This window comes from Luteimonas sp. MC1895, from assembly GCF_016457215.1.
Lineage (GTDB): Bacteria > Pseudomonadota > Gammaproteobacteria > Xanthomonadales > Xanthomonadaceae > Luteimonas.
Window position 1 is genome coordinate 1 of record NZ_JAEMDY010000004.1, and the last position, 54,839, is coordinate 54,839.

General features: G+C 71.1%; 54 protein-coding genes and 1 pseudogene (1 of these 55 running past the window's edge). 27 read left to right on the forward strand and 28 right to left on the reverse strand.

All coding sequences use genetic code 11. The features are described from left to right. The first annotated feature begins 517 nt into the window (after positions 1–517). The 9 genes from JG616_RS10445 to JG616_RS10485 all read left to right on the forward strand — a co-directional run bounded on the left by JG616_RS10445 (position 518) and on the right by JG616_RS10485 (position 4,960). Positions 518–1,018 (forward strand): hypothetical protein, encoded by a 501-nt coding sequence (locus JG616_RS10445; RefSeq protein ID WP_199392536.1) that lies wholly within the window; start codon positions 518–520, stop codon positions 1,016–1,018. 148 nt (positions 1,019–1,166) lie between these two features. Beyond that, positions 1,167–1,382 (forward strand): hypothetical protein, encoded by a 216-nt coding sequence (locus tag JG616_RS10450; RefSeq protein WP_199363103.1) that lies wholly within the window; start codon positions 1,167–1,169, stop codon positions 1,380–1,382. 193 nt (positions 1,383–1,575) lie between these two features. Next, entirely contained in the window at positions 1,576–1,908 is a 333-nt protein-coding gene (locus JG616_RS10455; protein ID WP_234446536.1) for a hypothetical protein, read from the forward strand. Positions 1,909–2,329: 421 nt separating this feature from the next. Continuing rightward, positions 2,330–2,803: a DUF1801 domain-containing protein gene (locus JG616_RS10460; protein WP_199392537.1), complete on the forward strand. Its 474-nt coding sequence runs from the start codon at positions 2,330–2,332 to the stop codon at positions 2,801–2,803. A 126-nt stretch (positions 2,804–2,929) separates the two neighbouring features. Next, positions 2,930–3,298 carry a hypothetical protein gene (locus tag JG616_RS10465; protein WP_199363096.1) on the forward strand — a complete coding sequence of 123 codons (369 nt, stop codon included), beginning with the start codon at positions 2,930–2,932 and terminating at the stop codon, positions 3,296–3,298. Positions 3,299–3,396: 98 nt separating this feature from the next. Beyond that, the gene (locus JG616_RS10470; RefSeq protein ID WP_199392538.1) at positions 3,397–3,684 is read left to right on the forward strand and encodes a hypothetical protein; all 288 of its coding nucleotides are present in this window, start codon (positions 3,397–3,399) and stop codon (positions 3,682–3,684) included. 179 nt (positions 3,685–3,863) lie between these two features. Then, a complete protein-coding gene (locus tag JG616_RS10475) occupies positions 3,864–4,175 on the forward strand; it encodes a hypothetical protein (protein ID WP_199363092.1) in 312 nt (103 codons plus the stop codon). Positions 4,176–4,297: 122 nt separating this feature from the next. Beyond that, on the forward strand, positions 4,298–4,468 hold the full coding sequence (locus tag JG616_RS10480) for a hypothetical protein (RefSeq protein WP_199363090.1): 171 nt from the start codon (positions 4,298–4,300) through the stop codon (positions 4,466–4,468). Between the two features lie 159 nt (positions 4,469–4,627). Next, the gene (locus tag JG616_RS10485) at positions 4,628–4,960 is read left to right on the forward strand and encodes a YnfA family protein (RefSeq protein WP_199363089.1); all 333 of its coding nucleotides are present in this window, start codon (positions 4,628–4,630) and stop codon (positions 4,958–4,960) included. 83 nt (positions 4,961–5,043) lie between these two features. Here the strand turns inward: JG616_RS10485 and JG616_RS10490 are convergent, their stop codons facing one another. The 3 genes from JG616_RS10490 to JG616_RS10500 form a co-directional block, all read right to left on the reverse strand. Beyond that, entirely contained in the window at positions 5,044–6,780 is a 1,737-nt protein-coding gene (locus tag JG616_RS10490; RefSeq protein WP_199392539.1) for a M20/M25/M40 family metallo-hydrolase, read from the reverse strand. A 31-nt stretch (positions 6,781–6,811) separates the two neighbouring features. After that, on the reverse strand, positions 6,812–7,813 hold the full coding sequence (locus tag JG616_RS10495) for a serine hydrolase domain-containing protein (RefSeq protein ID WP_235973111.1): 1,002 nt from the start codon (positions 7,811–7,813) through the stop codon (positions 6,812–6,814). Between the two features lie 124 nt (positions 7,814–7,937). Further along, positions 7,938–8,732, reverse strand: coding sequence for a rhomboid family intramembrane serine protease (locus JG616_RS10500; protein WP_199363086.1), 795 nt, complete (start codon positions 8,730–8,732; stop codon positions 7,938–7,940). 123 nt (positions 8,733–8,855) lie between these two features. On the opposite strand from JG616_RS10500, the gene JG616_RS10505 reads away from it, so the two are divergent. The 3 genes from JG616_RS10505 to rmuC all read left to right on the forward strand — a co-directional run bounded on the left by JG616_RS10505 (position 8,856) and on the right by rmuC (position 12,761). After that, positions 8,856–10,025, forward strand: a complete 1,170-nt coding sequence (locus JG616_RS10505) for a class I SAM-dependent rRNA methyltransferase (RefSeq protein WP_199392541.1) — start codon at positions 8,856–8,858, stop codon at positions 10,023–10,025. Positions 10,026–10,302: 277 nt separating this feature from the next. Beyond that, positions 10,303–11,085 (forward strand): hypothetical protein, encoded by a 783-nt coding sequence (locus JG616_RS10510; RefSeq protein ID WP_199363083.1) that lies wholly within the window; start codon positions 10,303–10,305, stop codon positions 11,083–11,085. Positions 11,086–11,183: 98 nt separating this feature from the next. Beyond that, positions 11,184–12,761: a DNA recombination protein RmuC gene (rmuC, locus tag JG616_RS10515; RefSeq protein WP_199392542.1), complete on the forward strand. Its 1,578-nt coding sequence runs from the start codon at positions 11,184–11,186 to the stop codon at positions 12,759–12,761. A 183-nt stretch (positions 12,762–12,944) separates the two neighbouring features. Here the strand turns inward: rmuC and JG616_RS10520 are convergent, their stop codons facing one another. The 6 genes and pseudogenes from JG616_RS10520 to JG616_RS10545 all read right to left on the reverse strand — a co-directional run. Beyond that, a complete protein-coding gene (locus JG616_RS10520) occupies positions 12,945–14,081 on the reverse strand; it encodes a VacJ family lipoprotein (RefSeq protein ID WP_199363079.1) in 1,137 nt (378 codons plus the stop codon). 16 nt (positions 14,082–14,097) lie between these two features. After that, positions 14,098–14,391, reverse strand: coding sequence for an STAS domain-containing protein (locus tag JG616_RS10525; protein ID WP_199363077.1), 294 nt, complete (start codon positions 14,389–14,391; stop codon positions 14,098–14,100). After that, on the reverse strand, positions 14,378–15,055 hold the full coding sequence (locus JG616_RS10530; RefSeq protein ID WP_199363075.1) for an ABC transporter substrate-binding protein: 678 nt from the start codon (positions 15,053–15,055) through the stop codon (positions 14,378–14,380). Before JG616_RS10530 ends, JG616_RS10525 begins: the two co-directional genes overlap by 14 nt. Beyond that, positions 15,052–15,573, reverse strand: a complete 522-nt coding sequence (gene mlaD, locus JG616_RS10535) for an outer membrane lipid asymmetry maintenance protein MlaD (RefSeq protein ID WP_199363073.1) — start codon at positions 15,571–15,573, stop codon at positions 15,052–15,054. The genes JG616_RS10530 and mlaD overlap by 4 nt, the downstream gene beginning before the upstream one ends. Positions 15,574–15,737: 164 nt before the next feature. After that, the gene (locus JG616_RS10540) at positions 15,738–16,487 is read right to left on the reverse strand and encodes an MlaE family lipid ABC transporter permease subunit (RefSeq protein ID WP_199392543.1); all 750 of its coding nucleotides are present in this window, start codon (positions 16,485–16,487) and stop codon (positions 15,738–15,740) included. Positions 16,488–16,654: 167 nt separating this feature from the next. After that, positions 16,655–17,431: pseudogene (locus JG616_RS10545) on the reverse strand (ATP-binding cassette domain-containing protein); the annotation flags it as partial. 293 nt (positions 17,432–17,724) lie between these two features. On the opposite strand from JG616_RS10545, the gene recC reads away from it, so the two are divergent. From recC to recD, 3 genes are all read left to right on the forward strand, one after another. Beyond that, positions 17,725–21,243, forward strand: coding sequence for an exodeoxyribonuclease V subunit gamma (recC, locus tag JG616_RS10550; protein ID WP_199392545.1), 3,519 nt, complete (start codon positions 17,725–17,727; stop codon positions 21,241–21,243). 34 nt (positions 21,244–21,277) lie between these two features. After that, positions 21,278–25,147, forward strand: a complete 3,870-nt coding sequence (locus tag JG616_RS10555; protein WP_235973099.1) for an exodeoxyribonuclease V subunit beta — start codon at positions 21,278–21,280, stop codon at positions 25,145–25,147. Between the two features lie 152 nt (positions 25,148–25,299). Then, on the forward strand, positions 25,300–27,111 hold the full coding sequence (recD, locus tag JG616_RS10565) for an exodeoxyribonuclease V subunit alpha (RefSeq protein WP_199392691.1): 1,812 nt from the start codon (positions 25,300–25,302) through the stop codon (positions 27,109–27,111). 12 nt (positions 27,112–27,123) lie between these two features. Here recD and JG616_RS10570 read toward each other — a convergent pair whose 3' ends face one another. Continuing rightward, positions 27,124–27,528 (reverse strand): hypothetical protein, encoded by a 405-nt coding sequence (locus JG616_RS10570; protein WP_199363063.1) that lies wholly within the window; start codon positions 27,526–27,528, stop codon positions 27,124–27,126. Positions 27,529–27,651: 123 nt separating this feature from the next. Between JG616_RS10570 and JG616_RS10575 the strand changes: the two genes are divergently transcribed. Both JG616_RS10575 and JG616_RS10580 read left to right on the forward strand, forming a co-directional pair. Further along, on the forward strand, positions 27,652–28,281 hold the full coding sequence (locus tag JG616_RS10575) for a rhomboid family intramembrane serine protease (RefSeq protein WP_199392546.1): 630 nt from the start codon (positions 27,652–27,654) through the stop codon (positions 28,279–28,281). Between the two features lie 323 nt (positions 28,282–28,604). After that, positions 28,605–28,823 (forward strand): polyprenyl synthetase, encoded by a 219-nt coding sequence (locus JG616_RS10580; RefSeq protein WP_199363059.1) that lies wholly within the window; start codon positions 28,605–28,607, stop codon positions 28,821–28,823. A 46-nt stretch (positions 28,824–28,869) separates the two neighbouring features. On the opposite strand, the gene JG616_RS10585 is transcribed toward JG616_RS10580, so the two are convergent. Further along, on the reverse strand, positions 28,870–29,265 hold the full coding sequence (locus tag JG616_RS10585; RefSeq protein ID WP_199363057.1) for a hypothetical protein: 396 nt from the start codon (positions 29,263–29,265) through the stop codon (positions 28,870–28,872). A 143-nt stretch (positions 29,266–29,408) separates the two neighbouring features. Here JG616_RS10585 and JG616_RS10590 point away from each other — a divergent pair, with 143 nt between their 5' ends. The 3 genes from JG616_RS10590 (at position 29,409) to JG616_RS10600 (ending at position 31,757) form a co-directional block, all read left to right on the forward strand. Further along, positions 29,409–29,792 (forward strand): YchJ family metal-binding protein, encoded by a 384-nt coding sequence (locus tag JG616_RS10590; protein ID WP_199363055.1) that lies wholly within the window; start codon positions 29,409–29,411, stop codon positions 29,790–29,792. 130 nt (positions 29,793–29,922) lie between these two features. Then, positions 29,923–30,477, forward strand: coding sequence for a YdeI/OmpD-associated family protein (locus tag JG616_RS10595; protein ID WP_199363053.1), 555 nt, complete (start codon positions 29,923–29,925; stop codon positions 30,475–30,477). Positions 30,478–30,539: 62 nt separating this feature from the next. Continuing rightward, a complete protein-coding gene (locus JG616_RS10600) occupies positions 30,540–31,757 on the forward strand; it encodes an RtcB family protein (RefSeq protein ID WP_199392547.1) in 1,218 nt (405 codons plus the stop codon). 162 nt (positions 31,758–31,919) lie between these two features. Here the strand turns inward: JG616_RS10600 and JG616_RS10605 are convergent, their stop codons facing one another. The 7 genes from JG616_RS10605 to JG616_RS10635 form a co-directional block, all read right to left on the reverse strand. Next, positions 31,920–32,159: a hypothetical protein gene (locus JG616_RS10605; RefSeq protein ID WP_199363049.1), complete on the reverse strand. Its 240-nt coding sequence runs from the start codon at positions 32,157–32,159 to the stop codon at positions 31,920–31,922. An 11-nt stretch (positions 32,160–32,170) separates the two neighbouring features. Continuing rightward, positions 32,171–32,443: a hypothetical protein gene (locus tag JG616_RS10610; RefSeq protein ID WP_199363047.1), complete on the reverse strand. Its 273-nt coding sequence runs from the start codon at positions 32,441–32,443 to the stop codon at positions 32,171–32,173. A gap of 27 nt (positions 32,444–32,470) precedes the next feature. Continuing rightward, complete coding sequence (locus JG616_RS10615) at positions 32,471–32,935, reverse strand: hypothetical protein (RefSeq protein ID WP_199392548.1); 465 nt, start codon at positions 32,933–32,935, stop codon at positions 32,471–32,473. 217 nt (positions 32,936–33,152) lie between these two features. Further along, positions 33,153–35,306, reverse strand: a complete 2,154-nt coding sequence (gene dcp, locus JG616_RS10620) for a peptidyl-dipeptidase Dcp (protein ID WP_199392549.1) — start codon at positions 35,304–35,306, stop codon at positions 33,153–33,155. A gap of 95 nt (positions 35,307–35,401) precedes the next feature. Further along, positions 35,402–36,229: a hypothetical protein gene (locus tag JG616_RS10625; RefSeq protein ID WP_199392550.1), complete on the reverse strand. Its 828-nt coding sequence runs from the start codon at positions 36,227–36,229 to the stop codon at positions 35,402–35,404. Positions 36,230–36,337: 108 nt separating this feature from the next. Beyond that, positions 36,338–36,772 (reverse strand): DUF3597 domain-containing protein, encoded by a 435-nt coding sequence (locus JG616_RS10630; protein ID WP_199392551.1) that lies wholly within the window; start codon positions 36,770–36,772, stop codon positions 36,338–36,340. Between the two features lie 135 nt (positions 36,773–36,907). Next, a complete protein-coding gene (locus JG616_RS10635; RefSeq protein WP_199363036.1) occupies positions 36,908–37,360 on the reverse strand; it encodes a PA2169 family four-helix-bundle protein in 453 nt (150 codons plus the stop codon). Between the two features lie 143 nt (positions 37,361–37,503). On the opposite strand from JG616_RS10635, the gene JG616_RS10640 reads away from it, so the two are divergent. Then, positions 37,504–37,728: a hypothetical protein gene (locus JG616_RS10640; protein WP_199363127.1), complete on the forward strand. Its 225-nt coding sequence runs from the start codon at positions 37,504–37,506 to the stop codon at positions 37,726–37,728. A gap of 5 nt (positions 37,729–37,733) precedes the next feature. Here the strand turns inward: JG616_RS10640 and htpG are convergent, their stop codons facing one another. After that, on the reverse strand, positions 37,734–39,665 hold the full coding sequence (htpG, locus tag JG616_RS10645) for a molecular chaperone HtpG (protein WP_199392552.1): 1,932 nt from the start codon (positions 39,663–39,665) through the stop codon (positions 37,734–37,736). Positions 39,666–39,719: 54 nt separating this feature from the next. Continuing rightward, complete coding sequence (locus JG616_RS10650; RefSeq protein ID WP_199363034.1) at positions 39,720–40,247, reverse strand: YetF domain-containing protein; 528 nt, start codon at positions 40,245–40,247, stop codon at positions 39,720–39,722. A 119-nt stretch (positions 40,248–40,366) separates the two neighbouring features. On the opposite strand from JG616_RS10650, the gene JG616_RS10655 reads away from it, so the two are divergent. Continuing rightward, positions 40,367–43,804: an amidohydrolase family protein gene (locus JG616_RS10655; protein ID WP_199392553.1), complete on the forward strand. Its 3,438-nt coding sequence runs from the start codon at positions 40,367–40,369 to the stop codon at positions 43,802–43,804. 290 nt (positions 43,805–44,094) lie between these two features. Here the strand turns inward: JG616_RS10655 and JG616_RS10660 are convergent, their stop codons facing one another. After that, the gene (locus JG616_RS10660; RefSeq protein ID WP_199392554.1) at positions 44,095–45,993 is read right to left on the reverse strand and encodes a DUF885 domain-containing protein; all 1,899 of its coding nucleotides are present in this window, start codon (positions 45,991–45,993) and stop codon (positions 44,095–44,097) included. A gap of 179 nt (positions 45,994–46,172) precedes the next feature. On the opposite strand from JG616_RS10660, the gene folE reads away from it, so the two are divergent. Then, the gene (gene folE / locus JG616_RS10665; protein WP_199392555.1) at positions 46,173–46,772 is read left to right on the forward strand and encodes a GTP cyclohydrolase I FolE; all 600 of its coding nucleotides are present in this window, start codon (positions 46,173–46,175) and stop codon (positions 46,770–46,772) included. A 27-nt stretch (positions 46,773–46,799) separates the two neighbouring features. On the opposite strand, the gene JG616_RS10670 is transcribed toward folE, so the two are convergent. The 5 genes from JG616_RS10670 to JG616_RS10690 form a co-directional block, all read right to left on the reverse strand. After that, complete coding sequence (locus tag JG616_RS10670; protein WP_199363030.1) at positions 46,800–47,144, reverse strand: hypothetical protein; 345 nt, start codon at positions 47,142–47,144, stop codon at positions 46,800–46,802. A gap of 87 nt (positions 47,145–47,231) precedes the next feature. Beyond that, positions 47,232–47,654: a barstar family protein gene (locus JG616_RS10675; protein WP_199363029.1), complete on the reverse strand. Its 423-nt coding sequence runs from the start codon at positions 47,652–47,654 to the stop codon at positions 47,232–47,234. Next, complete coding sequence (locus tag JG616_RS10680; protein ID WP_199363028.1) at positions 47,651–48,118, reverse strand: ribonuclease domain-containing protein; 468 nt, start codon at positions 48,116–48,118, stop codon at positions 47,651–47,653. The genes JG616_RS10675 and JG616_RS10680 overlap by 4 nt, the downstream gene beginning before the upstream one ends. Before the next feature lie 5 nt (positions 48,119–48,123). Continuing rightward, the gene (locus JG616_RS10685) at positions 48,124–48,462 is read right to left on the reverse strand and encodes an I78 family peptidase inhibitor (RefSeq protein WP_199392556.1); all 339 of its coding nucleotides are present in this window, start codon (positions 48,460–48,462) and stop codon (positions 48,124–48,126) included. Positions 48,463–48,518: 56 nt separating this feature from the next. Beyond that, on the reverse strand, positions 48,519–49,001 hold the full coding sequence (locus JG616_RS10690; RefSeq protein ID WP_199363026.1) for an MgtC/SapB family protein: 483 nt from the start codon (positions 48,999–49,001) through the stop codon (positions 48,519–48,521). A 206-nt stretch (positions 49,002–49,207) separates the two neighbouring features. Between JG616_RS10690 and JG616_RS10695 the strand changes: the two genes are divergently transcribed. The 3 genes from JG616_RS10695 to JG616_RS10705 all read left to right on the forward strand — a co-directional run bounded on the left by JG616_RS10695 (position 49,208) and on the right by JG616_RS10705 (position 53,466). Continuing rightward, a complete protein-coding gene (locus tag JG616_RS10695) occupies positions 49,208–50,566 on the forward strand; it encodes a lytic murein transglycosylase (protein WP_235973100.1) in 1,359 nt (452 codons plus the stop codon). A gap of 646 nt (positions 50,567–51,212) precedes the next feature. Beyond that, positions 51,213–52,784 (forward strand): M28 family peptidase, encoded by a 1,572-nt coding sequence (locus JG616_RS10700; protein WP_343225011.1) that lies wholly within the window; start codon positions 51,213–51,215, stop codon positions 52,782–52,784. Positions 52,785–52,845: 61 nt separating this feature from the next. Beyond that, positions 52,846–53,466, forward strand: coding sequence for a DUF938 domain-containing protein (locus tag JG616_RS10705; protein ID WP_199392558.1), 621 nt, complete (start codon positions 52,846–52,848; stop codon positions 53,464–53,466). 37 nt (positions 53,467–53,503) lie between these two features. On the opposite strand, the gene JG616_RS10710 is transcribed toward JG616_RS10705, so the two are convergent. Together JG616_RS10710 and JG616_RS10715 are read right to left on the reverse strand one after the other, a co-directional pair. After that, positions 53,504–53,977, reverse strand: coding sequence for a hypothetical protein (locus JG616_RS10710; protein WP_199392559.1), 474 nt, complete (start codon positions 53,975–53,977; stop codon positions 53,504–53,506). Continuing rightward, a complete protein-coding gene (locus tag JG616_RS10715) occupies positions 53,974–54,567 on the reverse strand; it encodes a sigma-70 family RNA polymerase sigma factor (protein WP_199392560.1) in 594 nt (197 codons plus the stop codon). Before JG616_RS10715 ends, JG616_RS10710 begins: the two co-directional genes overlap by 4 nt. A gap of 107 nt (positions 54,568–54,674) precedes the next feature. Between JG616_RS10715 and JG616_RS10720 the strand changes: the two genes are divergently transcribed. Beyond that, positions 54,675–54,839: the 5' end (the start) of a hypothetical protein gene (locus tag JG616_RS10720; protein ID WP_199392561.1), read on the forward strand. Its footprint extends 192 nt past the window's final position; 165 of the gene's 357 nt are visible here — the first part of the coding sequence; its start codon is at positions 54,675–54,677; its stop codon lies off the right edge, out of view.

Below are 54,839 nucleotides of genomic sequence, written 5' to 3' on the forward strand. Positions count from 1 at the left end.
TTTCGGGGCAAGGCAACCCGAGCTTCGCTACCGTATCCAAGGTCGCGCATGCGCTTGGCCTAAAGATCACGGTGGCAGCGACCTAACAATGCGTTCAAGCCGACACCACATCGGGGCGCAAACCACATGGCAGGTACAGCTTGCCATGTGCTTCACGCCCCGCTGCGGCGCGGCTTAACTTGGGCGTTAGGCCCCGCTGGGAGGTGCATGGCGATGTGGAAGGGCGGCAACGAGAAGATGCGTCGAAACCTGGGCGCGGGAATGGCGCTTGGCGTCGCAATCGGCGCAGCGTTCGGAATTGTCCTTGGTAGCCCTGCCCTGAGCATCGGGCTAGGCATCGCTCTGGGCGTTGCCGCTGCACTCGCATTGTCCAGCCGGCGGCCAGGTAAGGTCGGTAAGTCGACGCCACGTTCTCGTGGTGACAACGGCGGCGGCTGGGCATGACAGTGCGTTCAAGCCGACACGGTAGTTCCTTCGCTTCAGTGGACACCCTGACCTAACGATCAGGAGTGTCTTCATGCTCACACCAGGCCCCATAACAACCTACCGTTACACCGATCATTTCAAGGCCACCGCAGTTCGCCTGAGTGAGCTTCCCGGCGTCTCCGTCGCCGACGTTGCCGAGTCGCTTTACAGCCCCCTTTCATGTTGTCTCGCTGACGCAGGCTGGCGCGAGAGGGCAGAACCGCAAGTGCCCGCCTTGGCGCGTCTTGGCTTGACTTGGGGGTTGGCGCCAATGGCAGCATTTCGCAAACTCAAGTTCACAACCGCTCTCACCTGGCTTGCGATCGGCATTTGCGTAGCGGCGGCTGGCATCCTTTTTACGTTTCCCGCGGATCCAATGATCTGGCAGGCGGCAACGTGGACTCTTGTAGCAGCGTTGTGCGCGCTGCTGGTTCTCGTCGTTGTGCTTGGCTATGTCATGGCTACGAATCAGGCCACAAGGACCTGGCGGCGCATCACCCCTTTTCTGATCGGCGTTGCGTGCCTTGCACCAGTTGCCGTCGGGCTGTTTTAGCCCGCACACTCAGCCATGACGTCAGAGAGGGCGGCATGGGTGGGGCCTGGCAAAGCGTTCGAGACGAAGCCGCTTCGCTCCATTCCGCGTCTCGGCTTGGCCCAGGTGTCAGGTCCGCATTTGGCCATGCAGAGGGTGGAGAGATTCAATGGCTCGATTTGGCGTCACAAACATCTACCTCCTGGTCGGACTCGGACTGCTTGCCGTTAGCGCCATTCTGGCGGCTTGGATCTTCTTCCAGCCTGCCGCGATCGCCCACAGCGACATGCGATTCAGGGTTGCCTACGGGAGCTTCATCGCCGGCCTCGTTCTGTATGTGATCGGCCGCGTGACGTTGGTGATGCAACGCCGGCCGCAGGCCTAGCAAATCATTCAAGCCGCTACTGCTTCGCGGCACGGCTTGATTCCGGTGCCAAGTCGCAGGGAGCCACATGGCCAGTCCAACCAACAAGCTTCTCGTATTCGCCGCTGCCCTCAGCGGACTCGCAGCGCTGGTACATCTGGCGTGTCTTGTCGTGGGCGCTCCGCTGTTTCGGCTCTTGGGCGCCGGAGAGCAGATGGCACAGCTGCACGGGGCCGGCCACTGGTATCCCACCGTCGTGACCCTGGCGATTGCCGGCGTTCTTGCTGCCTGGAGTGCTTACGCCCTGTCCGGCGCCGGCGTGATTCGCAGGCTGCCGTTGCGCCGTACTGTCCTGTCCGCCGTCACGGCCATCTACATGGTCCGGGGCGTCGCGTTCGTGCCGGTCATGGCGTACTTCCCTGGCAACAGCATGGTGTTCTGGCTCGTGAGCTCTTCAATCTGCCTGCTGATCGGCATCGTCCACCTTGTGGGCCTCCGGCAGTCCTGGGGCAGGCTGTCGTGCGGCTCGGCCCCGCTTGTTCGTTAGGCAGCGATGGATTCCTCGCTCCGCATCGAGTTCGCAGTCCGCTATCGGCTTGGAGAGTACCTTCGTTTCGTAACGGAGCACGCGTTCGACACAGAGGAGTCCTTGCAGACCCTGACGGGGGCAAGGCGACATGTGGCCCGCTTTACGCTGCTGTGTGTTGCAGCAATCGGGTTCGTGTACAAATCGTCGCGTGTCGGCCGATGCGACTTCACGATCGACGCTGCGGGCGTGAGCAGGCGCACCAGGCGTGGCCCGGGCTCTGTTGCCTGGGCCAGGGTGAAGGCAGTCCACATTTACAGCCCGGGATTTCTTGTCGAGCTCGAAAGCGGCGCCATGCCGATACCGTTCCGCGTGCTCTCACTCGAGCAGCAAAAGCAGTTCAGGTTGCTGGCCGCGGACCACCTTCCTGAGGGGCCGCAGCGTGGCCGTCCAGTCGAGCCCACACCGCTTCGCGGCGCGGCGTAGTCTGGCGTCAGGCGGCATGGGACGAGGTGCGGAAATGCTTGGGAAGGGCGCCGGATCATTGCTTACGGTACAGGCCTTCATTGCGGCACTGGATCATCCGCTCAAGCAGGAGATTGTCGCGCTCAGGCAGATCCTCCTCGGCGCGGACCCGGGGATCTCCGAGGAGAACAAATGGAACGCACCGAGCTTCAGGACGTCAGAGCACTTCGCCACGATGCCTCTGAGGGCCAAGGACTCGGTGCAGCTCATTCTCCATCTGGGAGCCAGGTCCAAGCGGGCGTTGCCGCCGGGCTGGATCCCTGATCCCCATGGGATCCTCAAGTGGCTTGGACCAGACCGTGCATCGGTCAGGTTCGCCGGTCGGGAGGACCTTGTGGTGAAGCGTGAGCCGCTGGTTGCAGTCGTCCGGGAGTGGATCAAGCATGTGTAGCTGCGTTCAAGGACACGCACGTCTCGGTCTTCCGGCCGTCGCTGCAGTGAGCACCGTGGCGATCGCGCGGCGGCCGAAAGTATCGCCGCGGGCATGAGAGGGTCCGCGGCGGTCGCTTCGGCGCTGGTGGCGTTCGCCGTCTTCGCCGCGCTGTCCCTGATTCGCGGCGCAGCTTGGCTCGAGGCACCTTTGCCGGGTGGTTTGCCGCTCGGCAACGGGCTGGTCGCTTCAGGTCTGTGTGCACTTGCGGGCGCTGCATGCCTGCTGAGCCTGCCGCGTTCCACGCTTCGCGCCGCCTCGCTGGTCTCGCTGGTCGCGGCCATGCTCTGGCTTCCCGTCTCGGTGGTCCTGGCAGGCAACCCGCAGCTCAATTTCAGCGGTGGCCGCGGGCTGGTATGGCTGGTACTCAGCGTGACGGTCCTGGCCGGTGCATGCTCTACTTTGCTCTGGGCGATGGGAGCCTGGGCGAGGAGACGCTTTCGGCCCATGGCCTGATCGGGCGCATCCGCGTTGACGATGCGTCCTGACGCCAGGTGCCGGGTTGCAATGGAGCGTATATGGGCCGGGAAACATGCAAGACCTGCGGCGAAGCCGTGGAGAACGGCTACACGATCTGCTGGAAGTGTGGCACCGGCGTCGATGGCAGCCCGCCGGCCGCGGAGTTCGTTCCCGACGCCCTGGCGCCAGGGGAAACACAGCGAACCCTGGCGTGCCTGCGCTGTGGAACCGGGTTGAGCTTCGTTCGCCGCATGAAGCTGCATGAGGGAAGCCTGTTGCCCGGTCTGCTGCTTGACGTTGGCAAGCTCTTCACCAACCGCGAGGGATTCGACACATACGCATGTCCTGGCTGCGGGAAGGTCGAGTTCTTCCTGGCCGGGTAAGCACCGCCCTCGAAAACGCCGCTCGTTGCTACTCTTCTGCCAATCGGGCGGCCCGCCCCGCCGATGCTCAAGGGGAACCGCCGTGAACGTCTGGATCGTCCTGCTCGCCGCACTGTTCGGCGTGATCTTCGGCCTGTGGGGCTGAGGCTTCATGGGTGCACCACGCAAGGAGGCAGGGCATGACGCTGACCGAGGATGAGATCCGCCACTTCAGGAATGTCCTGTGGGGCACGCGCTTCTGGGCGTGGTTCCGCTGGGTGCTGCTCGCCGTGCTGGGCTACACCGCCGCGGGACACCTGGGCGGCTGGAAGCCGGTGGCGCGCCCGGACTGGCTGGTGGCGGGAGCGCTCTACCTGCTGGTCGCCTGGCCAGGCCTGTGCCGCGTGTATGTCTTCCACACGCTGCGCCGCGTGCTCGAAGCCGATCCCGAGGCTCGCGCGCAGCTTGCGGCGGCGGGTGTCGACGTGTCCGGGCCTGGCAAGCGCGGCTGACGCGGCGCCCCGCGACCTGCGGGATCGGCCGCCGTCGCGTGTACGGGATTGCCGCACCGAAGGGTCACAGTTCTCCGGCCCGGGCGTCCTGCACTGACCCCGGACGATTTTGCGAGAACGCCATGACCCGCAGTGCACCGCGCTCGAACGCATGGATGGTCGGCATCGGCCTGGCCGCAGGCGCCGGACTCGGCAGCGCACTGGGGATTGTCTTCGGCAACCTGCCAGCTGGCCTCGCGGCCGGGGTGGCCGTCGGTCTCGTCGCCGGCGCGGCACTCTCGCGGCGCCGCTGACACGTCATCAGGCGGGCCGTACGATGGAACGCGGCCGGCCCCGCCCACGGGCAGCACCAGGAGAGGACCATGCAAGGACCCAGGGGAGTCGCGGCCGGCGTGGCGTCGGGAGTGGCTGTCTACGTCTTTGGCCAGGGCGCCTGACCGGGGCGCGCAGCGATGGAACTGCCCAGGATCCTTGCGCTCTTCGTCGCCACGGCGCTGGCGGAGATCATCGGCTGCTACCTGCCGTGGCTGTGGCTGAAGCAGGGCCGCTCGGCGTGGCTGCTGCTGCCGGCGGCGCTCAGCCTGGCCGTGTTCGTATGGCTGCTGACCCTGCATCCACAGGCGGCCGGGCGCGTCTATGCGGCCTACGGCGGGGTCTACGTCACGGTGGCGCTGATGTGGCTGTGGGCCGTCGACGCGGTGCGACCCTCGCTGACCGACTGGATCGGCGTTGGCCTGTGCCTGCTGGGGATGGCGGTGATCATGCTCGGCGCACGCCAGGGCTGAGCGATGCGCGGAGCCCACGCGGCGGGCTGGCGCGCCGCGCACGTGCCCGGCGCTTGGCCCTTTGCCGAACCCGATCCCGAACCCTAATTCGTACCAGTACCAGTACCGGCACCAGCACCGGCACCTGAGCCGCCACCAAAGCGCTCGCCGAAGAAGTCACCCTCGTTCCACACCGGCCGCGCATCCGCCTCGCCGATGCCCTGGGCGATCCTTGCCGACAGCCGCGCCAGGCGCGCGGCGTCGCCGTAGTGGATCGGCAGGTCGGCCTGGTCGCAGGGGCGGTGGTAGCAGTTGCGCATGAACCAGGTGGCGGAGACCTTGGGGTCGCGCTCGGGGTCGGCCGGCTCGATGCCGCCGTCGAGGTAGACGGCGGGAATGCCTTCGCGCACGAAGGAGAACTGGTCGCTGCGCACGAACACCGCCTCCTCTGGGAACGGGTCCGGCGAGACGCGCACGCCCACGTCGCGCGCGGCGTCCTCGACCACGGCCTTCAGCGACGAGTGCTCGACGCCGATCGGCACCACGTCGCGGCTGGGCGCGGTCAGCACCGGCATGTCGAGGTTGATGTTGGCCACCAGGGTGCCGCCGGCGGCGGGGTTGCGGGCGAACCAGCGCGAGCCGAGCAGGCCCTGCTCCTCGGCGGTGACGGCGACGAAGACCTGCGAGCGGCGCGGCGCTTGGCTGGCGGCGGCCAGCCCGCGCGCGGCCTCGGCCATGATCGCGACGCCCAGGGCGTTGTCGAGCGCGCCGTTGTAGATCGCGTCGCCGTCGACCGCGATGCCGGTGCCGACGTGGTCGAGGTGCGCGGTGTGCACGACGTATTCGTCGGCCAGCGCGGGGTCGCGGCCGCGCAGCACGCCGACGACGTTGCGCGACTCCAGCGGCTCGACCCGCGTGCGCACGGCCAGCGAGAGCTGCACCGGCAGCGCGAAGCCGTCGGCTTCACCCGAGCGGGCGCGCTCGGCCAGCTGGGCCGCGCTGCGCTCGCCGCCGGCGAACAGGGTGTCGGCGGCCGCGGCGCTGACGCGGGCAACCACCTTCAGCGCGGGAAACGTGTCCAGGCCACGGCCGTCGGCATCGCGCAGGCGCATCGCCGGCCGGTCCCAGGCCTCCGCGCTGCGCGCCCAGGGCGTGCGCACTTCGTCGGCGGCGGTGCCGACCAGCACGGCGGCCACCGCGCCGCGCTCGGCGACGCTGCGGAGCTTCTCGTCCAGCGCGGCATGGAAGGCGCGCCGGGTGTCGTCGAAGCGCTCGGGCGCGCCGCCGAACATCACCGCCACCTTGCCGCGCAGGTCGAGGCCGGCGAAATCGTCATGGTCGAGGCCCGGCGCATGGATCGCCTGGCCGACGAAGACCGCCGGCGCGTCGACCGCGGCATCGGCGGCGTTGAAGTTGGCCATCGGCAGGAACTGGTCCTGGAAGGCCAGCGCGACGGCGGCGCCCTCGAGCTGCACCTGCAGCTTGGCGCCCTCCGGCACCAGGGTGGCGCGCAGCAGCGGCACGCGCTGGAACCAGCCGCCGTCGTCGCCGCCGGGGGCGAGGCCGGCCTCGGCGAAGCGCGCGGCGACGTGGTCGGCGGCCAGGTCATGGCCCGGCGTGCCGGTTTCGCGGCCCTGCATTCGGTCGTCGGCCAGCGCGCGGACGTCGGCCTCGATGCGCGCGGCGGCGGGGTCCTGCGGTATTTCGGTGGCGCTGGATGCCGCCGCGGCGTCCGGATCGGCGCCGCGCTTGCAGGCCGACAGGCCGGGAAGCAGGGCGAGCGTGGCGGCGGTGGCGAGCGCGAGGGCGCGCGTCTTACGACGGCGTGGGGCGACGGGCATGGCGGGTCCGGCGGCGGTGAAGGCCACAAGCCTAGCGTGCGGTGGCCTCGCGCAGGAACGCCTCGCCGATCGCGCGGGCGTCGGCATAGGGTTCGGGCGCATTGCGGTTGGTCAGCATGACCACGGTGAGGCGCTGCGCGGGCCAGCGCAGGATCACGTTGCGAAAGCCGATGGTTTCGCCCGAGTGCCACAGCAGGCCCTGGCCGTCGAGGCGCCAGCCGTAGCCGTAGGCGGCGACGTCGGCCTCGCCGGTGGGCGTGGTGGTCTGCGGCGAGAAGGCCAGCGCGCGCGAGGCTTCGGAGAGCAGGCGGTCGTCGGCGAGCGCGGCATCCCACCTGGCCAGGTCGTCGATGGAGGAATAGATGCCGCCGTCGCCGAGCACGGCGCTGGTGGTGGACTGGTCGGTACGGCGCCAGCCGCCGCCGTCGGCGCTGTGGCCGTAGGCGCGGGCGTCGACGGTGTTGAGGCCATCGACGAAGGCGACGCTGTGCGTCATGCCCAGCGGAACGAAGATCCGTTCGCGCAGCACGTCCTGGTAGGGCTTGCCGGAGGCCTGTTCGACCACCAGCGCGAGGAGGGCGTAGGCGGAGTTGCTGTAGCGGTAGGCGCTGCCCGGGGCGAAGTAGGGTTCGCCGCCGCTGGCCAGCAGGCCGACCACGCCGGCGTCGCGCACCTGGCCGTGGAAATCGGCGGCCATCAGGTCTTCGTAGTCGTGCAGGCCCGAGGTGTGGCTGAGGAGGTGGTGCAGGGTGACGCCATCGGCGCTGGCCGGCAGCTCGGGCAGCCAGCGGCGCACGGGATCGTCCAGGCGCAGGCGGCCGTCCTCGGCCAGCAGCAGCACGGCGGCGGCGGTGAACTGCTTGCTGACCGAGGCCAGGCGGAAGTTCGTGGCCGGGGTCACCGGCGTGCCGGCATCGACGTCGGCGAGTCCGACGCTGCGGCGCAGGACCGGCTCGCCGTCGCGCAGCACCAGCAGGGCCGCGCCCGGCACTTCGCCGGTGTAGCGCTGCAGGCGGGCGTCGGCTTCGGTCATGGCGTCGCGTCCGGTGGCGGGGGCCCAGGGCAGGGCGACGGCGAGCAGCAGGACGGCGGTGGGCAGGCGCATCGCCGGAGTCTACCCGGCGAGGCCGTGGCCGATGCCGTCAGGGCCGATCCCGTCAGGACCGATCGCGCGGGGGGAACGGCAGGACCTTGCCGCGTTCGTCATCCGTGGGCTCGGGCCGCTGCCACAGCACCGGCACGTCATCCGGCAAGGCCGGTTCGAACTGCGCGCGCTCGGCGGCGGCACGCGCGGCGTCGGCGGCCGCCTGCTCGTCCTCGAGCTCCCAGCTGTAGCGCTTGCGCGGCGGCGCCGGGTCCAGCCGGCGGAACAGCCAGGCCGCGACGATCCCGCCCAGCGCGCCGCCCAGGTGCGACTGCCAGGACACGCCGGGTTCCCGCGGCAGCACGGTCAGCAGCATGCCGCCGTAGAACAGGAAGCCGATCATGGTCGCGGCGATGGCGGCGCGGTCGCGGCGCAGCACGGCCAGGGCGAACACCAGGAACATCAGCCCGTGGGTCACGCCGCTGGCACCCAGGTGCCACGACCCCGGCGCGCCGAGCGCCCAGGCGCCCAGGCCCGAACCCAGCCACATCAGCGGCAGCCCGCGCAGCGAGGCCCTGGGATACACCCAGCCGGCGAGGGTGCCGAGGAACAGCACCGCCGCGCCGTTGGCGACGATGTGGTCGAGCGAGCCGTGCAGCAGCGGCGCGGTGAGGATGCCGAACAGCCCGCGCGCGCTGCCGGGGGAGACCGCGAACAGGCGCGCGTCGAAGCCGGACTGGGCGGCATACACCACCGCAAGCAGGGCGACGAACAGGGCCGACGCGCCGACCGCACGACGGAACCGCCGCCAGTCGGCCGCGCGCTGGGCGGCGGAATCGGGCGGATGGTCGTGGACGGGCAGGTGCATGGTCGAAGCATGGCGGCGGATGCCGGCAACGCAAGGGTGGCGGCCGCGGCACGCCGCGCTTTCACTCGGCTGACGCCGGGCACGGCGGCAGGCGCCCACGCGCGACCCGGTAGAATCGCCGCCATGAACGAAGCCCTCCCCGTCGTCCGCCTGCGCAATGCCTGGCGGTCCAGCCATCCGTGGATTTTCCAGAAGCTGGTCGAGAAGCCGAACCCGCGGCCGAAGCCCGGGACCATCGTCGACGTGGCCGGCATCGACGGCGAGTGGATCGGCCGCGGCTTCTACAACGGCCACTCGCGGATCGCGGTGCGCATCCTCGAGACCGATCCGAACGTGCCGGTCGACGCGGGCTGGTTCTCGCGCAGGATCGCCGACGCCGTGGCGCTGCGCCGCGACGTGCTGCGCCTGGACGATGTGAGCGACGCCTGGCGCGTGGTGCACAGCGAGGGCGACGGCCTGAGCGGCCTGGTGGTCGACCGCTACGCCGACCTGCTGGTGCTGGAATACTTCAGCGCCGGCATGTTCCGCCACCGCGAGTGGATCATGAAGGCGCTGCGCGAGCAGTTCCCGGGCTGCCGCTTCCACGCCTTCGCCGACGAGCACGTGCAGAAGCAGGAAAGCTTCGACTTCCACGGCACGCCCGGCACCGAGCCCGCGATCATCACCGAGCACGGCATCCGCTTCCGTGCCGATCCGGCGGGCGCGCACAAGACCGGCTTCTTCGCCGACCAGCGCGAAAACCGCGAGTGGCTGAGCCGCCAGGTGGCGGGCAAGCGCGTGCTCGACCTGTGCTGCAACACCGGCGGCTTCGCGGTGTATTCGGCGGTGCGCGGCGCGGCGGACGTGGTGGGCGTGGACATCGACGCCGACGTGATCGAACTCGCCAAGGGCAACGCCAAGCTCAACGGCGTGCGCCCGCGCTTCGTGCAGGCCGACATCTTCCCGTGGCTGCGCGACGCGTCGAACGCCGGCGAGCAGTACGACGTGGTGATCCTGGACCCGGCCAAGATGACCCGCGACCGCGAGCAGGTGATCCCGGCGCTGAAGAAGTACCTGGACATGAACAAGCTGGCCCTGTCGGTGGTGAAGCCGGGCGGGCTGCTGGCAACGTTCTCGTGCACCGGGCTTGTGGCCGAGGACCAGTTCCTCGACATGCTGCGGCGCGCGGCGTTCTTCTCCAACCGCACGGTGCAGGTGCTGAAGGTGTCGGGCGCGGGGCCGGACCATCCGTTCATGGCGCATGCGCAGGAATCGCGCTACCTGAAGGCGGTGTTCTGCCGGGTGCTGGACTGACGCGGCAGTTCCCGACGGTTTCAGGCTTCCGGGGTTTCCCGGCTCTCCCGCGTCTGTAGGAGCGGCTACAGCCGCGATCGGGTCTGCCGGATGCCTCCAATCGCGGCTGTAGCCGCTCCTACAGGGGCTGCGGCTCGCGGTTTGCACAGGGTTTGTACAGGCTAAAGGTTGATCAGGGGCTAACCGGTCACTCCCTAGCGTGAGGCGTGCCGCGTCAGGCCACGGATCCGTGGCCTGACGCGGACATCCCTCCCTTGTCACCGCTCCGGAGCCTCCCATGCGTACCTGGCTGATCCTTCCTCTCACCGCCCTCGTTGCCACCTCCGCGCACGCCGCGGGTCCCGAGGCCGGCCGCTGGTCGATGTCCCTCGTGGGCGGCGTCGACGTGCCCGTGAATGGCGACGTCCACGATGGCGCCATCGCCAACGTGCCCGACCTCGGCCCGCTCAATCCCGACCTGGCCGGCGTCGACGCCGAACTGCGCATCGGCGCGCGCGGGCACGACCGCATCTACGACACGGCCGGCACCGTCGGCATCGAGTTCGCCTACGCCCCCAGCGATCGCACCGAATTCTTCGGCCAGGTCCGGCGCACCGAGGCCGATGACGGCATGGTGCAGGTGGGCGGCGCCTACGTGCCGGCACTCGACGTCGAGCTGCCGGTCTACGGCACGTTCGAGGACTATTCCGCGCTGTCGGCCGAGGTCGGCTACCGCCTGTACTTCGGCACCCCCGGCACGGCGCGTCCCTTCGTGGGTGCGCGGGTCGGTGCGACCCGCGTCGACGAGATCCGCGCCACGTTCGAGATCCCCGACGCCGGCATCATCATCCCCGACGCGCCGTTCTACGACTCGGGCTGGGTGGCCAGCGGCGGCCTGGACGTGGGCGTGATCGTGCCGATCGGCGAGACCTTCAGCATGACCCTGGCCAGCGGCGTGCGCTACACCGCTGACCTGAAGGACGACGACAGCGCGATCGGTGGCCTGGGCCTGGCCACCATCAACGACACGGGCAGCCGCTTCTCGGTGCCGGTGACGCTTTCGGCGCGATGGGATTTCTGATCGCGCCCGCGTGCCTGCCGGCCGGGTGACAGTCGGCGGGCACGTGTCTTTTTCCAGCGGTCGCAGAGGCTGCGATCGCCGCGGCTTACACTGGCCGCATGAACGTCGAACTGGTGTTGATGCTGGTCCTGGCCGTGGCGATCGCCGCCATCGTCATGCTGCTGGTGCAGCTGCGCCGCAACCCGCTGGCCGCCGAGCTGCGCGCCGAGCGCGAGGCCAATCGCGGTGCGGTGGAAGCCGCCGGGCGGCTGCAGGGCCAGCTGGGTGCGGTCACCGCCGAGCTCGAGGCCGCACGCGGCCGCCATGAGCGCGACGCCGCGGCGCTGGCCGACATCCGCGGCGAACTGGAAGCCGCACGCGCGCAGGCGGGACTGGCCGAACGCAGCCTGGCCGAACGCAGCGAAGCGCTGGCCTCGGCGCTGCGCCGCGCCGAAGCGTCCGAAAGCACCTGCGGCGAACTGCGCGAGCACTATCAGCGCTCCGAGCGCAGCTGCGCCGAACTCACCGCCAATCTCGAGCATTCGCACCGCGCGCGCGCCGAGATGCAGGCCTTCATCGACGAGGCGCGGTCACGCCTGTCGTCGGATTTCGCGGCGCTGGCCGGCAGGGTCTTCGACGAACGCGGCAAGCAGTTCGAAGCCAGCGTGCGCGCGGCCAGTGCGCAGGGCCGCACCGACATCGAGGGCCTGCTCAAGCCATTCCAGGACCGGCTGGGCGAGTTCCGCACCCGCATCGACACGCTCTACAGCGACGAGGCCAGGGAGCGCTCGGCGCTGTTCGGCGCGGTGACCGAGCTCAAGACCCTCAACCAGGACATGGCCGGCCACACCGCGGCACTGACCCGCGCGCTGAAGGGCAGCAGCAAGGTGCGCGGCGACTGGGGCGAACTGATCCTGGAAAGCGTGCTGCGCGGCAGCGGGCTGGAGGAGGGCGTGCACTTCGAGCGCCAGGCCGGCGTGCGCGACGAGGAGGGCCGCGCGCTGCGCCCGGACGTGGTGGTGTTCCTGCCCGACGAACGCAGCGTGGTGGTCGACAGCAAGGTCAACCTGGTCGCGTGGCAGGAGGCGATGGACGCCAGCGACGAGCCGGAGCTGCACGCGGTCGCGCTGCGCCGCCATTGCGACGGGCTGCGGCGCCACGTGAAGGACCTCGCAGACCGTTCCTATCCGGCGGCGATCGGTCCCGACGCGCTCGACGTGACCATCGCCTTCGTGCCGATCGAGGGCGCGCTGTCGGCGGCGCTGGGCTCGGACCCGACGCTGCAGACCTTCGCCTTCGAGAACAAGGTGGTGTTCGCCTCGCCGAACACGCTGATGGCGCTGCTGCGCGTGGTCGACCGGCTGTGGACGCGCGACCGCATCCACCGCCAGGCGCTGCAGATCGGCGAGACCGGCGGGCTGCTGCTGGACGCGCTGCAGGGCTTCCTGGAGGACTTCGAACAGGTGGGCACGCGGCTGGACGCGGTGCAGAAGTCGTACGGCAACGCCAAGCGCCGGCTGGACGAGTCCAACCGCAGCGTGCTGGCACGCGCGCGCCGGCTGACCGAACTGGGCGTGCGCGGCAAGAAGGCGCTGCGCGAGGAGCTGAAGCCGGATGCCGCCGGGCTGGCGCTGACCGCGACCGGGGACGGCTTCGACGAGCCCGCCGAAGCCGAAAGCACCGACGAACCCCTGTAGGAGCGGCTACAGCCGCGATTCGGCCTGGCGGTGCAACCCGCAACCGCCCCTGTAGGAGCGGCTACAGCCGCGATAGGACCTTGCGGTGGCGGTGATCGCGGCTGTAGCCGCTCCTACAGGGGAGATCGCGGCGGGGGGCGCGATCGCCAGGCCGCGTCGCGGTTGCGGCCGCTCCAACAGGGATCAGGGCGGGCTGGAGCCCGGGATGATCGGCATCACGTCGACGGGGACGGTGGGGTTGGTCTCGTCGTCGAGCAGGTAGTCGGGCAGGTCCTGCTGCTGGTCGCGGCGGATGCGGTCGCCGTGGATCTGGTAGTTGCGGCGCTGCATCCAGGCGTCGCGCACCAGGGCGTATTCGTCGGCGGCGCCTTCGCGCAGGCGGTCGACCGCGAACAGCTGGGTGCGCAGGTCGACCAGCTGCAGGCCCTGCAGGCCGATGCGCACCGTGTCGTCGTTGATCTGCCGGGTGGGCGAGACCTGGCCGTCGCCCACCAGGCCGAAGACATCGCGCACCGTGCGCGGCCCGAACAGGGGCAGCTCGACGAAGCGCGACTGCTCCCAGCCCCACACGCCCAGGGTCTGGCCGAAGTCCTCGCTGCGGTTGGGGATCTTCAGGTGGGTGGCGGGATCGAACAGGCCGGCCATGCCGATGGTGGCGTTGACCACGAACCGGCCCAGCGACTGCCCGGCCTGCTTCGGCTTGCCCTGCAGCAGCGCGTTCAGCGCGCTGACCGGCTGGCCGAGGTTGGAGAAGAAGTTGCCCACGCCCAGGCGCAGCGGGCGCGGCACCACCTTCACGTAGGCGCGCGCCAGCGGCTCGGCGACGGCGCGGTCGATCGCCATGTTGAAGCCGTGGACGCGGCGGTTCCAGTTCTCCCAGGGGTCATGCCCGGGAGAGCCGACCGTCGCCGGTTCAGGCAGGGTCGGATCGGCGATGGGGTCGTAGACGTCGCCGCCGTAGATGGCGGCGAAGTCGAGCTCGGCCTGGGTGGCGGCCGACACGGGGCCCTGGGCGGCCGGCGCTCCGGAGCCATCGGCGGCCATCGGCGCGCCGCCCGGGTCTTCTTCAACGGCAAGCGCACCGTCGCCGGTCTGGTTCGTGGCCGCGTCGGGCGGAACGTCCACGGCTGCGGACGTCGCTGCATCCTGGCCATGGCCCGCAGCGTCGCCGGCCGTTGGCGCCGGCGCTTCGGTGGCTGCAACCGGCATCGCGCCCGACGGTGCGGGCGCGCGCGGCGCCGTGCCCGCGCAGCCGGCCAGCAGGGCGACGCCCAGGGCGAATACGGCCAGCCGCCGCGGAGTGGATGACGGGCTGTGCATGTGGTGTGCGTCCATGTCAGGCGCCGAAGCCCAGCGCCGCGTCCAGGCGGTAGGCGGCGCGCAGGTCGGCGAGGCCGGGGGGGGTGCCGACGACCTCGATGCCCGCGCTGCCGGCGGCGTCGGCGAGTGCCGACAGCAGCGCCAGGCCGGCGCTGTCCAGTCGGGTCACGCCGGCGATGTCGATGCGGCGCGCGCCCGCGCACTGCGGGCGTGCGCTGCGCCACAGCGCGGGAACGGTGTCGCCGGTGGCGGCGCCGCTGACGCGCAGCGCGTCGCCGTCCCGGCTTATGGCGGCGTCAGGTGCCGGCATCGGCCTGGATCCGCCCGGCGCGCAGGTCGGCGGCGACGTCGCGGATCGGCTTGCGCGACAGCGGCGTGTCGAACTGCTGGCGGAAGGTCTGCACGAACGAGACACCCTCGACCATCACGTCGAACACGCGCCAGCCGTCGGCGGTCTGCCGCATCAGGTAGTCGACCGGGATCGGCTCGCCGCCCTGGCGCAGCATCTCGCTGGACACCTTGACGCCGAGGCCGCGCGGCAGCGGGGTTTCCGCCTTCACGCGCACCCGCAGGCGGGTGTTGAAGTCGAGCAGCGAGCTGCCGTAGCGGCGCATCAGGCTGTCGGCGAGCGCATCGGCGAACACCTTGACCTCGGCATCGTCGGCGCCGCGGCCGTGGCGCCCGAGCACCTGGCGGGCCGAGTACTCGCGGTCGAACATCTGGTCGAACTCGCCGGCGATGAAGGCCTGCAGCTTGCCGCGGTCGGCGGTGAACTCGGCGCGGCGCGATTCCAGCGTGGTGAGGATGCGCTGGCTGTTGTCGAGCACGAGCTTGCTCGGCGAGCCCTGCGTGGTGGCGGCGGCGGTGGCGGGCTTGGCCGCGGCGGCGGGCCCGGCCTGGGCGTGCGCGGACAGCGGCAGCGCGGCAAGCACCGCCGAGGCCAGCACGAGGGGAATCAGGGGACGAAACGTCATGGGGTGGGCTCCGTGGGGGGCGGGGTATCGGTTGCGGGGTCTGCGGGGCCATCCTCGCCACCGCCGCTGAACATGTACTTGCCGACCATCTGCATCAGGTCGACGGCGGGCTGGGTGTAGACCAGTTCCTCGCCGGGCTGGAACACCTCGAGGTCGCCGCCCGGCTGCAGGCCAACATAGCTTTCGCCAAGCAGTCCGCCGGTGAGGATCTGCGCCGAGGTGTCGATCGGGATCTCGTTGAAGCGGCTGTCGATCGCCAGGGTCACGATGGTGTCGAACTTGACCGGATCAAGGTCGATCGCCGACACGCTGCCGATCGTCACGCCGCCGACCTTCACCGGCGCGTTGGGACGCAGCTGGCCGAGGTTGGTGAAGCGCGCGGTCAACTCGTAGCTGTCGCGGGCGAAGCCGAACTTGCCATTGGTCGAGGCCACCGCCAGCACCAGCACGGAGGCGAGCGCCAGCAGCAGGAACGCTCCGACGGCGAATTCGAGTCTGGGACCACGGGATGTGTTCATGGGGACCTCGGGGGGCACGAAGGGCAAGAGCTTTTTTGCCACGGATTTACGCGGATAAGAGCGGATCTACACGGATAGAGCTTTTCAATAGGAACGCTTTGGACCTATCCGCGTGAATCCGTGTGCATCCGCGTAAATCCGTGGCAAAAATGCTCTCCCGTCCATCACCGGAACAGCAGCGCGGACAGGACGAAGTTGAACATCAGGACCAGCAGGGAGGCGTTGACGACCGCGCGGGTGGTGGCGACGGAGGTGCCTTCGATGGTCGGTTCGGCGTGGAAGCCGACGTAGGCCGCGACCAGGGCCGCGGTGCCGCCGAAGATCGCCGACTTCATGAAGGCGACCAGGAAGTCGTCGTGGAAGTCGACCACGTCGCGCATGGTCTGCCAGAAGGTGCCGTTCTCCACGCCCAGGATCTGCACCGCCTCGAACCAGCTGGCCGACAGCGCCAGGCTGACGAAGAACGCGGTCAGCAGCGGCACGCAGATCACCGCTGCCCAGAAGCGCGGCGCCACGGCCTTGGCCACCGGGTCGATCGCCATCAGGCCCAGGGCCTGGATCTGGTCGGTGGCGCGCATCAGCGCCAGCTCGGCGGCGATCGAGGACCCAGCGCGGCCGATGAACAGCAGCGCGGTCAGCACCGGCGCCAGCTCGCGGTACAGGCCCAGCCCGATCAGCACGCTGACCTGGTTGGCGGCGCCGTAGGTCTCCAGCGCGCGATAGCCGAGCAGGGTGAGCGACAGGCCGACGAAGGCACCGCCCACGGCAATGATCGGCAGCGAACGTGCGCCGATCTTGTAGATCTCGCGCAGCAGCTCGGCGAAGAAGTCGGGCGTCGGCTTCGAGGCCCTGAACACCGACAGCGAGAACAGTCCGGCGCGGCCAAGCGAACGGGTGCTGGAGATGAAGGGCATCAGCGGGCCTCGGCGTCGGGATGCGGCGCAGGGGTGGCGCCAGTTGCGGCGTGCGCCACGCCCGGGGTCCCAACGGTGGCGCCGGCTGCGGGCGCCAGAACGCGCGCAGGCTCGGCGGCTTCGGCACGCGCCAGCGCATCGCGCGCGCTGGGCTGGGCCGAGGTCGGGTCGAAGGCGATCGGACCGTCGGGCTCGCCGCGCAGGAACTGGCGCAGCAGCGGGTCGTCGCTGGCTTCGAGCTCGGCCGGCGTGCCGGCGAAGACGATGCCGCGGTTGGCGGTCACCAGCACCTGGTCGGCGATCGGCAGGGTCTCGCGCACATGGTGGCTGACGATGATGCTGGTCATGCCCAGGGTGGCGTTGAGGCGCGCGATCAGCGACATGATCACGCCCGACGCGATCGGGTCGAGGCCGGTGAGCGGCTCGTCATAGAGCATCAGCGGCGGGTCGAGCGCGATCGCGCGCGCCAGCGCCACGCGGCGCGCCATGCCGCCCGACAGCTCGCGCGGGTACAGGTCGACGGCGGTGCGCAGGCCAACGGCGTGCAGCTTCATCAACACCAGCTGCTCGATCACCGGCAGCGGAAGCCGGGTGTGCGCGCGCAGCGGCAGGGCCACGTTCTCGCCGGCGCTGAGGTCGGTCAGCAGGCCATTGCCCTGCAGCAGCACGCCGATGCTCTTGCGCAGCTCCAGCAGCTCGCGATGACGGCGCGGCACGGGCTGGCCAAACACTTCAACGCGTCCCGCGGCCGGGACCAGCTCGCCGGTCAGCGCCGCGAGCAGGGTCGACTTGCCGCTGCCGGACGGGCCGAGGATCGCGGTCACGCTGCCGCGCGGCACCTCCAGGTCGATGCCCGACAGGATCGTGCGCGCACCGCGATCCAGGCGCACGCCGGAGAGGCGGACGGCGGGGACGTGCGATGCGGGCTGCGCAGCGTGGGGCATGGGCCTGGACGGTAGCGGGGACAGAACCGCGGAAGCATCTCGCGTCACGGCTGAACGCGGGCGGAGCGGATCGCCCCATGATTATCGCCCATGTCCCCTGTAGGAGCGGCTAAAGCCGCGATGGCCCGCGGTCGCGGCAAGGCGACCATCATCATCGCCAGCGCGGATCGCGGCTGTAGCCGCTCCTACAGAGGGGTGCCACACGCCTGATCGCGGCTGTAGCCGCTCCTGCAGTGGGCGCGTCTGCAGTGGCGGTATCAGCGGCTGCGACGGGGCTGCGGCATCATGGCTGCATGACCCAGGGGACCGGCGACTTCCGCCTCTATCACTCGAACGCGCTCGACGTGCTGGCCGGCCTGCTGGCCGCCGAGTTGCGCACGCCGGCGCCGGGACAGGGTCTGCTGGAGCCCGATGTCGTGCTGATCCCGCAGCCGGCGATGCGTCGCTGGCTGCAGGCCACCCTGGCCGAGGCGCACGGCGTGGCGGCCAACCTGGAGTTCCTGACGCCGGGCGAGTTCGTGCAGCGCGCGCTGGATGCCAACGTGCCCGGCCGCGGCGAGGATCTCGACGTCGCGGCGCTGCGCTGGCGCATCCACGCGGCGCTGTCGGATCCGGCGGTGCTGCGCGACCGCGCGCTGCAGCCGATGCGCGCGTACCTGGACGCCGCGCCCGATCCGCTCAAGGGCTGGTCGCTGGCCGGCGAACTCGCGCAGGCCTTCGAGAAGTACAAGGCCTGGCGCCGCGAGTGGCTGCTCGCATGGGAGGCCGGCGAGGCGCCGCGTGATCCGCAGGCCGCGCTGTGGCGGCGCGTGGCCGGCGGCACGGGGCACCGTGCGCGACGCATCGAGGACTACCTGCGCGGCTTCGCGGCGCCGGGCGCGCCGCTGCCGATGGGACTGCCGAAGCGCCTGTTCGCCTTCGCCATCCTCAACGTCTCGCCCGACGTGCTGCGCGTGATCGCAAGCGTTGCGCGCGTCGGCACCCTGCACCTGTACGTGCCCTCGCCCAGCCGCGACTACTGGGGCGACCTGCAGCGCGCGCGCGGCGGCGATCCGGACGCGGCGGCCGGCGAGAACCCGCTGCTGCGCGCCTGGGGCGCGGCCGGACGCGATTTCATGGCGGTGCTGGGCAACTACGAAGTCGTGCACCCGGACATCGAGTTCCGCGGCGACGCCGATCCCGGCGAAGGCGGCGGCGCGCTCCAGGGCAGCCTGCTGCGCCGGCTGCAGTCGGACCTGTTCCACCGTCTGCCGTCGCCGCCGCCGGCGCCGACCGCGGACGATCCGCGCACGCGCCTGCCCGCGCTGCGCCGTGATGATCCCAGCCTGCAGGTGCACGCCTGCCACACCCGCCTGCGCGAGCTGCAGGTGCTGCACGACCAGCTGCGCGCGCTGTTCGAGCCCGGCTCGCCCGAAGGCGCGCGCTTCGATCCGCCGCTGCAGCCGCGCGACGTCGCGGTGCTGGCGCCGGACATCGATCCCTACCTGCCATACCTGGACGCCGTGTTCGGCGGCCGCGGCCGCGCGGACGCCGGCTTCAACCAGGCGATTCCCTATGCCGTCGCCGATGCCAGCCCGCTGGCCGGCGAGCCGCTGGCCGATGTCTTCCTGCGCCTGCTGGCGCTGCCGGTGGCGCGCTTCGGCCTGGTCGAGACGCTGGACCTGCTGGCCAGCCCGCCGCTGGCCGAAGCCGCTGCGCTGGACGCGGCCGCCTTCGATCGCCTGCACGCCAGGCTGCACGCCGCCGGCGCGCGCTGGGGCCTGGATGCCGCGCACCGCGCACGCCTGGATGCGCCGCCAGACGATGCCTACACCTGGGCCTTCGCCCTCGACCGGCTGCTGCTGGGCCATGCCACCGGCAGCGATGCGCCGATCACCGGCGCCGACGGCGGCACCGTCGCACCGATGCCGGAGCTGGAAGGCAGCGCGCTCGACGCGCTCGACACCCTGGTGCGGCTGCTGCGCGTGCTCGCCCGCCATGCCCGCGTGCTGGATGAAGCGCTGACGCCCGACGGCTGGCGCGAGCGGCTGCTGGGCCTGCTCGACGCGCTGCTGCCGCGGCCGCCTGCATCGCCCGCCACGCGCCGCGCGCTCGACCGTCTGCGCACGCTGGTCGATGACTTCGCCGCCGACGCCCGTCGCGCCGGCGTCGAGCTGCCGGTGCCAGCCGAGATCGTGCGCGCGCACTTCGCGGCCGCGCTGTCCGAGGCCGACACCCGCGCACCGCTGCTCACCGGCGGCGTCAGCATCGCGCGCATGGTGCCGATGCGCCTGCTGCCCTTCCGCGTGATCTGCCTGCTGGGCATGGACGACGGCGCCTTCCCGCGCCGCGATCCCGCCGGCGGCCTGGACCGGCTCACCTCGGAGCTGGCCGGTGGTGGACGGCGCCTGCCCGGAGACCGCTCGACCCGCGACGACGACCGCTTCCTGTTCCTGCAGCTGTTCGCCGCCGCGCAGGACGTGTTCTACGTCAGCTACCAGGGCGCCGACCCGCGCGACGGCAGCGTGCGCGAGCCTTCGGTGCTGGTGGCCGACCTGCTGGCCGCCGCCGATGCGCAGCACGCGCCCGAGGCGAAGGCGGCCGAGGCGTTGGTGGTGCGCCATCCGCTGCAGCCGTTCGCGCCGGCGGCGTTCGGTGGCGGCGACGAACCGCGACGCTTCTCGTACAGCGCACAGTGGTGGCCGGCGGCAGCGCAGCCGTTCGCCCGGCGGGTGGCGTTGCCGGCGTGGTTTGATGGGGTCGCCTTGCCTGCGATGGATGCAGACGAGAACGGTGGCAGCGACACGTCCGGCGGCACAGGCGGCTCTGCAAGAGCGTTGCCGACTGGCAGTACGGGCAGCGCGGCAAGCGACAGCAGGGCGGGCGGCAACAGCGTGCTCGCGCTCGATGCGCTCCGCAGATTCCTCCAGGCACCCGCCGAAGCCTTCCTGCGCCAGCGCCTCGGCCTGCGGCTGGCCGACATCGAGGACGTCGACGCGGACGTCGAGCCGCTGCTTGCCCCTGGCCGCGGGTTCGCCCGGCAGGTCCTGCAGAAGGCGGTGTTCGACGCCGTGCTGCGCGGCGACGATGACGCCACCACCCACGCGCTGCTGCGCGCGCGCGGGCTGCTGCCGTCGGGCCCGCTGGGGCGGCGCGCGCTGGAGCAGATGCGCGGACAGGTCGATCCGTACGCGCTGGCGTTTGGCGGCTGGCGCGGCGATGCCACGCCGGATGCGCATCGCGTCGAGGTGGCGCTTGATGGCGTGACCCTGCAGGGCCGCCTCGCCGACGTCTACGACCACGGCATCGTGCGCGTGCGCTTCGATCCACCCGCCGGCCAGTCGGCGATCCGCAACGGCCTGGACTGGCTGCTGGCCAGCGCCGCGGGCCTGGCCAAGCCGCTGGTCGAGTTCCACGAAGACCGCGAGCTTGGCGCCGGCCCGCATCTGCGCGCGCCGCTGGATCCGGCGCAGGCGCGCGCGCTGCTGCGCATGCTGGTCGCGCTGCAGGACCGCGGCCTGCGCGAGCCGCTGCCGTTCGCACCCTACAGCGGCTGGGAGTTCTTCAAGGCCGGCGACATGCGGAAGGGCCTGGAGGCCGCGTCGAAGAAGTGGCATGGCGGCGACTTCAGCTGGGGCGAAAGCACCGGCGAGGCGCTGCAGCTGGCGCTGCGCGGGCGCGATCCGTTCGCCGACGAGGCCACGCAGGTCGCCTTTGTCGACCTGGCGATGCGGATCTACGGCGCCGTGGCCAAGGGCGAGCTCTATGCCGGGACCGACCTCGCCGCGCTGCGCGCGATTGCCGCCGGGCTCGACGTGGAGGAGGCGGAATGAGTGGCGCTGAAACGACATGAGCAAGGCGGAAGAAATGACCCCGGACACTAGCGCCGCGTCCTTGTCGCCCGGTGATCCGTACCTGGAACTCGCGCTCGACGGCGTCCACGCCATCGAGGCCTCGGCGGGCACCGGCAAGACCTTCACCCTGGCCACGCTGGTGGTGCGCCTGGTCGTCGAGCGCGGCCTGCGCGTGTGCCACGTGCTGGCGGTGACGTTCACCGAGGCCGCGACCCAGGAGCTGCGCAGCCGCATCCGCGCGCGCCTGCTGCTGGCCGAGCAGCTGGTCGGCACGCCGCCGCCGGCCGATGCCGCGCCGGACGCCACGCTGACCCACGCCGTGCTCGACGCACACCTCGCGCGCGGCATGGAGAGCGCCGACGCCCTGCGCCGCCGCCTGCACGCGGCGGCCAACGACATCGACCTCGCGGCCATCTTCACCATCCACGGCTTCTGCGCCCGCGTGCTGCGCGAGCACGCGCTGGAAGCGGGGCAGGCCTTCGATGCGCCGGAGTTGCTGACCAGCGACGCGCCGCTGTACGAGGCCATCGCGGCCGACCTCTGGCGCACGCATGGCAGCGACGGCGAGGCGGCCGACGATCTCCTGGCGCTGTGGCCGCAGGGCCCGCCGTCGCTGGCCTGCGACCTGCCGCTGCTGGTGCGCGAGGACACGCTGCGCCCGATGCTGTCCGAGCTGCCGGCCGACCCCGCGCCGCGCCTGCACGCGACCGGCGAGGCATTGGCCGAGGCCTTCCGCGCGGATGGCGACGACTTCCGCGCGTCGCTGGTCTCGGCGGTGGAAGGCAAGGTGCTGCACGGCGGCAGCTACAAGGCCGCGTGGATCGCCGAGCTGTTCGACTCGCTGCGGCAGTGGTGCCACGCCGGCGAACGCGGCACGCCCTTCCAGCACGCCAAGCTGCCGCAGCTCACGCGCGACACCCTGCAGCAGCGCACCAGCGTCAAGCACGCCGGCCGCACGCCCGACTCGCCCGTCTGCGATGCCGTGCCCGCTTACCTCGACGCACTCGCCGCGATGGCCGAGTGGCAGGACGCGCGCCGGGTCGAGCTGCTGCATCGCCTGCGCGACGACGCCCGCCAGCGCGTTGCCCGCGCCAAGCGCCAGCAGCGCGTGCAGACCTACGACGACCTGATCGACCGCGTGGCCGATGCCATCGACGGTCCCGGCGCCGGCGAACTCGTCGCACGCCTGCGCGCCCAGTACAGCGTCGCCTTGGTCGACGAGTTCCAGGACACCGATGCCCGCCAGTGGCGCATCTTCGACCATGTCTTCGGCGCCGCCAGCGCCACGCTGCACGGACAGTCGCCCGCACTGTTCGTGATCGGCGATCCCAAGCAGGCGATCTACGGCTTCCGCGGCGGCGACGTCGAGACCTACCTCGCCGCGCGCGACACGGCGCGCGACGCGCCGCCGCTGTCGCGGAACTTCCGCTCGCGGCCCTCGGTGCTGCGCGCGGTGTCGGCGCTGTACGCACAGGCGCAGGCAACCTCCGATGCCGACGCGTCGGCGGATCCGGCCAGGACGATCCCGCCGCCCTTCATCGACCCGCGCATCGGCTTCCGCGAAGTGCTGCCCGGCGGCGTGCGCAGCGACGCGGACTTCCTGCGCGATGGCGCCGCGGCGCCCGCACTCACCCTGTGGCGCGCGCCGCTGCCGGACGACGTCGACAGCAAGGGCAAGCGGAAGCCGCACAGGGCCGGCCGCTCGCGCGAGTTCGCCACCGCCGCCTGCGTGGCCGCGATCCACCGCGTGCTGGGCGATGCGCGCGCCGGCAGGGCGAGCATCGAGGGCCGCCCCGTGCAGGCCGGCGACATCGCCGTGCTGGTGCGCACCCACAGCGAGGCCACGCGCATCCGCCACGCGCTGGCGATGGCCGGCATCCCCGCGGTGGCCGCCGGCAGGCAGAGCCTGTTCGCCACGCCCGAGGCGCGCGACCTGCACGCCCTGCTGCTCGCACTGCTGCACGGCGCCGACGACGGCCGCCTGCGCATGGCGCTGTCGACCGTGCTGGTCGGCCTGGACGCCACCGCCATCGCCGCGATGGACCAGGACGGCGACGCGCTGCGCCACTGGCAGCTCGAAGCCCTGGGCTGGCGCGAGCGCCTGCAGCGCAGCGGCCCGCTGGCCCTGGTCAATGCGCTGTGCGCCGAACACGCCGGCCGCCTGCTGGGCCTGCTCGACGGCGAGCGGCGCCTCACCAACTATCTGCAGCTGGCCGAGCTGCTGCAGGACGCGCAGTCCCGCGCGCTCGGCCTGCACGGCCTCGTCGACTGGCTGGCGAACGCCATCGCCGACGCCAACGCCAACGACGAGAGCCAGCTGCTGCGCCTGGAGTCGGACGCGAAGCGCGTGCAGGTGGTGACCCTGCACAAGAGCAAGGGCCTCGAATACCCGCTGGTGTTCATGCCCTTCGCCGCCATCGGCGCGCATGCGCGCAATCCGGGCCAGCGCGCCGTGGTCAACATCGAGGGCCGGCGCGTGCTGCACTGGAAGCTGCTGGCGTCGCAGTCGGGCTGGGAGGAGGCGAAGGATGCGTGGACGCTCGCCCAACGCGCCGAGGACGCGCGCCTGCTTTACGTCGGCCTGACCCGCGCGCGCCATGCGCTGTGGCTGGCGACGGGGATGTTGTGCAACCACGACAGGTCGCCGCTGCAGCACATGGTGGCCAAGCCCGAAGCGCTGGTGGACGCACTGGGTGCCGACGTCGTCGCGATCGACAGCGACGCGCCGCCGGCCTCGCTGCCGTGGCTGCCGCCCGCCTCCGCCGACGTCGTGCCGCCGGCACGCACCGCCGCGCGGTCGCTCGCCAGCGACTGGTGGGTTTACAGCTTCACCCAGCTGGCGAATGCCGAAGGGCAGGAGGACACGGCGGCCAGTGCGACGCAGCCGGCGGCGGGTGGGCAGGACGAGCCCTCGGGCGAGGTCGATGCCGACGTGGACGTGACGATGTCCGCGAGCGCGCGCGTTGATGCGGGCCGGGGCATTCGCGACGCCGTCCCTGCGGATGAGGGCATTCGCGACGCCGCCGCCGCGGGCGCGGACGCGCACGACGACGTCGCCGGGGACGCAGGCATCGGCGCGCGAGACGCCCTGCATCCGCCAAGCGCCGGCGCAGCGGCCCACGTCTTCGACCCGCGCTTCGCCGGAACCCGCTTCGGCGTGGTGCTGCATGACGTGCTGGAACACACCGACTTCGCGCGCTGGTCCACGTGGACGCCCGGTGCGCCCGCGCCCACGACCGACGACACCGCGCTGATCGCCGAACGCCTGCGCGCCGGCGGCTACCCGGCCGAAGACATCGACGACGGCATCAGTGTGCTCACCCCGCTCATCGGCCACACGCTCACCGTGGCCCTGCCCGAAGGCGTGCGCCTGGCCGACGTACCCGCGGACCGGCGCCGCCCGGAGATCGAATTCCAGTTCGCGCTCGCGCCCACGCGCGTCGACGCGCTGCTCGCGCTGCTGCACCGCCACGGCTTGCTCACCGCGCGCCAGGGCTTCGGCGCGCGCCGCCGGCTGGAAGGCCTGATGACCGGCCTGATCGACCTCACCTACGTGCACGACGGTCGCTGGTACGTGCTCGACTACAAGTCCAACCGCCTGCCCGGCTACGGCTCCGCGCAGCTGGATGAGGCGATGGCGCACAGCGAGTACGACCTGCAGGCGCTGATCTACACGCTGGCGTTGCATCGCTGGCTGCACTTCCGGCTGGATGACAGGTACGACTACGCCCGCGACTTCGGCGGCGTGCGTTACGTGTTCTGCCGCGGCCTGGATGCCGCGCGCACGGATGCGCAGGGCGTGCAGGCTTGGCGCTTTGATCCGGAGCTGGTCGAAGAACTCGACGCGCTGTTTTCTGGCCACTCCGTGGAGGTTGCGGCATGAGCACGCTCCCGCTGTTTCCTGAAAGCCAGGCTGGCGACGCAGTCGACAAGGCCGACAAGGCCGAAAAGGCCGACACGGTCGTCGACGCGGAAGCGATCGCGCCAGACGTGCACCATGCGCTGCCGCCGGACCAGGCACACGAAACGCGCCGCTTGGGCTTGCTGCAACAACTTGCCAAGGTCGGCGCGTTGCGCACCCTCGACCACGCATTGGCGCAGAGCCTGCGCCGGCTGGATCCGGAAACGCCAGACAGCGTGCTCGCGGCGGCGGCGCTGGCCTCGCTCGCGGTCGCCTCCGGCCACGCCGGCTTCGACCCCGCGGAGCCGCAGCGCCTGGTCGACGCCGCCATCGACTGGCCCACGCCCGACGCGTGGACCGCCGCGCTCGAAACCTCGCGCTGGGTCGCCCGCCCCGACACCGGCGATGCCGAATCCGCCGCCGACGCCCCGCTCGTGTACGAACACGGCCTCGTCTACCTGCGCCGCTACCGCGAGTACGAGCGCCGCCTGGCCGACGGTCTGCGCCGCATCGGCCGCGCCGTCCCGCGCACAGGCGCAGCCGCAAGCGATGGCGACGACGCGCACGTCCCCGCGAGCCTCGCGCCGCTCTTCGCTCAGCTCTTCCCCGAGGCCGCCACCAGCGACGATCCGCAATCCCACGCCGCCGCCGCCGCGCTCCGGCACAGCCTGTTGCTCGTCACCGGCGGCCCCGGCACCGGCAAGACCACCACCATCACCCGCATGCTGGTGCTGCTGGCCGCGCAGACGCTGGAAGCCGGCGCCGCGCCGCCGCGTATCGCCCTGGCCGCGCCTACCGGCCGCGCCGCCGAGCGCATGGCCGAGAGCGTGCGCAACGCCGTGCAGGCGCTGCCCGCGCTCGGCGTCGAGCCAGCGCTGTGCGCGCGGCTGCCCACCACCGGCACCACGCTGCACCGCCTGCTCGGCACCATCCCCGACTCGCCGCGCTTCCGGCACCACGCCGACAACCCCCTGCCGTTCGACGTGGTGGTGGTGGACGAAGCCTCGATGATCGACCTGCCGCTGATGGCCAAGCTGGTCGAAGCCGTGCCCAACGGCGCGCGCCTGGTGCTTCTGGGCGATCCAGACCAGCTGCCCTCGGTGGAGGCAGGCGACGTGCTCGCCGGCATCCTGCGCGCAGCGGAAGCCGGCGGGCTCGACGCCAACTTCCCGGCGCGCCATGTGCACCTCACCCGCGGCTATCGGCAGAGCGCGGCGCTCGACCTCGCGCCACTCGCCACCGCCGTCCGCGACGGCGACGTCGCGAGCGCGCTGTCACTGCTGCGCGGCGGCACGCTCGTCGGAGTCCACTTCCACGAAGCCCTCGCCGAACCGCTGCAGTCCCAGCATGACCACCTGCTCGCCCACTGGACCGCGCTGGCCAACACCACCGACCCTGCCGACGCGCTCGCGCTCGCCGGTCGTCTTCGCATCCTCACCGCCTTGCGCGATGGCCCGCAGGGTGCGCGCGGCCTGAATGCCCGGATCGAAGACATGCTCGCCGGCATGCGCCGCGGCGCCGGCCCCGCTTCGGCCTCCAGCCGCTACTTCCACGGCCGCCTGCTGCTGGTCACCGAGAACAGCTACCGCCACCGCCTGTTCAACGGCGACATCGGCATCTGCCTGCGCGACGGCAGCGGCACGTTGATGGCGTGGTTCCCCGGCGATGACCCGCGTAACCCGCGACCGTTCCATCCAGCTGCGCTGCCTGCGCACGACAGCGCGTTCGCGATGACGGTGCACAAGGCCCAGGGCAGCGAGTTCGACGAGGTGTGGCTGGTGCTGCCCGAACGCGCCAACCGCGTGCTGACGCGGGAGCTGGTGTACACGGGGCTCACGCGGGCGCGGAGCGAGTTGCACGTGGTCGCGCATGCGGATGCCATCGGTGATGCGCTGGCACGGCACGCCGGGCGATGGTCCGGCCTTGGCTGGAGACTGAGCAGCTAGCTGGACGGCCCCTCAGCGTCGCCGACGCACCCCCGCCTGCCGCCGGCGCTCCGCTGCCCCGGCCCAGAACACGTATCCATGCATGGAAGCAGCGCTCAATGCCACCAGCGTGAACATCAGATCGAGCGTCACGTAGGCATTCGTCACCTGGTCGAGCGGCGCCCAGCCGGAGCGCTGGAACCACAGCGACCCGGTACCGAAGATGCGATGTGCGGCCTGGTCCATCGACAGGGCCTGCCAGTCGGCAAACCGGAGCACGCCTGCGAACCCCCAGGCCACGCACGCTGCCGCGCCCAGCGCCAGTGCGCCGCCGAGCCACAACGGCAGCTCGCGGGTCCAGCCCATGCGCGGCCACAGCTGCAGGCCGCCGAGGCTCCAGGTCAGTGCGAGCAGCAGAAGGATGAAGAGCAGGGCCATGTGAATGAGACTATGCGTCAAGCCATGCATTGGCTAGCCGAACCACCCGTCGGCCGGCGGTCTCGTGTCACAGCTGCGGGCCAATGCGGCACGGCTGGGGGCACGACCACAACAGGACTTGGCATGACCCACGCGCAAACAACCGCCGCGCCCTCGAAGTCGCGCCGCCTTCCCTGGATCACGCTTCTGCTTTGTGCAGCGACCGTCACCATGAGCCTTGACGCGGCGATTGAAGTCAGCGGAACGTGGCTCGGAGGAGTGCGGATCGTCGACCTCGAGCGCTACGGTCTGCGCTTCAAGCACATCCAGGACCTCGAGCTCTGGCGACTGATCACGGCTCAGCTTGTCCATGTCAAGCAACTGCATATGCTGTCGAACGTGTTTTGCCTGCTCCTAGTTGGCACGATTGTCGAGCGACACATGGGCCCCATCCGCCTGCTTGTGCTCTGGCTGATTGGTGGCTCGATGGCAACGTTGATCAGCACGCTTTTCGCGCCGCCGCCGTGGAACCTCGGAACCGGTGCATCCCAGGCGATCATGGCGATTGCCGGCGCTGGGCTTTGGCTGGCCATCACGGGCATGGATCGTTCGAAGTCTCTGCTGCTGCCGGTCACGCTTACGATTGCCTTGGCGCTGACGCTCGATCTGATCGATGCCCATTATCCGAAACCTGGCCATGTTACGGGCCTCTTGCTCGGCTACTTGATCGCCTCGGTGTCCGAAAGACAGAGTAGGACTGCGACACGACGATAAGGATAAAGGCCCGCTCCGGGCCGATGCGCCGGTCGAAGCGATTCCTCCTGCGGCGCGCCGGCCGTCGTCCGAAGTGCTTCGATGATGCTGAGGAACACCGAGTCCCTCACACTTCGCACAGATCTGACGGTGCCACGCAATGGGAAATGCGATGAGCGCCCATCACGCCGATAAGGTCAGGAATGGCCGTCCGGCATGTACAGCCGCGGCAATGCCGGACCGCCCGAAGCGGCGGACCGAGCCAGCTTCGGCCTGTGCTGACGGCGCGTCCGCACCCCCTCCCATGCCGCACAATGCTCCCCCTCGCAACACCAGGATCTGCCATGGACGTTGAAGCTCTCCTCCGCGCCGCTCTCCGCGAAGCGGGCTACGGGCCCGATGCGATCGGGTCCGCGCTGCCGCGGATCATGCGGATCCTGCAGGCGGAGGACGTGCGCGTCGAAGTCGGCCGCACGCTGTCGCGCAAGGAGCGCGAGTACGTGCGGGTGCAGCTGGAAGTCGGCGTCGATGTCTCGGAGATCGTGGCTGGCCTCAAGCGCTGAGCCTGCGGCACCCGGCCGGTTCCTCAAGGCCGCACGCCTCTCGCCATCAGCCTCCGGCGAGGGCACCGCCATCGCCAAGCACCGCAAGCAACAGCAGCACGTACGCCGCCACCGCCGCGACCGCATGGCCGATCACCAGGCCGGCGGGCAGCAGCCGCTGCTTCCACTTGTAGGCAAGGCTCAGCACGGCGCCGCCGGCGGCCGCGAGCAGGAACAGCAGCAGTGCCAGCAGGGCCGCAGCCGGGATGCCATACGCGTACCAGCCATAGGCCAACAGGGTGATGCCCGCGGCTGCCAGCAGTCCATGCAGCATGGCGATCCAGGCCGGGGGGTTGTGGCGGCCCATGAAGCGGATGCAGGCCATCACCAGTCCGCCGAGGGCGGCCAGGGTGAACAGCACGGCGGCGGCCTGCAGCAGGCGCATCATGTCGTCCGGATTCATGGCGTCGCTCCTTTCGTCTGGCGGGTACGGGCCCAGCGGGAGTCTTGTCCGGTGGGCCATGCAGCGTTGTGAAGGCCCGCAAGCGGCGTGTTGCGGGTGCGGGCGATGCGATCGACAGCGATGCGCCGTACCCTGCGGGCACCATGCCAAAAACCTGTCCCTGCAACCCTTCGGTCGCCTACGCCACCTGCTGCCAGCCGCTGCACGACGGCACGCCCGCCGCCAGCGCCGAGGCCCTCATGCGCTCCCGCTATAGCGCCTACGTGCTCGGCCTGCGCGATTACCTCGCAGCCACCTGGCACCCCTCCACGCGCCCCGATCCGTTCGAGCTGGATGACACGCCGGGCCTGCGCTGGCTCGGGCTGGAGATCAGGCGCCAGGCCGAAATGGGGGCCGAGACCGCGGTGGTCGAGTTCGTCGCGCGCTACAAACCCGGTGGCGCACCAGCGGTGCGTCTGCACGAGGTCAGCCGCTTCGAGCGCGTGGATGGGCGCTGGCTGTACGTCGACGGCGAGTTTCCGCGGTAAGGCGCCGCGCGCCGACTTTGCAGGTTCTGAGGCGGGGCCATGACCCATGGTGACTGCGGGAACTGTGGCTCCGCGGGCGTGGCCCGGCATGCAAATGATCCCCGCAGGAGCCGGTGTTACCGTTGCGCCCATGGCCAAGCGCGCGCCCGCCACGGTGTCCTTCGAAGCCGTCCTGCGCCGGCCGGCCCGGCCGCAGCGCGCCACTTGGGCCTTCCTGCTTCTGCCGGCAGCGGCAAGCCGCAAGCTGCCTGCGCGCGGCCAGGTGACGGTGGACGGACGCTTCGCCGGCCAGGCGTTCCAGGCCACGCTGGAGCCGGACGGCGAAGGCAGCCACTGGCTCAAGGTCGAGAAACCGCTGCTCGAGGCCGCAGGCGCGCAGGTTGGCGATGCGGTGGCGCTCGAGGTCACGCCGGTGGCCGAGGAGCCGGAGCCGGATGTGCCCGCTGATGTCCGCAAGGCCCTGGCGGAGCATCCGACCGCGAAGACCACCTGGGACGACATCACCGCCATCGCCCGTCGCGACTGGATCCAGTGGATGACCTCGGGCAAGAAAGCGGAGACCCGCGTGAAGCGCATCGCCACCGCCTGCGACATGCTGGCTTCGGGCAAGCGCCGCGCCTGCTGTTTCGACCGCTCCGGCAGGTACAGCCGCGGCAAGCTGGGGCCGCCCGAAGCGGCGGACTGACCTGCCCAGCAGTGCTGCGACGGCCACGCACGATTCATCGCCGATCGGAAACCATGGGCGGCATGGACACCTCCCACTACGACTGGCTGCACCGCGAAGGCGAGACCCCCATCAAGGGCTGGGTCCGCGGCGTGCCGCTGGAAGACCAGGCGCGCGCGCAGCTGCGCAATATCGCGAGCCTGCCCTTCGTCGGGCCGTGGGTGGTGGTGATGCCGGACGTGCACCTGGGGATCGGCGCCACGGTGGGCTCGGTGGTGCCGACGCAGGGCGCGATCATCCCGGCCGCGGTGGGCGTGGACATCGGCTGCGGCATGGCGGCGGTGCGCACCACGCTCAACGCGCGTGACCTGCCGGACTCCCTGACTCGGCTGCGCTCGGCGATCGAGCGTGCGATTCCGGTCGGCACCGGTCCGGGCGGGGAGCACCGCAAGCTGCCCGACAGCGTCGAAACCGCGCTCGCCGGTTCCGGCCTGTGGCAGCGGCTCGAGCGCATCAAGGCGAAGCACCCGAAGATCCGCCTCGACAAGGTTGAGAAGCAGCTCGGCACGCTCGGCGGCGGCAATCACTTCATCGAGGTCTGCCTGGACGAGGGCCAGGCGGTGTGGGTGATGCTGCACTCCGGCTCGCGCGGCACCGGCAACCTGATCGGCACGTACTTCATGCAGCGCGCGCGCGAGGAGCTGGGCAGGCGCGTGCTCGGCTACCACGTGCCCGACAGGGACCTGGCGTTCTTCATGGAAGGCGAGCCGCTGTTCGACGATTACGTGGAAGCCGTCGGCTGGGCCCAGGACTACGCCCGCGCCAACCGCGAGGCGATGATGCAGCGCGTGCTGCACGCCATGCGCGCGGAACTGCCCAGGTTCAAGCTGCAGGCCATGGCGGTGAACTGCCACCACAACTACGTGCAGAAGGAGACGCACGCCGGCCGCGAGGTGTACGTCACCCGCAAGGGCGCGGTGCGCGCCGGCAGGGACGAGCTCGGCATCATTCCCGGCAGCATGGGTGCGAAGAGCTTCATCGTGCGCGGCCTCGGCAATGCCGAAAGCTTCGAGAGCTGCAGCCATGGCGCCGGCCGGGTGATGAGCCGCACCGCGGCGCGCAACAGCATCACCCTGAAGCAGCACCGCGAGGCCACCGCGCACGTGGAATGCCGCAAGGACCAGGCGGTGATCGACGAATCGCCGGCCGCGTACAAGGACATCGATGCGGTGATGGCGGCGCAGGCCGACCTGGTGGAAGTGGTGCACACGCTGCGGCAGGTGGTGTGCGTGAAGGGCTAGGGGCGGCTTATGGTCGCGGAGGCATACCGCCGCCAGCACCGCGCCGTTGTCCCAGGTCTGGGCGAGCAGGCGCTGCACGCCCGCGTCGCGCCGGGTCGACTTCAAGACCACTTCAATTCCGGCGCGTGACGTCCGGCGCCTGTGCGCGGGTCTACCCGCTGGTCAGTCAGCCAGCCTGTCGCGCACCAGCTCGCCCCGTGCCGGCGTCAGCCGCACCGTGTGGGTCTCGAGCAGGGATGCGAGCCGTTCAAGCTCGAAGTCATCGCCCTCGAGGCCGTGGCCATGGAGCTCGCAGACCTGGAGGCCCGGTCCGGGGACCAGGCCGGCCTCCAGCCTGCCATCGGGCGCCGCGACCAGCGCGTCCAGGCGGCCGTCCGGCGCGACGTGTGCAATCAGTTTCATCGTGGTGTCCTTCAGTCGCTGACGATGCTGAAATCCAGGCCGTAGCCGCTGATGCTGTTCGCGCCGGTGTTGCGCACCGTGAACCGGAGCGTGCGCGTACCGGCGGCGTCGACGCGTGCGCGGAGGTCCTGCACCATCGCCTCCCGGTCCACGCGCTGCACGGGATGGGCGGTGACGTGCACGACGTCGCCGAACGCGATCGGGCCGAACCACCAGTGGTGCTCGACGCCGGGATGGAACCCGTGTCCGACCCAGCCGAAATGATGGCGTGCGAGATCTGCCATGTGCATGTCTCCAGCAGGTTGGGGGCCTCAGCCGGGCGTGGGTTCCAGGACGATCGGCCGGGTCACCGTGAGCTTGTTCGACGTGTAGAGGATGGCGATCTCCGAGAACACGACCTGACCCTCCGGGCCGACCGCCAGGGTCAGCGCGTTGTCCTGTTCGCGCAGCACGCCGGGGGCGAGCAGTTCGTGCCACGACTTGGCGGCGGATTCATCGGCCTGGAACCGGAACTCGGATGAGCTGTTGAGGCGCACGGAGAAGCGCGCGCCGCGGGTGTACTGGGTGCGGAACAGCAGGACCGCGGGCATGCCGGGCGCGACGCCCGGGGCGTCGAGTCCCTGGATGTGGACGTCACCGAGCGGGTGCGCGTCGCTCGGGACCAGGAAGCCGCCGTCCGAGCCGGAAACGACCAGCAGGCGCGTGACGTTGGGTTCCTCGTAAGTGGGCAGGTTCGGGATCGGGCGGGTCGGTGCATGGGATCGGGCGGTAGCCACGGCGTGCTCCTGGGCGGCGTGCCTGCACCGTTGCGATGTGCGGCGACGCGACGCGCGTGTGGACCCCTGCGTGTCAGGGAACGCGGCGTGGCGTCTGGTACGGACATTGGTGGTTTGGCCGGGGCGGCGCGGATCGCGGCTGTAGCCGCTCCTACATGGGGGCGTTGCGCAGGGGGCCGCTCCCACGGCGGTGGGGTGGGAGCGGCGTGTGGTGCGGTTACTTCAGGCCGCGATGCTCGAGCAGCGGTTCGACGCTCGGCTCCTTGCCGCGGAATTCGCGGTAGGCCTGGGCCAGGTCGCGCGAGTGGCCGATCGAGAGGATCCTCTCGCGGAACACCTGGCCGTTCGCGCGCGTCAGCCCGCCGTTCTCGCGGAACCACTGGAAGGCGTCGTGGTCCAGCACCTCGGCGCCGAAGTAGGCGTAGTAGCCGGCCGCATAGCCACCGCCCCAGATGTGGCTGAAGTAGTTGGTGCGGTAGCGCGGTGGCACGGCCGCCAGGTCGACCCTGTACTTCGCCAGCGCCTCCTTCTCGAACGCTTCGACATCCTTCTTCGCGTCACCCGCCGGCAGCGTGTGCCAGGCCATGTCCAGCAGCGCCGCCGACAGGTACTCGGTGGTCGCATAGCCCTGGTTGAAGGTGCGCGCGCGCACGATCTTCTCCACCAGTTCCTGCGGCATCGGCTCGCCGGTCCGGTAGTGCTTCGCATAGTTGGCGAACACCTTCGGGTCCAGCGCCCAGTGCTCGTTGAACTGCGAGGGGAACTCGACGAAGTCGCGCGGCACGTTGGTGCCGGCGACGCTGGGATACGTGGTCTTCGAGAAGATCCCGTGCAGCGCGTGGCCGAATTCGTGGAACAGGGTGGTGGTGTCGTCGAAGCTCAGCAGCGCGGGCTGGCCTGCGGCCGGCCTGGTGTAGTTCTCGACGTTGTAGATCACCGGGATGGTGCCGGTCAGGCCGTTCTGTTCGACGAAGTTGCCCATCCAGGCGCCGCCCTGCTTGCTTTCGCGCTGGAACGGATCGAGGTAGAACAGGGCAAGCTGGGTGCCGTCGGCATCGAAGATGTCGAAGACGCGCACGTCGGGGTGATAGACCGGCAGGTCGGTGCGTTCCTTGGCGGTGATGCCGTACAACTGTCCGGCGGCGAAGAACACGCCGTCCTTGAGCACGCGGTCGAGCTCGAAGTAGGGCTTGATCTGTTCGGCGTCGAGATCGAACTCGGCCTTGCGCACCTGCTCGGCGTAAAAGTCCCAGTCGGCGGCGCCGGCCTGGAAGCCACCGCCCTGCGCGTCGACCACGGACTGGATCTTCGCGAGCTCCGCGCGGGCGCGCGCGGTGGCGGCGGGCACGGTGTCGGTCAGCAGCTTCAGCGCGACTTCGGGCGTGCCGGCCATCTGGTCGGCGATGCTGTAGGCGGCGTAGTTCGGGTAGCCCAGCAGCTCGGCCTTGCGCGCGCGCAGCTCGGCCAGGCGCTGGATGGTGGCGCGGGTGTCGTTGGCATCACCCTTCTGCGCGCGCGCAAGCGATGCGGCCATCACCTGTTCGCGCAGTTCGCGGTTGGTCAGCGACGCCAGCACCGGCTGCTGGGTGGTGTTCTGCAGCACCAGCAGCCACTGGCCGTCCTTGCCGTCGGCCTTCGCGGCTTCGGCGGCGGCGGCGATGGTGGCCTCGTCGAGTCCATCAAGCTTCGCGACATCGTCTACCAGCACGCCGCCGGCCTTGGTCGCGGCCAGCAGCATGTTGGAGAACGCGGTGGTGAGCGAAGACTCCTCGCTGTTGAGCGTGCGCAGTTCGGCCTGCTTCTCCGCATCGAGCCGGGCGCCGGCGCGGACGAAGGTGTCGTAGGCGCGCTCGACCACGAACAGCTGCTCGGGCGTGAGGCCGAGCCCCGCGCGCTGCTCATGCAGCGTCTGCACGCGGGCAAACAGCGCGGGATCGAGATGGATGGCGTCGCCGTGTTCGGCCAGCTTCGGCGCCAGCGCCTGCTCGGCGGCCTGCAGCGCGGGATTGGTATTGGCCGAGGTCATGGCGAAGAACACGGCGCCAGCGCGGCTCAGCAGTTCGCCGCTGCGCTCCAGCGCTTCGATGGTGTTGGCGAAGGTCGGCGGCTCGGCGCTGTCGGCGATGGTGCGCACTTCGGCCAGGTGCTGGCGCATCCCCTCCTCGATCGCCGGCTGGTAGTGCGCGTCCTGGATGCGGTCGAACACGGGGGCCTGGAAGGCGAGGGTGCTGGCGACAAGGAGCGGGTTTTCGCCCTGGGCGGGCTCGGCGGGCGCGGCGGCGGTCGTGGGCATCGGGGACTCGGTGGCGGCGCGGTCGCAGGCGCTCAGGGCCAGCGCGATCGCGGAAGAAAGCAGGAGGGTACGCAGCATGGGATGGGGCTCCGGAGCGGCCGAGGCAAGGGTGGCGGTGAGGATGCGCCTGCCGGCGGTGGCCGTGGACGTGCCGTTCGACACCTCGCCGGGGTTCAGCGGTAGGGGCCGGGGCCGCGCCAGACCGGCTCGCCGCGGCGGTAGACCTGGTACATCGCGATCACTTCGCGCGCGTCGCCGATCGCGTCCAGCGCCGGGTCGTCGGGCTCGACCAGGCGGCAGGGGCCGGAGCCGCGGCGGAGCGCGGTCTCGAGCGGGCAGACCATGAGCTGGCGCACGCCGGGCAGCGGCAGGGAGACTTCGGTCATGCCGGCGTCGCGCCATCCGCGCAACCGGGTCTCGGCCATGAGGTCGTAGACCACCTGGAAGCCGCCGGCCTCGAGGTTGGGCTCGGAGGACGAGCCCTGGTGGCGGCGGCCCGAGGCCACGTTCGGGCTGGGCGCGGGGCCGGCGTTCACCGCCGCGTGCTGCTCCGGGAGCGTGCCCGGTGGCTGGCCCCAGGCGCGCTGGCTGGCATGCCGGCGCGGCGGACTGGCCGGCGCCGGTGGCGGCGCGGCCTCGCGCGGGCGCTCGGGCGCCTGCGGCAGCGGGGCGTCGGCCTGCTCCACTTCCACCACCTGCAGGCGCGAAGGATCGGGACGTTCGGCCGGGTCGGGCTCGACCGGTCGCGGCCTGCGCGCGGTGCGCGCCGGCGACGGGGGCGGCGGCGAGGGAATGTCCTGCGGCGCATCGATGAACTCCACGTCGATCCGGCCCCCGCCGGAGCCGCCTTCGGGGTTGGAGACCGTGAGCGGCCGGGCGGTCAGCGCCAGCAGCAGGAGCAGCGCATGCAGCAGCAGGGTGGCGACCGCGGCGGCCTGGCGCTGCAGGCGGTCGCCGCGCGGCGCACGCGGCGCAGTCGGTGTCGCGGGGCCTGCTGTCATGCGGCGCGCGGTCACGCAGCGCGCAGACGCAAGCACCCCGGCCGGGGCCGGGGTGCGTGAGGCAGTGCATGGCGCGGCGGGATCGCCACGTCGGTACGGGCGGGCGCCTCAGTCCTTGAGGTCGTCGGGCACCTTGCCGCCGTTTTCGGCCAGCTTGCGCATCACCGCCTTGTGCAGGGCGATGTTCTGCTCGGCGCTGCCGTGGGCGCCGGCGTTGACGCCGAGCTCGGTGGCCAGTTCCCTGCGTGCGTCGAGGCTGGAATCCAGGTCGAGCAGCTTCAGCAGGTCGACGATGGAGCTGCGCCAGTTGCTCTCGCCGCCCTTTGCGCGCGCCATGTCGCCGAGCACGGCTTCCACGTCGACGGGTTCGGGCGCCGGGGCCGGGGTGGCCGGGGCCGGACGCAAGGCCGGAGGGGCGACGTTCGGGTCATCGACGCCGCCGTCGAAAATGACCGGCGCCGGCTTGTTGCTCGCGGCGGGGGTGGACGGCGCTTCGGGTTTCCGACCGAGGATGCGGTCGCGGATCTTCGAGAACAGGCCCATGGGCGGACTCCTGGAGAGGTGGCTGCGATTCTGCAGCGGTGGCGGGGAAATTGCATGGCCAGTCAGGACGAAGGCCCCGGCAAGCCGGGGCCTCGCGTCGGTTGGCGGCGTGCGGGGCACGCCACCGTGGCTGCATCAGTGCGCGGTCTTCATCGCCAGCTTGCGGTTGCGCATGATGTCGTGGCACTCGGTGACGCGTGGCATGAACTTCTGCGCCGCGGCACGAGCCACAACCGGGGTGTCGCTGTCTTCCAGCGTGTCCTTGAACGCGTCGAGCAGGCGATCTTCCAGCTCTTCGAGTTCGGCGACGTAGGCGTAGTTCGTCTCGCCCAGCGCGGCGCGCGCCTTGGCATAGACCTGGCGCATCGAGCCGACCATCGTGCCGTGGTCGGCCGGATCACCACCGGCGGCGGCGACTTCCGCGCTCAGGCCGCTGACGATCTCGCGCTTGTGCCCGGCCATGCGGGTGAACAGCGCCGAAAGCTCGGCGTTTTCCACCTTGCCGGCGGCCTCGGTGTAGAACTCGCCGCCGTCGCGGGCGATCTCGATCAGGTCGTTGAGGGTGTGCTGGATCTTGCGGTCAGTCATGGGGATCTCCGTGGAAAGAGGACCCCACTCTGGCGGAGCGGCCATGAAGTCCACGTGGAACGCAGCGGCATCGCCACGCGCGCGCATGCTGCGGTTCACGCTCGCGTGCGCCGCGCCCGGCCAAGTTCGCGCGCATGGACAGGATGAAGGCCTACCGCGGCGGCGCTGACTCGGGCGTCGCCGCCTACGCGCTGGGTCCGGGCTGGATCTCGGTCCGCTTCCACCACGGTGGCGCCTATCTGTACGACGCCACCAGGCCCGGCCGTCGCGACGTGCTGGCGATGCAGGCACTCGCCGAGGCCGGCGAGGGTCTCAACACCTACATCAACCAGCACGTGCGGGACCGCTACGCGGCGCGGCTCGAATAGGCAGGTCAGCCCGCCAGCAGCCGGTTCATGCGCTGCAGGAACGCGCCGGGATCCGGCAGCGGCGCGCCGGCGGCGAGTTCCGCCTGCTCGAGCAGCAGGTGCGCCAGGTCGGTGGCGCGGGCGTCGTCCGCCTCGCCCTGGAGCCGGCGCACCAGCGCGTGCTGCGGGTTGATCTCCAGCACCGGCTTCTGCTCCGGCACGTCCTGGCCGGCGTCGCGCAGCAGGCGTGCGAGGTGCGGCGCCATCTCCCATTCCGACAGCGCCAGGCAGGACGGCGAGTCGGTCAGGCGCGCGGAGACGCGGACCTCGTCGACGCGCTCGCCGAGCAGCGTCTTGATGCGCTCCAGCAGCGGGGCGGCGGCGCCGGCGGCGTCGGCCAGCTTCTGCTTGCCGGCCTCGTCCAGCGGCAGCTCGCCCTTGGCCACGTGCTTCAGCGGCTTGCCGGCGTACTCGCGCAGGTGGCCGAGCATCCACTCGTCGATGCGGTCCGACATCAGCAACACTTCGATGTCGCGGGCCTTGAACGCCTCGAGCTGCGGGCTGCCCGCGGCCGCGCGGTGGCCGTCGGCGGTGACGTACCAGATCGCGTCCTGGTCCTCCTGCATGCGGCCGACGTAGTCGTCGAGCGCGACGTCGCGCGCCTCGCCTTCGCCCTTTGTCGAGCTGAAGCGGAGCAGTTTCGCGATGCGCTCGCGGTTGCCGGAATCCTCGACGATGCCTTCCTTCAGCGTGTTGCCGAAGGCCTTGAGGAAGGTGGTGAACTTATCCGGATCGTCGCGCCCGAGCTTCTCGATCAGGTCCAGCACGCGCTTGACGCAGGCGCCCTTGATGCGCTCGAGCTGGCGGTTGTGCTGCAGGATCTCGCGGCTGACGTTGAGCGGCAGGTCGTCGGCGTCGACCACCCCGCGCACGAAGCGCAGGTAGTTCGGCAGCAGCTCTTCCGCCGCGTCCATGATGAAGACGCGCTTGATGTAGAGCTTCAGGCCCTTGCGCTCGTCGCGGCCGCCCATCATCAGGTCGAACGGTGGCTGCGCCGGCAGGTACAGCAGGGTGGTGAAGCTCTGGCTGCCCTCGACGCGGTTGTGGGTCCAGGCGGCTGCATCGTTGAAGTCGTGGCCGAGCGCCTTGTAGAAGCCCTGGTATTCCTCGTCGCCGATCTCCGACTTGGGGCGCGTCCACAGCGCCGAGGCGTCGTTGACGGCCTCCCACGCGGGCGCGGCCACGGATCCGGTTTCCGCCGCGGCCGCGGCTTCGCCATCGGTTGCGGCATCCGCATCCGCGTCCGTGCCCGCGACCTCCTTCGGCATCCGGATCGGGAAGGCCACGTGGTCGGAGTACTTGCGGACCAGCGAGCGCAGCGTCCAGTCCTCGAGGAACTCGTCCTCGCCGTCCTTCAGCTGCAGCACCACCGTGGTGCCGCGCTCGGGCAGGCTGACGTCCTCGAGCGTGTACTCGCCACGTCCGTCGCTTGTCCACTTCACGCCGGTATCCGGCGCCGCGCCGGCGCGCCGGGTCAGCACGGTGACCCGGTCGGCGACCACGAAGCCGGAATAGAAGCCGACGCCGAACTGGCCGATCAGGCGCGCGTCGGCCTTCTGCTCGCTGCCCATGGCCTCGAGGAAGCGCCGGGTGCCCGAGCTGGCGATGCTGCCGATGTTCTCCACCACCTCGTCGCGCGACATGCCGATGCCGGTATCGCGGATGGTGATGGTCCGCGCCTCGCGGTCGCAGCTGACGTCGATGTGCAGGTCACCGGCGCCGCCGAGCAGCTCCGGCTGGGCGATCGCCTCGAAGCGCAGCTTGTCGCAGGCGTCGGAGGCATTGGAGACGAGCTCGCGCAGGAAGATCTCCTTGTGCGAGTACAGCGAATGGGTGACCAGGTGCAGCACCTGGGCCACTTCGGCCTCGAAGCGGCGGGTTTCGGTGGTGGAGCTCATGGGCGGTCCATTGAAGCCTGGGAGCCGCGGATATGCGCGCGCACGCCCCGGATTTCAAGGCCGCGGGGCGCCCGCCCGGTTCCGGTCGCCGTCCTTCCGGGTGACCACGGTGATCTCGCCTTCGCTCTCCACGTATGCGCGCTTCACCTGCGACAGGTCGTCGACGTCATGGGCGCGCAGCAGGCCGTTGAGCTCCTCCTCGGTCACGAACTCGCGGCGCATGTTGCGCCGCTGCAGCTTGCCGTCGAGCACCAGGGGCAGGGGCGGCGAGGACACCAGGCGCTCGAACCACGGCACGTGGTAGCTCAGGGCGTTGACCGCGTAATCAATCCCCATGACGGTCAGGATCAGGAAGAAGCCGTCGGCGAGCGAGCTGTAGTCGCCCAGCGAGTGGGTGGCGCTCTCGGTGACCAGCAGCAGCATCACCAGGTCCATCGTCGCCAGCTCGCCGCCGGAGCGCCGCGGCATCACCCGCAGCAGGAACAGGATGCCGAGGTACATGAAGGCGCCGCGTGCCAGCAGCTCCAGAACGGGCGTCTCGAGCGTCCACAGCGTGGACCAGCTGTCGGGCAGGAACTCCATGCGGCGATGCTGGTCCGGCGGCCGGGAGTCCGGCGTGAACGCCCGGGCACGACTTTCGTCCCGGGCGCCGGGGGGCCACGACGGGCTATGTTGCGCGGGTTTGCCCACCGGACGACCCCATGACCCGAACCACGCTCGCCCTCGCCCTGGCCGCCGCGCTTGCCGCCGCTCCCGCGCTCGCCCAGGACCCGCCGCCGCCCGCGCCACCGCCGGCGCCGGCACCACAGGACGATGCGCAGGACCGCGCGGACAACATCGAGCTGGAGCAGGAAGCCCTCGATCGCACCGGCCAGGATCCGGCCGAGGCGCCGCTGGACAGCGCGCGCGGCCTGCGCCAGGACGCCAACGGCCAGGACGCGGACGCGAAGTGGAACGTCGAATCGACCCAGGGCCAGGCGAAGACCGTGCGCTTCGAGACGAGCGAAGGCACCTGGATGGACGTGGACGTCTCGCCCGACGGCCGCGAACTGGCGTTCTCGCTGCTGGGCGACCTCTACCGCATGCCGATTGGCGGTGGCGCCGCCACCCGAATCACCAGCGGCCGCGCCTGGGACGTGCAGCCGCGCTGGTCGCCCGACGGGCGCCGCATCGCCTTCACCTCGGACCGCAACGGCGCCAACAACATCTGGACCGTGGCGACGAACGGCGGCGACGCGCGCCAGGTGACCGACGAGGACTTCCGCCTGCTCAACAACCCCACGTGGACGCCCGACGGGCAGTACATCGTGGCGCGCAAGCACTTCACCTCCACGCGCTCCCTGGGTGCCGGGGAACTCTGGCTGTACCACGCGGCCGGCACCACCGGCGGCATCCAGCTGGTGGAGAAGCCGAACGAGCAGCAGGACATCGGCGAGCCCAGCGTGTCGCCCGACGGGCGCTACGTGTACTTCTCGCAGGACGTGAGCGGCGGCGGGGCGTTCGACTACAACCGCGACCCGCACGGCGTGATCTACGCGATCAAGCGCTTCGACCGCCAGACCGGCAAGACCGAGACCATCGTCGCCACGCCGGGCGGCGCGGTGCGCCCGCAGGTGTCGCCGGACGGGAAGACGCTGGCCTTCGTGAAGCGCGTGCGCGATGCCAGCGTGCTGCACCGCATGGACATCGCCAGCGGCGAGGTGCGCCCGGTATGGGACGGCCTCAGCCACGACCAGCAGGAGGCCTGGGCGATCTTCGGGCCCTACAGCGGGTTCAACTGGACGCCGGATTCGAAGTCGGTGGTGCTGTGGGCGCAGGGCGGACTGTGGCGCGTCGACATGACCAGCGGCGCGGCATCGAAGATTCCGTTCACCGCCCAGGTGGAGCAGGTGGTTTCGCAGCCGCTGCAGTTCGCGCACACGCTGCCCGAGGGCCGCTTCCAGCCGCGGATGATCCGCGACGTGGCCACCTCGGCCGACGGCGGCAGCCTGGTCTTCCATGCGCTGGGCCAGCTGTGGCGCAAGCCGCTGCCGGGCGGCGCGCCGACGCGGCTGACCGGCGGCAGCGGCGTCTACGAGTACCAGCCCAGCTTCAGCGCCGATGGTCGCCAGCTGCTCTACACGACCTGGTCGGACCAGGGCCTGGGCGCCATCCACGTCCGCGGCGCCGGCGGCACCGCGGAGGGCCGCAAGCTGACCCAGGAGCCCGGCTTCTACTACCACCCGCGCTTCTCGCCGGACGGTCGGCAGGTCGTCTACAGCCGCAGCGGCGGCGGCGGCCTGACTGGCAGCCTCTGGTCGGGTGAGCGCGGCATCTACGTGCTGCCCGTGGCCGGCGGCAAGCCGGTGCGCGTGGCCGAGACCGGCCAGTCGCCGCAGTTCAACCATGACGGCACGCGCGTGCTGTACCTGGCCGGCAACGGCATGGAAAAGAAGCTGATGTCGGTCGGCCTGCACGGCGAGGAGCCGCGCGCGGTGTTCGACCTGAAGTACGTCGACTCGGTGCAGGTGAGTCCGGACGGCAAGTGGGTCGCCTTCACCGAGCTCTTCAACGCCTACGTGGCGCCGATGCCGGAGACCGGCCGCACCATCGCGCTGGACCGCAAGACCAAGGCCGTGCCGGTGCGCGCGGTCAGCGCGGATGTCGGCAGCTACCTGCACTGGGCCGCGGATTCCGGCTCGCTGCACTGGATGGTCGGCGACCGCTACCACTCGCGTCGCCTCGACCAGACCTTCGACTTCCTGCCCGGTGCGCCGGCGGACATCGCGGCCCCGGCGGCCGGAGGCGGCACCGCCGTGGGCCTGGACGCGCCGGTGTACGCGGCGCGCGACGTGGTGGCCCTCACCAACGCGCGCATCGTCACCATGCGCGACGCGGAGCAGGCGCAGGAGGTGATCGAGAACGGCACGATCGTCGTCGACGGCAACACCATCACCGCGATCGGCGCCGGCGGATCGGTGCAGGTGCCTTCGGGCGCGCGGGTGGTCGATGTCGCCGGCAAGACCATCATCCCCGGCATCATCGACGTGCATGCGCACGCGTCCAACTTCGGCCAGGGCGTGGTGCCGCAGCAGAACTGGGCCTACTACGCCAACCTCGCCTTCGGCATCACCACCCTGCACGACCCGTCGGCGACCAGCGAGTTCGTCTACTCGCAGTCCGAGCTGCTGCAGGCCGGGCGCATGGTCGGCCCGCGCATGTTCTCCACCGGCACGATCCTCTATGGCGCCGACGGTGGCTTCAAGGCCGAGATCGATTCACTCGACGACGCGCGCAGCCACCTGCGGCGGATGCAGGCGCACGGTGCGTTCTCGGTCAAGAGCTACAACCAGCCGCGGCGCGCGCAGCGCCAGCAGGTCAACCAGGCCGCGCGCGAGCTCGGCATGCTGGTGGTCGAGGAGGGCGGCTCCACCTTCCACCACAACATGACCATGATCCTGGACGGCGCGACCGGCATCGAGCACAACCTGCCGATCGCCCCCCTGTACGCCGACGTGGTCAACCTGTGGAAGGAGACCGACGTGCGCAACACGCCGACCCTGGTGGTGAGCTACGGCGGCCTGTCCGGCGAGTACTGGTGGTATGCGCGCGACAACGTCTGGGAGGACGCCAAGCTCAACCGCTTCTTCCCGCGCGAGACGCTGGACGCGCGCTCGATCCGCCGCGAGACCGCGCCCGACTGGGACTACCACCACATCGAGGTCGCGAAGTCGCTGAAGGTGCTGCGCGACGCCGGGGTCAAGGTGCAGGTCGGCGGCCACGGCCAGCTGCAGGGCATGGCCACGCACTGGGAGACCTGGATGCTGACCCAGGGTGGCTTCTCGAACTTCGAGGCGCTGCGCGCGGCGACCATCGATGGCGCCGACTACATCGGGCTGTCATCGCAGCTGGGCTCGCTGGAGGTCGGCAAGCGTGCTGACCTGGTGGTGCTGGACGGCAACCCGCTGGAGAACATCCGCCACACCGCGGACACCCGCTACGTGATGGTCGATGGCCGCCTGTTCGACGTGGCCGCCGACATGGCGGAGATCGGCAACCAGGCGGTGCCGGCACCGACGTTCTACTGGCAGCACCATGGCCACGGGAACACGTTCGGCGAAAGCTTCGGGCCGACGTCGGTGTGCCACGGGGTGCACTGAGGGACGGGTCAAAAGCCTTTGCCACGGATCCACGCGGATCAACCGCGGATCTACGCGGATGAAGCCACGCGGATGGCGGCGCGAAAAACTCCACTGTAGGAGCGGCTATAGCCGCGATGCGGTTTCGCCGTGATGCCGATCGCGGCTGTAGCCGCTCCTGCAGGTGCAAGGGCGTGGCAGGCAGGTGCAAGGGCGCGGCAGGTCCGTGCGGGCAGGCCGGCCGCGGCCGGCGGCGCAAGGCAGGCCCGCGGATGCGGGCCTGCAGGTGCGTGCGCGCCCGGCTGCGCGCGTCAGCCGGCCTTCTTCGCGGCGATCCAGCGGTCCACGCGCTGCTCCAGCAGGTCGAGCGGCATCGCGCCGCCGCCGAGGATGGTGTCGTGGAAGCCGCGGATATCGAAGGCTGTGCCCAGCTCGGACTCGGCCTTCCGACGCAGTTCCTGGATCCGGATCATGCCGATCTTGTAGGCGGTGGCCTGGCCCGGGAACACCAGGTAGCGGCGGATCTCGGAGCGGATCGCGGCGTCGGGCACCGAGCTGTTCTCGCGGAAGTAGGCCACCGCCTGTTCCTCGGTCCAGCCCTTGGCGTGCATGCCGGTGTCGACCACCAGGCGGATCGCGCGCCACATCTCCGACATCAGCCGGCCGTATTCCGAATACGGATCCTGGTAGGTGTCCGGCATCTCCTTGGCCAGCCACTCCGAATACAGGCCCCAGCCCTCGTTGTAGGCGGTGTCGAAGGTCTGGGTGCGGAAGGTCGGCACGCCGGTCAGCTCCTGCGCGATCGAGATCTGCATGTGGTGGCCCGGCAGGCCCTCGTGGTACGCGATCACCTCCAGCTCGGTCTTCGGCATGGCGTTCATGTCCGAGAGGTGCGCGTAGTACACGCCCGGGCGCTTGCCGTCCGGCGAGGCCGGGTTGTAGTGCTGGGCGGCGCCGTCCTGCTCGCGGAAGGCCTCGACGCGCTTCACCACGAGGTCGGCCTTGGGCAGCAGGCCGAAGTACTTCGGCAGGTGCTGCTTGATGTTGTCGATCGCCTTCGTCGCGTCGTCGATGTAGGCCTGGCGACCGGCATCGGTATTCGGATACAGGCGCTTGGGGTCGGCCTGGACATGCTCGAAGAAGGCCTGCAGGTCGCCCTCGAAGCCGATCTGCTTCTGCACCGACTCCAGCTCGCCGCGCAGGCGCGCGACCTCGGCCAGGCCGAGCGCGTGGATCTGGTCGGCGGTCATGTCGGTCGAGGTGTTCTCGCCCAGCTGGTAGGCGTAGTACGCCGCGCCGTTGGGATGCGTGCTGCCGACGCCGGTGGGGTTCACCGCGGCCTTGGGCAGCTCCTCGGCGGCCAGGGCGAGGATGCGTTCGTAGGCCGGCTTCACGTCCTCGAGGAGCGCCTTGCGGGCGTCTTCCTTCAGCTCCGTGGCGCGTCCGGCGCCGACCTTGCCCGACGTCGCCAGCGCGTCGGCCTTGGCCTGGGCATCGGCCCACAGCGCGCTGTCGGCGCCGTCGTCGAAGGGCGCGCCGGTGATGATCTTGCGCGACTGGTCGGCCACGCCTTCCCAGGCGAACCCGGGCGGGCGGATGCCCTGTGCGGCCGCCTGGCGCGTGCGCTCGAGCAGGATGTCGAAGGTCGCCGGCAGCTTGCGCAGGCGCGAGACATAGGCCAGGTAGTCGGACTCGTCCTCGACCTTGTGGAAATTGATCATGAAGGTCGGCGCCATGCTGTGCATGCCGTTCATCTGGTCGAACGGGTAGCCGTTGAGCAGGAAGGGCATGCCGTCGCGTGCGCTCTCGTACTCCTTCTTCCACAGGTTCCACGACAGCTGGGCCTCGGGCTCCAGGCGGTCGTAGTCGAACTGCGCCTCCATCTCCTTCACCGAGGCCTCGAGCCAGTCGAGCTGGCGGCGGATGCCGGCGTCGGAGGCGTCGTCGATCTGGTCGTACAGCTCCTTGCGGCCGAGGAAGGTCAGGCGGATCGGGCTGAACTGCAGCTGCTCTTCGTACTTGGTCTCGAACCAGGCGTTGAGCCGGGCGGTCTCGGCCTCGAGGTCGGCCGGGGACGCGCTGGCGGCGGCGGGCGTGGCCGGCTGGCCGGCGGTGGCCGCGTTGGCCGGGCCGTCGCAGGCGGCCAGGCCGAGGGGCAGCACCAGCGCCAGCGCGATGGCGAGGGGCGAACGGGCGGAAGCGATGGGCATCGGGGCTCTCTCCGGAACAGGATGGCGGGAAGGGTCGGGACGGGGGCGGTGGAACCCGGACCGCGCCGACTGTCCCACGAAATCCGCCTCCGGATCACGCCCATAGGTCCCGGTCGCCGCCCGGGCGCACGCGTGCGCCGGGGTACCATGGCGTTTTTCGCCGACAGGAAAGCAGGGCCATGGCCAATCCGGACGATCAGCGCAACGGCGTGGGCCGCGACGAGGCCGAGGCGGCCGTGCGCACGCTGCTGCGCTGGGCCGGCGACGACCCGTCGCGCGAGGGCCTGCTCGACACGCCCAAGCGCGTGGCCGATGCCTATGGCGACTGGTTCAGCGGCTATGCCGAAGACCCGCGCGCCTACCTGGAGCGCACCTTCGAGGAAGTCTGCGGCTACGACGAGATGATCGTGCTGCGCGACATCCAGTTCGAGAGCCACTGCGAGCACCACATGGCGCCGATCATCGGCCGCGCCCACGTCGGCTACCTGCCCGACGGCAAGGTGGTGGGCATCAGCAAGCTGGCGCGCGTGGTCGAGGCCTATGCGCGGCGCTTCCAGGTGCAGGAAAAGATGACCGCGCAGATCGCCGCGGTGATCCAGGACGTGCTCAGGCCCCGCGGCGTCGGCGTGGTGGTCGAAGCCAGCCACGAATGCATGACCACCCGCGGCGTGCACAAGCGCGGGGTCAGCATGGTCACGTCGAAGATGCTGGGCGGCTTCCGCGACGACGCCCGCACCCGCCAGGAATTCCTGCGCTTCATCGGCGACCGGCGCGGCTGAGCCGCGCGCGGGCGCTGGCCCGATGCGTCAGGTCGTGGGCTGGGTCTGCGGATCCTCGTCCATCGTCGGGTCGACCGGCGGCGGACGGGTCGCGTCATCGATCGGCGGCACCGGATCCATCGGGGGCGGCACTTCGGGATCGGTCGGCACCGGGGTCGGGTTCATGGGATCCATGGGATCGACCGGATCGGCGGTGGTGTCGTCCTCGAACGGCGGCGGCGTCGGCGTCGTGGTGGTCGGCGGCGGAGTGGCGGCGGGGTCACTGGCCGAAGGCAGCTGGTCCACCGGCGTGTAGGCCTCGGACGGATCGTTGCAGGCGGTGAGGGCCAGCGCCAGGGTGGCGATGGCGGCGACGGGCACGAGTCGGTTCATGGCGGGATCCCACGGGATGGGCGTGGGCCGAGTATCCCGGCCCCGGCGTGTCGGGGATGTCGTCGTGATGTGAATGCGCCGCGGCGCTCAGTGGTCGGGCGTCGCCACCGGCAGCACGGCCCAGAACGGCACGCCTTGGCCCGCATGCACGCGCGCGGCCTCGTCGAGGATGTCCAGCAGGGTGGCGAAATCCTCCGGCGCGTCCTCGCGCAGGTCGCCGCAGTGGTCGATCAGCAGCAGGTAGCCGGGCGCGCCCAGCCAGGACAGGTCGCCCAGGCTGTCGGCCAGCGCATCCCAGTTGCCGCCGAAGTCGCCCGGAAACTCCAGCGCCTCGGCGACCTCGGCGAGGAGCGCGGCCTTGTCGTCGGCGGTTGCGAGATTGGCCGTGGCGACGTGGAAGTCGAGCGCGGTGGCCGCCTCGACCACCGCGGCCCGGTCGCGGACGTCGACGAAGTAGGCGGCGGACTGGCTGGCGTCGGCCAGCAGGGCCCCGAGTTCGACGTCGATCATGGCGCCGGCCTGCGCTCGAAGGCGCGGAAGCTGCGGTAGTGGTCGGCGGTGTAGTGCCATTCCACGGGCGGATCGCCGCCGGTGACGATGCGCCGCGCGCCGCGGTGGTCGAGGCCGGGGGTGTCGACGGTGTATTCGCGGTAGTGGCCGCGCGGGCGCGGCGGCAGCAGGCGTTCGCGGTTCTGGAACACGCCGCCGTCCTGCCGGTGCGGGAACGGCCCGCCGCGATCGATCAGCGCCAGGGTCGCGTGGGCCTCGGGCGGCAGGAAGGCGAGCGCGGGGTCGCGCGTGTCGGTCGATTCACCCTGGGCACCGCCCGCCGGCGCGCGGTAGGTTTCGGCCACCGACGGCGTGCCCGGCCCGGCTTCGCGCTGCAGGAGTTGCCAGCTGCCGGCCAGCACCAGCACCGCCACCAGCCAGATCCAGCTGCGCGGTGTCCTCCCGCCGGGGCGACCGCGCGCCATCGGCGTCAGCCGCAGCTGGCCTTGATGATGCGGCCCTCGTCATCGACCTCGAGGTTCAGCCGGCCGGCGCGGTAGTCCATGGTCACGGCCATGCCCGGCCGGATGATGCGGACGCCGCTGGCGCCGGCCGCCTGCCTGGCCTGCCCGGCGACCTGCTCGCTGAGCGTCTGGCCGACATAGGCGGCTGCCGCCTTGCCGTCGCAGCTGCCGCTGAAACCGTCCCGCACCACGGGTTCGCGCTGGCCGCCGCTGCCGGCACCGGTCGACGCGCACGCCGTGGCCATGAGCAGGAGCGGCGCGGACAGCAGGGTGGCGAAGCGGCGTGCGGTGGAGATGGTCTGCATGGGAACTCCTCGCGGGGTCGTGGAAGGATCATGCCGCAACGGCGGCAGGGCTGCGCTCAGTCGCGCTCCGGCGGCGTGGCGGTGCCGATGCGGTGCTCGAGGCGGCGGAACACGGCGAGCACCACGACGCACAGCAGCGAGGCGCCCAGCGCGAGCAGGTAGTTCCCCAGGCCGGCGGCGATGCCGATGGCCGCGGCCATCAGCAGCGAACTGGCGGTGGTCAGGCCGGACACCTGTTGTTCGCCGCGCGCGCGCAGGATCGCGCCGGCGCCGACGAAGCCGACCGCCGCGACCACCGACTCGATCAGGCGGGTCGGGTCGATGCGCAGCAGGTCGCGGTACTGCTCCTGGGTGAAGTGCTGGGCCACGACGTCGCCGAGGCCGACGATCAGCGCGGCCGCGCCGGCGATCAGCATGTGGGTGCGCAGGCCCGCGGCATGGCGGCCGAGCTCGCGTTCGATGCCGAGCACGCCGCCAAGGGCCATCGCCGCGGCGACGCGCGCCAGGATCCAGAGTTCGCCGTTGTGCAGTGCGTCCATCGAAGTCGTTCCTGTGGGGGACGGCGATGACAACGCAGTGACAGTCTCGTGGCCGTGAAGCCGAAGCCGAAGCCGAAGCCGAAGCCGAAGCCGAAGCGGTGAAGCCATGAAAGCCATGAAGCCATGAAGCGGTCATGCCTGCACGCCGTGACGCCGGCGCATGCGGGGCATGCCTACAATCCGGGCGATTCGACCCGGAGCCCGCGATGCGCCTGTTTGCCAAGTCCCTGCCGCTGCTGCTGGTCCTGCCACTGGGTGTGGCCTGCGCGCAGCAGCCGCTGCCGACGGCCGCGACCCCGACCCCGACCTCCACGCCCAGCCCGGCGCCCGAGCCTGCCGTCCCGGAGGTTGCGAGCCCTGCGCCTGCAGCGCCGGCGCCGCCTCCCGCGCCCACCGACGCCGAGTCCGCCACCTTCCGCGCATGCATGGGCCGGCTGCGCACCGCGGCCGCCGGCAAGGGCGTCGATTCCGCCACCTTCGATCGCCTGGCCGCGGGGCTGGCGCCCGACATGACCGTGCTGCCGCTGCTCGACCAGCAGCCCGAGTTCACCACGCCGATCTGGGACTACCTGGCGGCCCTGGTCGACCAGCAGCGCGTCGACGACGGCCTGGCCATGCTGCGCACGCACGAGGCCACCCTGCAGCGCGCGCAGGCCGCGTACGGGGTCGACCCGGCGACGGTGGTGGCGGTGTGGGGCGTGGAAAGCGACTACGGCCGCAGCTTCGGCAAGCGCCCGTTGCTGGTCTCGCTGTCGACGCTGTCGTGCTTCGGCCGCAGGCAGCCCTTCTTCCAGGGCGAGTTCATCGCCACGCTGCAGCTCCTGGCGCGCGGCGACCTGCGCGATCCGGGCATCACCGGGTCCTGGGCGGGCGCCTTCGGCCATACCCAGTTCATGCCGACGACGTACCAGCGGATCGCGGTGGATTTCGATGGCGACGGGCGGCGCGACCTGGTCGGCAGCATCCCGGATGCGCTGGGTTCGACGGCGAACTACCTGAAGCGGTCGGGCTGGCGGACGGGCGAGCCCTGGGGCCACGAGGTGATCCTGCCGCCGGGGTTCAACGCGGGCCAGGCGGGGCGCACGAACCGCAGGCCGCTGTCCGACTGGGTGGCGCAGGGCGTGCGGCGCGTCGACGGCAAGGCGTTCGACGGCGTCGCGGCCGATGCACGCGCGGCGGTGATCCTGCCGGCCGGGGCCGCGGGGCCGGCGTTCGTGGTGTTCAGGAATTTCGATGCGATCTATTCGTACAACGCGGCGGAGAGCTATGCGCTGGCGATCGCGCACCTGGCCGACCGGCTGCGCGGCGGCGGGGCGTTGGCGACGCGATGGCCGACGGACGATCCGGGCATCGGGCGGGCCGAGCGCCGGGAACTGCAGACGCTGCTGTTGGGGCGGGGGCACGCGATCGGCGAGGCGGACGGGATGGTCGGCACGCTGACGCGGCGGGCGATCGCGGAGGAGCAGCGCCGCCTGGGCCTGCTACCGGTGGATGGGCGCGCGGGCCTGCGGGTCCTGGAGGCCCTGCGCGCCGACGCCGCGGCCGGCACTCCTCCGCCGCGCTGACGCCTCGCCGACGCCGCGCTGACACCAACCCATCTGCGCCAACCCATCTGTAGGAGCGGCTACAGCCGCGATCCCCTTCCCGGTCAAGGACAGTTGGATCGCAGCCGCGACTTCCCCTCCCCGCCACGGACAGCTGGCTCGCAGCGGCGGCGCGTGGCCTACGCGACAAGTCGCTCCACGTGATTCGCTTGGTTGTCGCGCAGGCCGCGCCGCTGCGGATCACCTCGGTTCGCTGGTTGGCAGGTCAAGGGGACTCGCGGTGCGGGAGCCGGGGCAGGGCACGCCGGGCGCGCCGCACCCATTCGCAGCCTGTGCTCGGTGGGCACGTCGCGCCCGGCGTGCCTGCGGGGGTCTGCGCGGGGTGTGCGGGGGTGTGCGGGTTCGCACGCTGGGACGCCTTGCGACGGCTGTGCCACGCGCAGGCAGGCTTGGCGCCTCGGTGCTACGGGGGCAGCTGTGTCAGCTGTGCCGAAGGGGGCAGAATCGGGGTTCCTCGGATGGGATGGCAGCCATGGCGCGCGCGGCGGGTTGGAGAGTGGTGGGATGGGTGCTGGTCCTGGCGTTGGCGGGGTGCAGCGGCGGGCCCGTGGCCACGGGGGTGCCTGCAAGCGGCGATTCCTCCGGTTCGGCGGGAGCGACTCCGGCGGTGGTCGACAGTGCGAGGCTTGCGGAACACATCCGGGTGCTCGCGTCGGACGCGTTCGAGGGGCGGGCACCGGCGACCCCCGGGGAAGAGAAGACGGTTGCGTACCTGCGGGAGCAGTTCGCGGCGGCGGGCCTGCAGCCGGGTGGCGAGAACGGGGGCTGGACGCAGGCGGTAACGCTGGAGCGGACGGAGATCGCGGGGCCGGTGGCGGCGTCGTTCTCGGTCGGCGGGCGCGAGTGGACGCTGGCGAATGGGGACGACATCGCGCTGGAGACGCTGCATCCGCAGGGCGACGTGGCCTTGCGCGGGGTGCCGGTGGTGTTCGCGGGCTACGGGATCACGGCGCCGGAACTGCACTGGGACGATTACGCGGGCCTGGACGTGCGCGGCAAGGTGGTGGTCGTGCTGGTCAACGATCCGGATTTCGAGACGGCACCGGAGCGCTTCGGCGGGCGGGCGATGACCTGGTACGGGCGCTGGGCCTACAAGTACATCGAGGCCGCGAAGCGCGGGGCGGCGGGGGTGCTGATCGTGCACGAGACGGCGCCGGCGGCGTATCCGTGGGCGACGGTGCGCAACGGACGGGCGGCGCCGCAGTTCGACATCGTGCGTGCCGACGCGGCGGACTGGCACCTGCCGGTGCGCGGCTGGATCCAGCGGGCGACGGCCGAGCGGCTGTTCGCGGGCGCCGGGTTGTCGTTCGACGCCGCGAAGCGCGAGGCGCAGCGGCCGCGCTTCCGGGCGCGCGCGCTGGAGGGCGTGGCGTTCTCGGCGGCGTTCGCGGTAGGGCGCAGCCGGATCACCAGCCACAACGTGCTCGGGCTCCTTCCCGGCGCGGCGCGTGCGGACGAGACGGTGATCGTGTCGGGGCACTGGGACAGCTTCGGGATCGGCACGCCGGACGCGGGCGGCGACGCCATCATCAACGGCGCGGTCGACAACGCGACGGCGATCGCGTCGATGCTCGAGATCGCGCGGGTCATCGCCGCGGGAGCGCGGCCGGCGCGCAGCGTGCTGTTCATCGCGCTGACGGCGGAGGAGAGCGGGCTGCTCGGGGCGACCCACTACGCGGCGCATCCGCTGCGTCCCCTGGCCACGACCGCGGCGGCGATCAACATGGAGATGTGGAGTCCGGACGGGCCGACGCGCGACATCTCGAGCTGGGGCCAGGGCAAGGTCTCGCTGGAGCGCGCGCTGGAGGCGGCGGCGCGGGCGGAGGGTCGGACCTATTCGCCCGATCCGGAGCTGGAGGCCGGCTTCTTCTACCGCGCCGACCATTTCGCGTTCGCGCAGGCCGGGGTGCCGGCGATCACCGTGGGCCCCGGCATGGACCAGCTCAAGGGCGGCGTCGAGGGTGGCCGGGCCGCGCGCGCCGACTACTTCGCCAGGCGCTACCACCAGCCCGGCGACGCCTTCGACGGGAGCTGGGACATGCGGGGTCCGACGGCCGATACGGCCGTGGTGCTGCGGCTGGTGCGCGGCGTCGCGGACTCGGAGGCCTGGCCGGAGTGGGACGCCGGCAGCGAGTTCCGTGCGGCGCGCGAGGCCAGCGCCGCGTCGCGCAGGCGCTGACCGACGCGGCGCACCAATCCCGGATCTGGCGCCTGCGTGCACCTTGCGGCACGGTGGCGGCATGGAATCCGAAGCCACCAGACCCCACGCGCCGTCCTGCGAACGCAACCGCGAGCCGATCCTCGCCGTGCTGCAGCGGCACTTCGCCGGCTGTCGCCGGGTCCTCGAGATCGGCAGTGGCACCGGGCAGCACGCCGTGCATTTCGCGCAGGCGATGCCGTGGCTGGCCTGGCAGGCCTCCGACGTCCCGGAGAACCTGCCCGGCATCCGCGCGTGGCTGGCCGAGGCGCGGCTTGCTAATACGCCGCCGCCGCTGGCGCTGGACGTGCTGCAGGCGCCCTGGCCCGACGTCGGCGCCGACGCGGTGTTCACCGCCAACACGCTGCACATCATGGGCTGGGACGCGGTCGAGGCCTTCTTCCGCGGCGTGGGCCAGGTGCTGGCCGGGACGCCGGACGCGCCGCTCGTCGCGTACGGGCCATTCAACCGCGGCGGCGCCTACACCAGCGACAGCAATCGCGACTTCGACGGCTGGCTGAAGGCGCGTGATCCGCGTTCGGGCATCCGCGACATCGAAGCCGTCGACGCGCTGGCGCGGGCGGCGGGGCTGGTGCCCGTCGACGACGTGGCCATGCCGGCCAACAACCGCTGCCTGGTGTGGAGGCGCGTAGCGGCCGCCTGACGGCATCGGCCGCGGCGCCCGAGTGCCCCAGTGCGCCTCAGGGCGCTACGGCGCGCGGCGCGTGTTCGCGCAGTTGGCGCACCTGGCCCAGCGCCCAGCCGAGGGCGATGCAGGCACCCGGTACCGCCATCCACCCCACGCTGCCCGCGCCAACGCTCTGCCGCAGGGCGTCCCAGGCCGGGCCGACGGCGGATACGGCGGCCACCAGCGCCGCGCCCCCCAGCAGCAGGAGCAGGCCTCCGGCCAGCGTCGGTTCGAAGCCCGGATCGGGTGCCGCGGATCCCGCCTTCGCCGCGACCGCGGCGGCGAAGTCGAGCGGCGGCCGGCTGCGCGGCGCGGTGGCGATGGCGGTCGCGACGAGCCGGTAGTCGTCGATCCGCCGCGCATCCGTGCCGTGGCCATGTCCGCCCTGGACGGATCCGGCCGCGTCCAGCCGTGCGGCGCGCAGGCCCTGTTCCTGCCAGGCCCATTCGTCGCCATCGATGGCGGAAGGCGTGCGTGTGGTGTTCATGCCGGGACTCCGATGCGGGCTTCGAGCAGGTCGCGCAGGCGCCTGCGCGCGCGGAACAGGTGGCTCTTGATCGTGCCCTCGGCCAGCCCGGTGATGCCGGCGATGGCGGCGATCGGCAGTTCCTCGAGATGGTAGAGCGCGAGCAGGCTGCGCTGCAGCGGTGGCAGCGACTCGATCGCGACGTGCAGGTGGCGCACGCGCTCGTCGTCGGACGCGGCGGCCTCGAGGTCGAAGCCGTGGCCCGCCAGCTCCTCCAGCGGAGGGCCATCGCCGTCCAGGTCGACGACCGGGATGCGCCGGCGCTCGAGGTGGCGCACCGCCATCGACCACGCCACCTGCGCGATCCACGACTTCAGCGCGCTGTCGCCGCGGTACTGGTGCAGCGTGCGGTGGATGCGCAGGAAGACCTCCTGGCAGAGCTCGCGGGTGTCCTCCGGGTGGCGCAGCATCCGGTCGACGATGTGCCAGCACAGGCCCTGGTAGTCGCGCACCAGGCGTTCGAAGGCGCCGGGCGCGCCAGCGAGCACGGCCGCGGCCAATGCGCGGTCGGCATCGTGGGCATCGGCGGGCGGCGGGCAGGCGTCGGGCATGACGGACAGGGATACGGTCGGCTGCGCCGCGGTTGCAGCGGGATGCAGTGCAACCGGCGCGGCGCGGCGAGTATCTCCTGTGCCGACCCTCCACTGCGGACACCGCCATGAACGTCGACATCCTGATCCCGATCACCCTCTTCATCGCCGTCGCCTATGCCATCAAGGTGACGGTGGAGGCCTATACCCGGCGGCGCATCATCGAGACCCGCGGCTCCGAGGAGCTGGTGCGCGCGCTGCTCGAGGGCGAGACGCGCCGGCGCCGCCAGTCG

Coding starts and splice junctions, on each gene's coding strand:
- JG616_RS10715 (WP_199392560.1), bottom strand. CDS start 54,567: ATGCCCGACGCCTGCCCGCCGCCCGCCGATGCCCACGATGCCGACCGC.
- rmuC (WP_199392542.1), top strand. CDS start 11,184: ATGAACGTCGAACTGGTGTTGATGCTGGTCCTGGCCGTGGCGATCGCC.
- JG616_RS10510 (WP_199363083.1), top strand. CDS start 10,303: ATGCGTACCTGGCTGATCCTTCCTCTCACCGCCCTCGTTGCCACCTCC.
- JG616_RS10520 (WP_199363079.1), bottom strand. CDS start 14,081: ATGCACAGCCCGTCATCCACTCCGCGGCGGCTGGCCGTATTCGCCCTG.
- JG616_RS10660 (WP_199392554.1), bottom strand. CDS start 45,993: ATGCCCATCGCTTCCGCCCGTTCGCCCCTCGCCATCGCGCTGGCGCTG.
- JG616_RS10530 (WP_199363075.1), bottom strand. CDS start 15,055: ATGACGTTTCGTCCCCTGATTCCCCTCGTGCTGGCCTCGGCGGTGCTT.
- JG616_RS10450 (WP_199363103.1), top strand. CDS start 1,167: ATGGCTCGATTTGGCGTCACAAACATCTACCTCCTGGTCGGACTCGGA.
- JG616_RS10635 (WP_199363036.1), bottom strand. CDS start 37,360: ATGACTGACCGCAAGATCCAGCACACCCTCAACGACCTGATCGAGATC.
- JG616_RS10675 (WP_199363029.1), bottom strand. CDS start 47,654: ATGATCGACGTCGAACTCGGGGCCCTGCTGGCCGACGCCAGCCAGTCC.
- JG616_RS10580 (WP_199363059.1), top strand. CDS start 28,605: ATGGACGTTGAAGCTCTCCTCCGCGCCGCTCTCCGCGAAGCGGGCTAC.
- JG616_RS10605 (WP_199363049.1), bottom strand. CDS start 32,159: ATGAAACTGATTGCACACGTCGCGCCGGACGGCCGCCTGGACGCGCTG.
- JG616_RS10670 (WP_199363030.1), bottom strand. CDS start 47,144: ATGAACCGACTCGTGCCCGTCGCCGCCATCGCCACCCTGGCGCTGGCC.
- JG616_RS10500 (WP_199363086.1), bottom strand. CDS start 8,732: ATGCACCTGCCCGTCCACGACCATCCGCCCGATTCCGCCGCCCAGCGC.
- JG616_RS10555 (WP_235973099.1), top strand. CDS start 21,278: ATGACCCCGGACACTAGCGCCGCGTCCTTGTCGCCCGGTGATCCGTAC.
- JG616_RS10655 (WP_199392553.1), top strand. CDS start 40,367: ATGACCCGAACCACGCTCGCCCTCGCCCTGGCCGCCGCGCTTGCCGCC.
- JG616_RS10480 (WP_199363090.1), top strand. CDS start 4,298: ATGACCCGCAGTGCACCGCGCTCGAACGCATGGATGGTCGGCATCGGC.
- JG616_RS10525 (WP_199363077.1), bottom strand. CDS start 14,391: ATGCCGGCACCTGACGCCGCCATAAGCCGGGACGGCGACGCGCTGCGC.
- JG616_RS10640 (WP_199363127.1), top strand. CDS start 37,504: ATGAAGGCCTACCGCGGCGGCGCTGACTCGGGCGTCGCCGCCTACGCG.
- JG616_RS10630 (WP_199392551.1), bottom strand. CDS start 36,772: ATGGGCCTGTTCTCGAAGATCCGCGACCGCATCCTCGGTCGGAAACCC.
- JG616_RS10595 (WP_199363053.1), top strand. CDS start 29,923: ATGGCCAAGCGCGCGCCCGCCACGGTGTCCTTCGAAGCCGTCCTGCGC.
- JG616_RS10600 (WP_199392547.1), top strand. CDS start 30,540: ATGGACACCTCCCACTACGACTGGCTGCACCGCGAAGGCGAGACCCCC.
- JG616_RS10445 (WP_199392536.1), top strand. CDS start 518: ATGCTCACACCAGGCCCCATAACAACCTACCGTTACACCGATCATTTC.
- JG616_RS10495 (WP_235973111.1), bottom strand. CDS start 7,813: ATGACCGAAGCCGACGCCCGCCTGCAGCGCTACACCGGCGAAGTGCCG.
- JG616_RS10680 (WP_199363028.1), bottom strand. CDS start 48,118: ATGGCGCGCGGTCGCCCCGGCGGGAGGACACCGCGCAGCTGGATCTGG.
- JG616_RS10710 (WP_199392559.1), bottom strand. CDS start 53,977: ATGAACACCACACGCACGCCTTCCGCCATCGATGGCGACGAATGGGCC.
- JG616_RS10575 (WP_199392546.1), top strand. CDS start 27,652: ATGACCCACGCGCAAACAACCGCCGCGCCCTCGAAGTCGCGCCGCCTT.
- JG616_RS10585 (WP_199363057.1), bottom strand. CDS start 29,265: ATGAATCCGGACGACATGATGCGCCTGCTGCAGGCCGCCGCCGTGCTG.
- recC (WP_199392545.1), top strand. CDS start 17,725: ATGACCCAGGGGACCGGCGACTTCCGCCTCTATCACTCGAACGCGCTC.
- JG616_RS10695 (WP_235973100.1), top strand. CDS start 49,208: ATGCGCCTGTTTGCCAAGTCCCTGCCGCTGCTGCTGGTCCTGCCACTG.
- JG616_RS10455 (WP_234446536.1), top strand. CDS start 1,576: ATGGCACAGCTGCACGGGGCCGGCCACTGGTATCCCACCGTCGTGACC.
- dcp (WP_199392549.1), bottom strand. CDS start 35,306: ATGCTGCGTACCCTCCTGCTTTCTTCCGCGATCGCGCTGGCCCTGAGC.
- JG616_RS10590 (WP_199363055.1), top strand. CDS start 29,409: ATGCCAAAAACCTGTCCCTGCAACCCTTCGGTCGCCTACGCCACCTGC.
- JG616_RS10705 (WP_199392558.1), top strand. CDS start 52,846: ATGGAATCCGAAGCCACCAGACCCCACGCGCCGTCCTGCGAACGCAAC.
- JG616_RS10540 (WP_199392543.1), bottom strand. CDS start 16,487: ATGCCCTTCATCTCCAGCACCCGTTCGCTTGGCCGCGCCGGACTGTTC.
- JG616_RS10650 (WP_199363034.1), bottom strand. CDS start 40,247: ATGGAGTTCCTGCCCGACAGCTGGTCCACGCTGTGGACGCTCGAGACG.
- htpG (WP_199392552.1), bottom strand. CDS start 39,665: ATGAGCTCCACCACCGAAACCCGCCGCTTCGAGGCCGAAGTGGCCCAG.
- JG616_RS10610 (WP_199363047.1), bottom strand. CDS start 32,443: ATGGCAGATCTCGCACGCCATCATTTCGGCTGGGTCGGACACGGGTTC.
- mlaD (WP_199363073.1), bottom strand. CDS start 15,573: ATGAACACATCCCGTGGTCCCAGACTCGAATTCGCCGTCGGAGCGTTC.
- JG616_RS10625 (WP_199392550.1), bottom strand. CDS start 36,229: ATGACAGCAGGCCCCGCGACACCGACTGCGCCGCGTGCGCCGCGCGGC.
- JG616_RS10570 (WP_199363063.1), bottom strand. CDS start 27,528: ATGGCCCTGCTCTTCATCCTTCTGCTGCTCGCACTGACCTGGAGCCTC.
- JG616_RS10485 (WP_199363089.1), top strand. CDS start 4,628: ATGGAACTGCCCAGGATCCTTGCGCTCTTCGTCGCCACGGCGCTGGCG.
- JG616_RS10505 (WP_199392541.1), top strand. CDS start 8,856: ATGAACGAAGCCCTCCCCGTCGTCCGCCTGCGCAATGCCTGGCGGTCC.
- JG616_RS10690 (WP_199363026.1), bottom strand. CDS start 49,001: ATGGACGCACTGCACAACGGCGAACTCTGGATCCTGGCGCGCGTCGCC.
- JG616_RS10475 (WP_199363092.1), top strand. CDS start 3,864: ATGACGCTGACCGAGGATGAGATCCGCCACTTCAGGAATGTCCTGTGG.
- folE (WP_199392555.1), top strand. CDS start 46,173: ATGGCCAATCCGGACGATCAGCGCAACGGCGTGGGCCGCGACGAGGCC.
- JG616_RS10685 (WP_199392556.1), bottom strand. CDS start 48,462: ATGCAGACCATCTCCACCGCACGCCGCTTCGCCACCCTGCTGTCCGCG.
- JG616_RS10490 (WP_199392539.1), bottom strand. CDS start 6,780: ATGCCCGTCGCCCCACGCCGTCGTAAGACGCGCGCCCTCGCGCTCGCC.